Here is a 56,314-nt window from a genome sequence, read left to right as displayed (position 1 = left end):
CTCGCGCAACACCCTCGCCATGATCCGGCAGTCCGGCGAGGAACCCCGGATCATCGAATATCTGAAGGCCCCGCCCAGCCGCGAGACGCTGATCGCGCTTCTCGACCGGATGAAGATGACGCCGCGCGAGCTCCTGCGCGAGAAGGGGACCCCCTATGCCGAACTCGGGCTCGACGACCCGAAACTGCCGGACGAGGAAATCCTGGCGGCGATGATGGCGCATCCGATCCTGATCAACCGGCCGATCGTCGTTACGGACAAGGGCGCGCGGCTGTGCCGGCCGTCCGAGGCGGTGTTGGAGGTCCTGCCGGCCCCGGAGATCGGACCGTTCACCAAGGAGGACGGCGAAGTGGTCACCGCGGGCGGTGGCCGGTTCGACGACGGATGAGAAGACAGCGGAATTCGATCTGATCTTCTCTCCTCGTCCGGATAACGCCCGTGCTCGCCTTCGCGATCTTCCTCGCCACCCTCGTCCTCGTCATCTGGCAGCCGAAGGGTCTCGGCATCGGCTGGAGCGCGCTCGGCGGCGCGGCCGTGGCGCTCGCCGCAGGCGTCGTCGACCTCACCGACCTCGGCGTGGTCTGGGGCATCGTCTGGGACGCGACCTTCACCTTCGTCGGGCTGATTGTCATCTCGCTGGTCCTCGACGAGGCGGGCTTCTTTCACTGGGCGGCGCTGCATGTCGCGCGATGGGGTGGTGGCAACGGCCGGCGGCTGTTCCCACTCGTCGTCCTGCTCGGCGCGGTCATCGCGGCCTTCTTCGCCAATGACGGCGCGGCGCTGCTCCTCACCCCGATCGTTCTCGCGATCCTGCTGCGACTGGACTTTCGACCCGAGGCGGCGCTTGCCTTCATCGTGGCGACGGGGTTCGTGGCGGACACGACCAGCCTGCCGCTGATTATCTCCAATCTCGTGAACATCGTCTCGGCAAACTATTTCGACATCAGCTTCAACCGCTACGCGGCGGTGATGGTGCCGGTGGACCTCGTCGCCCTGGGCGCGACACTCGCAGTCCTCTGGACCTATTACAGCCGATCGGTCCCCGCATCCTACCCGGCGGAGGAACTGGAGGAGCCGCGTTCGGCAATTCGTGATCCGCTGGTCTTCAGGGCGGCATTTCCGCTGCTGGGGGTGCTTCTCGTCGCCTATTTCGCCACCGGCCCCTTCGACGTGCCGATCGCCTTCGTCACCGGCGCGGCGGCGTCCCTGCTCCTGGCCATCGCCGGCCGCTGGATCGGCAGGGGCGAGGCCGTGGTTCCGATCGGCCGGGTCCTCCGCAACGCGCCCTGGCAGATCGTCCTGTTCTCGGTCGGCATGTATCTCGTGGTCTACGGCCTCGGCAATGCGGGCCTGACCGAGCTGGCAGCCGATGTCCTCGTCTGGCTGAGCCGGCAGGGGATCGTCATCGCCACCGTGGGAACCGGCTTTGCCGCCGCGATCCTGGCCTCGATCATGAACAATATGCCGGCGACGCTGGTGGGCGCCCTGGCAATCGACCAGGCGAACGTTTCGCCGCTGACGCAGGAGCTGATGGTCTATGCCAACGTTATCGGTAACGATCTAGGGTCGAAATTCACCCCGATCGGCAGCCTCGCCACGCTGCTCTGGCTGCATGTCCTGGCTGCCAAGGGACATCGCATCACCTGGGGCCAGTACATGAAGGTCGGACTGGTGATCACGCCGCCGGTCCTGCTGGCGACGCTGCTTGCGCTGGTCGTCTGGCTGCCGCTTCTCGGCAGCAGCCAGACCGGATCAGACAGCGGGCCATTTGTGATGGAAGACGCCCTCCTTATCGAGCCGGCGGAAGGTGTGCGCCCCGAACAGGTCGCGCTGGGCCTGGGTCAGATTGGTCGTGCCCCGCGCCCGACGGTAGTCGTCGAAATAGGCCAGCGCCGCCGACAGGGCTGGCACCGGGATGCCGGCGAGAGCCGCCTTGGCGACGATGCGGCGCAGCGACGCCTCACCCGCCGCGACGCGGGTGACGAAGTCCGGCGCCTGCAGCAGATTGACCACGTTCCCGGCGTCATACGCCTTGGCGATATCGTCGAGAAAGCGCGAGCGGATGATGCAGCCAGCGCGCCAGATGCGGGCAATCTCGCCGAGCGGCAGGCTCCAGCCATATTCCTCTGAGGCCGCCGCCATTGTCGCATAGCCCTGAGCGTAGGCGATGATCTTGGCCGTTTCCAATGCCTGTTCGAGTTCGGCGATGTGCTCGGCCGCGCCGCCGAATTCGACGTCGTCAATCTCGAGATCCCGATAGAGCGCGGAGGCCGTTTCGCGTTCGCTGCGCCGGGACGACACACCGCGCGCTGAAACCGCCGCCTCGATCGTCGTCGCGCCGACGCCGAGCTTTTGCGCCTCGATCACCGCCCAGCGGCCGGTGCCTTTCTGGCCCGCCTCGTCGACGATCACATCGACCATCGGCTGGTTCGTTTCTGGGTTACACTCGGCGAGCGTCACGGCTGTGATCTCGATGAGGTAAGAGGCAAGGCCGCGGGTGTTCCAGTCGGCGAAGATTTTCGCCATCTCGGCTGGCTTCAGGCCGATGCCGTCGCGCATGATGCCGTAGATTTCGGCGATCATCTGCATGTCGGCATATTCGATACCGTTGTGGATGGTCTTGACGAAATGCCCGGCGCCGTCCGGCCCGAGCCAGGCGACGCAGGGCTCGCCCTCGTATTTTGCCGCGATCTTTTCCAGGATCGGCTCGAGCAGCGGATAGGTCTTTCTCGCGCCGCCGACCATGATGGAGGGCCCGTGTCGCGCGCCGAGTTCGCCGCCGGAGACGCCCATGCCGACGAAATGCAGGCCGGTTTCCTCCACGGCGGCCGAGCGGCGGACCGTGTCGTTGAAGTCGGCATTGCCGGCGTCGATCATCACGTCGCCGGGCGACAGCAGTGGCATGACCCGCTGCATCTCATCGTCGACGGGTTTGCCGGCGGTGACCATGAACAGCACCAGTCGCGGGCTCTTCAGGGCGGCGACGAAGTCTTCCAGCGTTTCCGTCGGCAGGATGTTTTTGCCGAGATCGGGATTGTCGTCGCGAAGCGCGAGGGCTTTCGCCGTGGTCCGGTTGTGGACCGCGACCGTAAAGCCCTTTTCGGCGATGTTGAGGGCGAGATTGGCGCCCATCGTGCCGAGCCCCAGAACGCCGATATCGGCCTGGCCGTCGTTCATCCCGTCCTCCTCCGCCTCGTCGGACCAAAACCCTTAAGCGCGGTCGCGCGCTGCTCAACTCTTCAATCGGTAACCGGTACGAAAGATCCAGCCGATGACCGCCAGGCTAACAACGAGAAACGCCAGTGTCATGGTCAGGCTGACGCCGATCGAGACGTCCGACGTGCCGTAGAATGCCCAGCGAAAGCCGCTGATCAGATAGACGACGGGATTGACGAGGCTGACGTCCTGCCAGAACTCCGGCAGCATCTTGATCGAATAGAAACTGCCGCCGAGAAAGGCGAGCGGCGTCACAATCAACAGCGGCACGATCTGCAACTTCTCGAAACCGTCCGCCCAGATACCGATGATGAAGCCGAACAGCGAGAAGGTGATCGCCGTCAGAACCAGAAAGACGATCATCCAGACCGGGTGCTCGATCCTGAGATCGACGAACAGCGCGGCCGTCGCCAGGATGATCAACCCGAGAATCACCGATTTCGTCGCCGCGGCGCCGACATAGCCGAGCACGATCTCGAAGGCGGAAATCGGCGCCGACAGGATCTCGTAGATCGTGCCGACGAATTTCGGGAAGTAGATGCCGAAGGCCGCGTTGGTCAGGCTCTGGGTCAACAGCGACAGCATGATCAGGCCGGGCACGATGAAGGCGCCGTAGGAGATGCCATCGATCTCGGTGATACGCGAGCCAATCGCCGCGCCGAACACGACGAAATAGAGCGAGGTCGAAATCACCGGCGAGATCACGCTCTGCATGACGGTGCGCCAGGTGCGGGCCATCTCGAACACGTAGATCGCGCGCACGGCCTGAAAATTCATGCCCGCTCCTTCACCAGATTCACGAAAATCTCCTCCAGCGTCGACTGCTTGGTCGACAGATCCCGGAACCGTAGGCCCGCGTCGGACAGCTTGGCCATCAACGTCGCGATCCCGGTCCGCTCGGCGTGGGTGTCGTAGGTGTAGGTGAGGCTTTCGCCGTCGGGCGCCAGGCTGAGATTATAGCCAACCAGCGTCTCCGGCAGGCGCTCCAGCGGCTCCTGCAATTGCAGCGTCAGCTCCTTGTGGCCGAGCTTGCGCATCAGTTCGGCTTTTCCCTCGACGAGGATCAGCTCACCCTTGGAGATGACGCCGACGCGGTCGGCCATCTCCTCGGCTTCCTCGATGTAGTGGGTGGTCAGGATGATAGTGACGCCCGAATCGCGCAAGCGGCGGACGACGTTCCACATGTCGCGCCGCAGCGACACGTCGACGCCGGCGGTCGGCTCGTCGAGGAACAGCAGCTCCGGCTCGTGCGATAGCGCCTTGGCGATCAGAAGGCGTCGCTTCATGCCGCCCGACAGCGTCATGACCTTGGCGTCCTTCTTGTCCCACAGGGACAGATCGCGCAGCACCGACTCGATATGCGCCGGATCGCGCCGTTTGCCGAATAGGCCACGTGAAAAGGACACCGTGTCCCAGACCGTCTCGAAGGCGTCGGTAGTGAGTTCCTGCGGCACCAGGCCGATCATCGACCGCGCGGCGCGATAATCCTTGCCGATGTCGTGACCGGCGACGCTGATGGCGCCTTCGGACAGGTTGGTGATGCCGCAGATGATCGAGATGAGGGTGGTCTTGCCGGCCCCGTTCGGGCCGAGCAGCGCAAAGATTTCGCCCTTGTCGATCGCCAGATCGATGTTCTTCAGCGCCTGGAATCCGCCCTCAAAGGTCTTCGAGACGTTCCGGACAGACAGGATCGGGGACATGGAGGGCCTTGAGAACCGGGCTAGCATGGGACCGGCGCAGCAGAACGGCCACGGCGCGGCTCGACATCATGCGTCGAGATAGCCGTTTCGTCGAACTTGGCCAGAGGTGAGCAGTGTCGCAGGGCACGCGCAGCCGTCCGCCGGTTCACGTGCTCCGCTACGACGGAGCCCAGTTACGGGACGATCGGCAGACGGTCAGCCCCAAGACTGGACGCGTCACGCGGCGGCGATGCCGCAGGCGGCATGCGGCCGGTCGTGTCCGGCCGAATCCCGACAGGACTTGGCTCAGAATCCGTAGCCGCGCGGCTGGAAACGACCCTGGTCGACTTCGCGCATGCGGCGCTCCAGATCGGCCATCGATATGGACTGGTCGAGATAGGCGCGAACGCGCTCCTGCTCGGGATTGCGGCGGAATGCGCTGCGGATCTTGTCGGTGATGTTCATGGCATTCTCCTTTCCTGTTCAAGATGATCATTCTTGTGCAATGCAGCAATGGGCTGCCGTGCAACGCTGCCATGTCCTGCAGGCAGAGCGACGGTAAGGAAGAGCGACGGTAAGGATCTGTTAAGGATCAATGCATCGGCCGCAGCGGATGCCTTCGGGCGCTCAGCCAGTCTTCGCAGGCCACAGCCAGACTGCGACCGCCGCCAATCCGGCAAGCCACAGCCCGACGACAACCGCTGCCGCGGCGCGGCTGACAGGGCGCCCCGCACGCGCCTCGGCCGCGATCCTGAACCCGGCCATCAGCGCTGGTGGCACCAGCCGAATGGTCAGAAAAATGCCGAGCGGCACGATCAGGAGATCGTCGAGATAGCCCAGCACCGGAATGAAATCGGGAATGAGGTCGATCGGAGACAGGGCATAAGCGGCAACCGAGGCGGCCAGCAGTTTCGCCAGCAGCGGCGTCCTACGATCGCGCGCGGCGATCCACAGCGCAACGACGTCACGCTTCAGGTCGCGCGCCCAAGCCTTCACGCCGGACCAGAGGGGTTTGCTCATGTTCCGCCCCGCACGAGTACTATCAGGAGAGGGACGACCCGCCCGCGCCGCCTTTGTTTCACGTGAATCGTTGCCGCGTCCGCCGCGCTTTATGCGATCGCGGCCTCAGCCTAATCCGCCATAATCTCGACGATCTCGGCATCGCTGGCGCCCGCCTTGACGACGTCGCCGAGCTCTTTTCCCATCAGGCTCTTGGCCAGCGGCGATATATAGGAGAGGAGGCCATCGGCCGGGTCAGCCTCGTCGATTCCGACGATCTGGAACAGCTGCCTGCGACCATCGTCCCTCTCGATCGCCACGCGGCTTCCGAAGTGAACCGTCGCCACCGAGGCTGGCGGGACGACGATTTCGGCGGTCGCGTGGCGTGCCTGCCAGTAGCGAAGATCGCGGTTGATCGTGGCCATGGCGAGCTTGTCGCCGGCCGCGCGCGCCTCGTCCAATTGCTTTTCCAGCGCCGCGATCTCAGTGTCGATCAGTTTTAGGCCGCGCGTAGTGACCAGGTTCGGGTCCGAGCCCAGTTCACGGTCCGGCAGGACCTCGACCTGATCCTCATTGGGTTCCTTGACGAAGGCGACACTCATCGATCCATATCCTCGCGTTTCCAGAGATATGTAGGACTTATCGCGTGTTTTCCCACCATGACGGACTTGGCAGACAGCCCGACACCGCAGTTTCTTCGGCGTCCGGCCCGCTTCGCCTCAGATATCCAGATTGGCGACCTGCAGGGCGTGTTCCTGGATGAATTCGCGGCGCGGCTCGACCTCGTCGCCCATCAGCCGCGAGAACAGCTGGTCGGCGTCGGTCGCGTCGGGAATCTTGACGACCACCAGGGTCCGCGCCTCGGGGTCCAGCGTCGTCTCCCACAGCTGCTCGGGGTTCATCTCGCCGAGCCCCTTGTAACGCTGTAGCGCCAATCCCTTGCGGCCGACATCGAAGACGGCGGTGAGCAATTCCATCGGCCCGGACAACTCGCGCGCGGTGTCGCGGCGGCGCAGCACCGGCAGGCCTTCGTAGGTATCCGCCAGATGCGAGGCGAGGCGATTGAGCTGCAAGGCGTCACCGGAATGGATCAGCGCCGCGTCGAGCGTCTGCACTTCGGAGACGCCGCGGACCGTGCGCAGGAAACGGTAGCCGCCATCCACTGACTCGCCGGTCCAGCCGCGCTCGGTTTCCTCGGCGACAAGATCCAGCCGCTCGGAAATCCGCTGCGCCATGGCGGGCCCACGCGCGGCATCGTCCGCGACCTCCGGCGTGAGGCCACCGCAGATCGCCGCCTGCTCGACGGCGCTGCGATGATAGCGCGAATGCAGCCCGCTCAGCACCTGGCGCACCTGCAAGGCATCGTCGACGACGCCGCGCAGATCCCGGCCGATCCGCACCTCTCCCGACGCGAGCGTCAGGCCGGCATCGTCGAGGCCGCCCTCGATCAGGTAATTCTCGAGCGCCTTCTCGTCCTTCAGATACTGGCTCTGCTTGCCGCGGGTGACCTTATAGAGTGGCGGCTGGGCAATGTAGATATGGCCGCGCTCGATCAGTTCGGGCATCTGCCGGAAGAAGAAGGTCAGAAGCAGGGTACGGATATGGGCGCCGTCGACGTCGGCGTCGGTCATGATGATGATCTTGTGGTAGCGCAGCTTGTCGGCGTTGAACTCGTCCTTGCCGATCGACGTACCCAGCGCGGTGATCAGCGTGCCGATCTGGTCGGAGCCGAGCATCCGGTCGAAGCGTGCCCGCTCGACATTGAGGATCTTGCCGCGCAGCGGCAGGATCGCCTGGTTCTTGCGCGACCGCGCGCCCTTGGCCGAGCCGCCGGCCGAATCACCCTCGACGATGAAGATTTCCGACTTGGCCGGATCGCGCTCCTGGCAATCGGCGAGCTTGCCGGGCAGCGAGGTAATGTCCAGCGCGCCCTTGCGCCGGGTCAGATCGCGCGCCTTGCGGGCCGCCTCGCGGGCGGTGGCCGCCTCGACGACCTTGCCGATGACGATCCGGGCTTCCTGCGGGTGCTCCTCGAACCAGGTCGACAGGGTCTCGTTGACGAGGCTCTCGACCACCGGACGCACCTCGGAGGAAACCAGCTTGTCCTTGGTCTGGGAGGAGAATTTAGGGTCCGGCACCTTCACCGACAGGACGCAGGTCAGGCCCTCGCGGCAATCATCGCCGGTCAAGGACACCTTTTCCTTCTTCAGGATGCCGGAGCTTTCGGCATAACCGTTCACCTGGCGTGTCAGCGCGCCGCGCAGGCCCGCCATATGGGTGCCGCCGTCGCGCTGCGGAATGTTGTTGGTGAAGCAGAGCACCGTCTCGTTGTAGGAATCGTTCCACCATAGCGCCGCCTCGACAGTGATGCCGTCCTTTTCGCCGATCAGGACGATCGGCTCGGGGATCAGCGGCTTGCGCGCCCGATCGAGATAGCGGGTGAAGGCCTCCAATCCGCCTTCGTAGAAAAGCTCAGTGCGCTTTTCGTCGGCGTGCCGCTTGTCGGACAACAGAATACGCACGCCGGAATTGAGGAAGGCGAGTTCGCGCAGGCGATGTTCGAGCGTTGCATAGTCGAACGTCGTCACCCCCCGGAAGGTGTCGGTGGACGGCAGGAAGGTGATCGCCGTGCCGGTTTCGTCGCCGGCATCGCCCGTCACTTCCAGCGAGCCGTCGGGCACGCCGTGGGTGAAGGACATCTGATGCACCTTGCCCTTGCGCTTGATCGACATCGACAGCTTGACCGACAGCGCGTTGACCACCGAGACGCCGACGCCGTGCAGGCCGCCGGACACCTTGTAGGAATTCTGATCGAATTTTCCGCCGGCATGCAGCTGGGTCATGATGACCTCGGCCGCGGAGACGCCCTCGCCGGTATGGATATCGGTGGGAATGCCGCGGCCGTTGTCGGTCACCGTGCAGGAATCATCGGGGTTGAGCGTCACGGTCACGCGCGTCGCGTGGCCGGCCAGCGCCTCGTCGATGGCGTTGTCGACGACCTCGTAGACCATGTGATGCAGGCCCGAGCCGTCGTCGGTGTCGCCGATATACATGCCCGGGCGTTTGCGAACCGCGTCCAGGCCCTTCAGGACCTTGATCGAATCGGCGCCGTATTCAGCCTCCGGGACGGGGTTCGTTTCGTTCGTTGCGGACATGCTGTTCCTTGGGTTCGGGCGGGGCGGAGGGCCGCGACGAATCGCCGTTCGCTCCCGACCTATATAAAGTGTCGGCTGTCGCGATCCAAGCCGGCCGGGAAAGCCCTGTGGGCCACGCTACGCTCGACGCCGATCATCCGCCAACCCATATCCCGTACGACACCATAAAGGACCGCCGGCTTCATGGATACGCAAATGGATAGGCCCGTCCGACCGTTTCGCCCGCCGGCGCCGATTCCGCACGCCGAACCCCTCGGTTTCGCGAGCTTCCTGAAGACGGCGTCCCGCAATCCGATCGAGATTTGGGGAACGCGCGCTTTCAAGGAGCCCTACATCCGCGGCACCTGGCTGGGCGTGCCCAACATCGTCGTCAACGATCCGAAGGGCGTGCGCCACTGCCTGGTCGAGAACGCCGCCAATTACGTCATGCAGCCACTGCGCCAGCGCATCCTGCGCCCGCTGCTGCGCGACGGGTTGCTGACGGCGGAGGGCGCGCTGTGGCGGCGCACCCGCAAGGCCATCGCGCCGGTGTTCACGCCAAGGAACATCGCCGGCTTCACCGAGACGATGCAGGCCCGCTCCGAGGTCTTCGCCGAGCGGCTGGCCGGGCGCCTTGGCGAGACGGTCGACGGCAGCCACGAGATGACGCTGCTCACCTTCGATATCCTGCAGGCGACCCTGTTTACCGACGATATCGCCGGCGACGGCGAGACCTTCGCCACATCCACCCAGGCTTTTCTCGGCTCGATGGGCCGGGTCGACCCGCTCGACTTGCTGGGCGCGCCCGCCTTTCTGCCGCGCTTGCGCCGCCTCAGGGGTCGGCGGTCGATGACCTATTTCCGCAGCTTGATCGCGGCGACGATCGAAGGCCGCCGCGCCCAGATCAAGCGTGACCCGGACGGCGCACCGAACGACCTTCTGTCGCTTCTGATCAAGGCCGACGGCCTGTCGGCGGACGAGATCGAGGACAATATCATCACCTTCATCGGCGCCGGCCACGAAACGACGGCGCGCTCGCTCGCCTGGACGCTGTACCTGCTCAGCCAGGCGCCAGCCGAGCGGGCGGCGGTCGAAGCCGAGCTGGACAGCGTGCTGCCGACGCTGTCGCATCCGAGCGAATGGGTCGACCGCCTCGTCTACACACGGGCCGTGTTCGAGGAGGCGCTCCGGCTCTACCCGCCCGCGCCGTCGTTGAACCGGACCGCGCTCGCGCCGGACCGCGTCGGCGACGTCGAGATCCCGGCCGGGGCAACGGTTCTCGTCATGCCGTGGCTGATCCACCGACACGAAATGCTCTGGGACCGGCCCGACCATTTCATTCCGAGTCGCTTTCTGCCCGGCAACCGCGAGACGATCGACCGCTATCAATATCTGCCCTTCGGCGTCGGACCGCGTGTGTGCATCGGGGCGAGCTTCGCGCTGCAGGAAGGCGTCATCGCGCTCGCCGCGCTGCTCAAACATCTGCGGTTCGACTACGCTGGAAGCAGCCCGCCGGAGGTGGTTCAGCGGATCACGGTGCAGCCGCTCGGCGGCCTGCCGCTGCGCGTCGCCAGGCGATAGCAAGGAGGCCGGTCCCGCCGGTTCGCCACCCTCGACCTGTCTGCCACGGTCGCATTCGAACGGTGGCTCTTGCACTTGGACGCGTCAGAGGCCATAATCCTACTTCGGGTATTTGCAGACCCGGAGTCTGGCTGACGTTCCGCCACCGAAAAATCGGCGGTTTGCCTGGTTTTGCTGTGCAATGACCGGAGCGATGAGAACCAAACCTTTCGCCGAAACCGTGTGAAATTCCGAATCTCCGGCCGCAGCGTGTTGCTGTGTCCATACAACCATAGAAGTCTATCGCGTCGCGCGAAACTTCCAGCAGAGCCCAGACAGGGCAGCGACGAAAGGTTTATCCATGAGCCAGACCGGCACCGTCAAGTTCTTCAACGAAGCCAAGGGTTTCGGATTCGTTACGCCGGACGGCGGCGCGAAGGACGTTTTTCTTCACGTCTCCGCGCTTGAGCGCGCAGGCATCTCCTCGCTCAACGAGGGCGACAAGATCAGCTTCGACACCGAGCCCGACACCCGCGGCAAGGGTCCGAAGGCGATCAACGTCCAGCGCGCCTAACACGTTAAGGTACGACCGGCGGAGTCCGCTCCGTCGGTCGTACCGACCGAAACTTTATTTCGGGTCGCTCCGCGTCTCGGTGCCAAGTGATCGAAAGTCGAGATGATGGAGAATTCCCGAAAGGCGCGCGAGCGCGCCGAAGCAGCGCTTTCGGGTCCGCCGGAACGACCGGCCAAGGGTTCCGCGGTCGGCATCATCGCCGCAGAATCGCTAGCGACCCAGGAAAAGACGGCGCGGCTCAAGAAGCTCCGCATGGAGCGGGATGCCGCCGAGGCACCGAAGGTCGTCAAGGCGAAGGCTACTAAGGCAAAGGCGAAGACGACTGCGTCGAAGCCACGCGCAAAGAAATCCGCCGGCTGACTGATCGTCGCCGGCCATGTGGCGGTCCCGCCCTCTCCCATTGCGAGGAGAAGCGGCGCGAGGCCCTTAATAATCGATCAGTGAGGAGTCGTTTTGAAAGTCGACGTCAGAGACAACAATGTCGATCAGGCCCTTCGGGCTCTGAAGAAGAAATTGCAGCGCGAAGGCGTCTTCCGTGAAATGAAGGCGCGCCGCGCCTATGAGAAGCCGTCCGAGCGACGCGCACGTCAAAAGCAGGAGGCCATTCGCCGCTCCCGCAAGCTTGCCCGCAAGCAGGCGCAGCGCGAAGGTCTCGTTCCCGGTCCGAAGCGCAAGCCGCCCCGCGCCGGCGCAGCGCGTCCGGGTGCCGCAGGGTCCGGCGGCGCGAGCACGGGCTATTCCGGTGGCGACGCCCCGCGGCCATACAACACGGCCGGCTGACCAGTCTCTTTTTTGGTTTGTCTATTCGATTGCCCGGTGGCCGCAAGGCTGACCGGGCAATCGCATTTTGAACGGTTGCATCGACGCCGTGGTCCGGCCACGCGTCACTGCCTACTCCTCGTCACCCAGCCCTTCGAACAGCGCCGTCGACAGGTACCGCTCGGCGAAGGACGGGATGATCACGACGATGTTCTTGCCCGCCATCTCATCGCGCCGGCCGACACGGATCGCGGCCGCGAGCGCCGCGCCGGATGAAATTCCCACCGGAACGCCTTCCAGCCGGGCGACCAGACGCGCCAGCTCAAAGGATTCCTCGTTCGAGACCTGGACGACCTCGTCATAGACCTCGCGATCGAGGATTGCCGGCGCGAAACCGGCGCCGATCCCCTGGATCTTGTGCGGACCGGGAGCGCCACCCGACAAAATCGGCGATGCCTCCGGCTCCACGGCGATGACCTTGAGGCCGGGCTTCTTCTGCTTCAGCGCCTGGCCGGCGCCGGTGATCGTGCCGCCGGTGCCGATGCCGGCCACCAGCACGTCGACCTCGCCCTTGGTATCGTTCCAGATTTCCTCGGCGGTGGTGACGCGGTGTATTTCCGGGTTGGCCGGGTTCTCGAATTGCTGGGGCATCACAGCGTCCGGGATCTCGGCGACGAGTTCCTCGGCCTTGGCGATCGCGCCCTTCATCCCCTTGGCGCCCTCGGTCAGCACCAGGTCCGCGCCAAGCAGCCGCAACATCTTGCGCCGTTCGACCGACATCGTCTCGGGCATGGTCAAGATCAACCGATAGCCCTTGGCGGCCGCCGCGAAGGCGAGCGCGATACCGGTGTTACCCGAAGTGGGCTCGACCAATGTCGTCTTGCCCGGCGTGATCCGGCCGTCGGCTTCGAGTTTCTGGATCATCGCGACGCCGATACGGTCCTTGACGCTGGCGATCGGATTGAAGAATTCGAGCTTGGCGAGAAGATGCGCCTTGACGCCCTTTTCCTTCGCCAGCTTGTCCAGGCGGACGATCGGCGTATCGCCGATGGTGTCGACGATGGAATCGTAGATACGCCCCCGCCCCCGCGTCCACGCCCTGCTGTCGTTTGCGGCTTTGTCCATGGCTTGGTTCTCCCTATCGCGTCGTGGCTCAGTCGCAGCCGGCCGCTCCATCAGCTGTAAAGCTTATGGCGAAAAACCACCGGATGTGAGGCCGTGTCATCCAAACCGCGGCCGTCCGATAAAAAAGCATACCCCAAGTGCGCCAAAGCGCCATCGAACCGATGGCACAATACGAGCGAAGCATCGAATTGTCCGGATCCCGCCAACGCGATCTTATGACAATTGCGGGAGAACGGAGGCTCGGTGCAGGTAAATCCGCCGGCCGAGAAACCAGCGAGATCACCGTTGCGCCCTGCCTTTGCCCATATCCGAACTATCTGCGGCGAATTTCTCGTGCTGGTCGCTGCGATGACGCTGATGTCGGGGACGGCGGGGTTCTATCTATTCCGCGGGTTCGGACAACCGGTCATGATGACGGCGGCGCTTTTCGCGTTCGCCGTGCCGCTGGTGACCGCCCTTCCCTATGTCGTTTATCTGGCTGTCCGGTTGAACAGCCTGATGTCGGACAATGCCGGCCTCCAACGCGCCGCCACGACCGACCGGCTGACGGGACTTCTCAACCGGGCCGGCTTCGAGGGCGAGATCCGACGCCACATCGCGACACTTGAGAGAAAGCAGCAGGGCGGCCTGATGCTGCTCGTCGTGGACGCCGACAATTTCAAGCAGATCAACGACCGGCTGGGGCATCCAACCGGCGATCAGGCCTTGAAGGCGATCGCGACCGAGCTGCGTCATTCGATCCGCGTCGGCGACGCCTTGGGCCGGATCGGCGGCGAGGAATTCGCCATCTCGCTGCCCTGCGCCAATATCGGACAAGGCCGGACGGTGGCCGAGCGCCTGCGGCTGGCCATCAACGCGATCAGCGTCGGTGAAGGTGACGACACCATCCGGCTCTCGGTTAGCGTCGGCGGCGCGTTTTCCGCGGCGCCGCAATCCTTCGATGTCATCTATGCAGCCGCGGACAGCAATCTCTACCAGGCCAAGCAGGCTGGCCGGAACCGCAGCACCATCTCGGCGATGGGGGAACGCGCATGGCTATCTTCGCGACGCGGGAAAATCGGTCCCCGCCACCCCCTGACAGCCCCGGCCGGTCACCCGGTTCCCGTCGAACCGAAACCACCGTCACCCCGCTCGCTAACCGCAAGACTTTGTCGCTCACCGAACTCTGCCTGGACGACCGGCGCGACGACCATCTGCGCGATCCTGTCGCCGCGCGCGACGGTGAATGCCTCCTCGCCCAGATTGACGAGGATGATCTTCACCTCGCCGCGATAGTCGCTGTCGATGGTGCCGGGCGTATTGAGGACCGTGACGCCGTGCTTGGCGGCCAAGCCGGAGCGCGGCCGCACCTGAACCTCGTAGCCCGCCGGAATCTCGAAGCTCAGGCCGGTCGGCACCAGCGCCCGCGCGCCGGGAGCCAGGGTCAGCGGTTCCTCCAAGGCAGCGCGAATGTCCGCCCCGGCCGCGCCATTTGTCGCGTAGGCGGGAAGCGGCAGATCCGCGCCATGGGGCAGACGGCACATGCCGATCGTTGGCGCGCTCAAGGACGGTCACCCTCTGTCAGGCGGGCGGCGATCCATGCCGCAAGGCGCCGCGCGACTTCTGTCTTGTCGAGCTTGGGCCAGTCCTCGACGCCGTCCCGCGTGACGATATGCACGGTGTTTGCCATGCCCCCCATGACGCCGGTCGCGGCCGACACGTCATTGGCGACGATCGCGTCGGCGCCCTTTCTGTCCAGCTTTGCACGTGCATTCGCCAGGAGATCGTCGGTCTCGGCCGCGAAGCCGACAACGAGGCGCGGCCGCAATTGCGAGTGGCCGATGGTCGCCAGGATGTCCGGATTCTCCGTCAAGGCGAGCGCCGGCGGGCCGCCGTCGCCCTTCTTGATCTTGGCCTCACCCTCCGCGACCGTCCGCCAGTCGGCGACGGCGGCAACGAACACCGCGGCGTCTGCCGGAAGCGCCGCCTCGACGGCTTGCAGCATCTCGCGCGCGGTCTCGACACGGCGCATGGCGACACCGGGCGGATCTGCGATGGCGACGGGGCCGCTGACCAGCGTCACCTCGGCCCCCAATCCGGTAAGCGCTGCGGCGATGGCGTGTCCCTGCCGCCCGGACGAGCGGTTGGCGAGGTAGCGGACCGGGTCGATCGGCTCGTGGGTCGGGCCTGACGTGACCACGATGCGGCGACCCGCGAGCGGCTTGGCCCCACCGTCCAGCACAGCCTCCAGCGCCGCCGCGATCTCCATCGGCTCGGCCATGCGGCCAATTCCGGCCTCGCCCGCCTCGGCCATCTCGCCGGCATTCGGCCCGACGAAGCGGACGCCATCGGCGGCCAGCACCTGATGATTGCGGCGCGTCGCCGGATGCGCCCACATCGCCGGGTTCATCGCCGGCGCCATCAGGATCGGCGCCTTCGCCGCGAGCAGCACGGCGGTGGCGAGATCGTCGGCCAGGCCATTGGCGCAGCGCGCCATCAAATTGGCCGTCGCCGGCGCAACGAGAATCGCATCGGCCTCGCGGGCCAGACGGATATGGCCGACATCGTGCTCGTCCTCGCGGTCGAACAGATCGTCGAACACCTTGGAGGCCGACAGCGCGCCGACCGCGAGCGGCGTCACGAACTCCTTGGCCGCCGCCGTCATCACCGGCGTCACGCGCGCGCCGCGCTCGCGCAGGCGGCGGATGAGGTCCAGCGTCTTGTAGGCCGCGATGCCGCCGCCGATAATCAGAAGGACGCGCTTTCCGTCGAGCCCGCTCATGCCACCAGCGCCGGTTCGATGTCGGTGTGGAAGAAATCGTCGCCCTTGAACAGCAGCGGCGCGTCGAGCGACCGGGCCAGCGCATAGGAGAAGCAATCGCCGAAATTCAGCCGCGCCGGGCTGCCCGACCCGCGGCCGAAGCGGCGATAGGCCTCGATGGCAAGATCGGCCTGGCGGACGTTGAATGGATGTGTTCGCAACACCATATCCTCCATCATCTCATGCAGCCGACGCACACCTTGCGATCCATGCTGGCTGCGGATCACGATCGCTGTCTCGACGAACGTCGCTGCGGAAATCGAAACCTCGTCATCGTTCACGATCAGGCGTGTGATCCGCTCGGCCTCCGGTTCGGCATTTGTGACCGCCACGATCGCCGAACTATCCACGACGATCACTCGACGAAATCCCAAAGTTCGTCGGTGAACGTCTTCTGGTCGAAAGGCCGATCGGGCTTGCGTCCCAGCGACAGGATGCGCCGGACGCGCGCCTCCCGCGCCTCCACGCTTTCCCCCTGGCCGGCAGGCCGCCCGTCGACCGAGGCGCCGAGAATCGTGCGCGCCTCTTCCTCCATGGACCGGCCGTGTTCGGCCGCGCGCATGCGCAGCTTCCGTTTCACGTCCGCATCGAGATTGCGAATCGTCAGGCTGGCCATCCTCGCCTCTCGTCTAGCTCTTACCAGCCAATCTAAGTTCCGGATGATTGCAATGCAATCAAAGGGGTAAGCCGGATCATCGGCATCCCGGTTGCGCTCAAAATATCATCGAGATCGCAATCGACAGCAGCGACACGGCGATCACCCATTGGGCGACACGACCACTGATGATGCTGGTTCGCTTCTCCGTGGCGAGGTCCGTGAGCGTATCGTCGTTCAGCCGGATACCGTTTTCGATCAGATCCGGCATCTGCTTGGCGAGGATTTCCAGCCCGACCGCGAGATCGGGCGCGCGGTGCAGCAGCCGCAGCATCGCATCGACACCTGCGCGGGCTTCCCGCAGCTTGGCCGCCGGCCCGAGCTCTTCGAGGATGTAGTCAGACACCACCGGCTCGGCGGCAACCCACATGTTGAACTTCGGGTCGAAGGTGCGTGCGACTCCTTCCACGACGACCATGGTCTTCTGCAACAAGACGAGTTCGGGCCGGGTCTTCATGTCGAACAGCTCGGTGACCTCGAACAAGAGCGCCAAGAGGTGGCCCATCGAAATCGTCTCGGCGGGCTGGCCATAGATCGGCTCGCCGATCGCGCGAAGCGCCTGGGCGAAGCTGGCGACGTTCTGGCTGCGCGGCACGTACCCGGCCTCGAAATGCAGCTCAGCCACGCGCAGATAGTCGCGGCGAATGAAGCCGTAGAGGATCTCGGCGAGGAAGCGCTTGGATTCCGCGCTGAGCCGGCCGACGATGCCCAGATCGACCGCGATCACCGTGCCGTCCGGGCCGACGAACAGATTGCCCTGATGCATGTCGGCATGAAAGAAGCCGTCGCGCATGGCGTGGCGCAGGAACGATTGCACCACGGTCACGCCGATCTGCTTCAGATCATGCCCGGCCATCGCGATCGCGGCGACATCGCTCATCTTGATGCCGTCGATCCACTCCATGGTGAGGACGTCGCGGCCGGTGCGCTCCCAGTCGATCGTCGGCACCCGAAATCCGAAATCGTTCGCCGTGTTTTCGGCCATCTCGGACGCCGCGGCCGCCTCCAGCCGCAAATCCATCTCGATCCTTGTCGACTGGGCGAGCGTCTCCACCACCGCCACCGGACGCAGCCGGCGCGACGAGCGCACGTAGCGCTCCAAAAAGCGCGCGATGGAGGCGAAGGTCTCCAGTTCATGCAGAAAGCGGACGCGGACGCCGGGCCGGACCACCTTGACGGCGACGAAGCGCTCGCTGCCGTCGGCGTCGCGAATACGCGCCTTATAGACCTGGGCGATCGATGCCGCGCCAACGACCTCGCCGAGCTCCAGAAAGAGTTCGTCGACGCGCCGCCCGAGCGTCGTCTCGATCTCGATCACAGCCAGCGCCGTATCGAAAGGCGGGACCTTGTCCTGAAGGCTGCCGAGTTCGCTCGCCGCCGCCGCTCCCACAAGGTCCGGCCGGGTCGCCAGAAATTGGCCCAGCTTGACGTAGGACGGCCCCAGACGGTTCAACGCGCGCGACAGATTGTCGGAGCGTTCCCGATTTTCAGCCGAGCCCCGCTCGATCAATCGCGCGAAGCGGTGCAGCAGCGCCGGCCCGGGCGGCAGGCCCTCGGCGGGAAACGAGCCGATGACACCCTCGCGGGCGAGAACAAAGACCGCGCGGACGAGTGCGATCGTGCCGGAAATGGGATTGGCCAAGAGTCTTTCCGCCCGATCGATTCAGAGCTTCCAGCCGGAATGGATGGCGGCGATGCCTCCCGACAGGTTGCGATAGGCGACGCGCTCGAAGCCGGCGGCGCGAATGGCCGCAGCAAAATTCGCCTGGTTGGGAAAGCGCCGGATCGACTCGACCAGATACTCGTAGGATTCGCGATCGTTGGCGACGGCCTCGCCGATCCTCGGGATCGCCTTGAACGACCACGCTTCGTAGACCCGGTCGAGAACCGGCATGTCGACCTCGGAAAATTCCAGGCACAGGAACCGGCCGCCGGGCTTGAGCACCCGATACGCCTCGCTCAGGGCCTTGTCGATCCGCGGCACGTTGCGAATGCCGAAGGCGATCGTGTAGGCGTCGAAGCTCATGTCGGGGAGCTTCAGTTCCTCGGCGTTGCCTTCGACGAAAACCAGATTGCCGTCGAGCCGTCGCTTCGCCGCCCGCTCGGCGCCGACGCCGAGCATCGAGGCGTTGATGTCGAGAACGGTGCCCTCGGCGCGCCGCCGCGATGCCTCGACAATGCGGAAGGCGACATCGCCGGTGCCGCCCGCCACGTCGACAAACCGCCAGCCGGCGCGATGCGGCGGCGCCAGCCAGGCGACCATGGCGCTCTTCCAGGCGCGATGGAGGCCGGCCGACATCAGGTCGTTCATCAGGTCGTAACGCTCGGCTACGCGGTGGAAGACATCGTTGACGCGCGCCTGCTTCTCCTCCCGGCCTGCCACTGTGGCATAGCCGTAGGAGGTCTCCATCGCTTCGGCTCCGGTGACACGGGTTCGCGACATGGGACGGCCCCTTACATTGCATCGCATCGACCGGATGCGGATATTGGAACGGCGAACCCGCGCCGGTCCTGCGAGAGACAGGGAGAGGCGAAGTTCGACAGGCGCTTCGATCGGAAGCGCTGCATCAATCAGGGACTTAATCGAAAATGCCGGAATTGCCAGAGGTGGAGACGGTGCGCCGCGGCCTTCTTCCCGTTGTCGAAGGCGCGCGAATCGAGCGGGTGGTGCTCGGGCGGCCCGACCTGCGCTTTCCGTTGCCGGCGCGATTCGCCGAGCGGCTGGGCGGCCGGCGGATCGAAAGTCTCGGACGACGGGCCAAATATCTCGTCGCCGACCTGGAGGGCGGGCTGGTGCTAGCCATGCATCTCGGCATGTCGGGCTCGTTCCGGATCGAAGTGCCGCAAGGCGACAGCGTTCCCGGCGCGTTCGCGCATCCGCGGTCCGACGTCCGACGCCACGATCATGTGCGCTTCGATATGATCACACGCAATCTCGCACCGGCCTCGATCATCTATAATGACCCGCGCCGCTTCGGCTACATGACGCTGATCGAGCGCGCCGAACTGGCGGAACACCCGCATTTTCGCGGCCTCGGCATCGAACCGACGGGCAACGGGCTGTCCGGACAGGCGCTCGCCCCGCTCTTTGCGGGCCGCAGCGCGCCGCTGAAGTCAGTGCTGCTCGACCAGCGGATCATCGCCGGCCTCGGCAACATCTATGTCTGCGAGGCATTGTGGCGGAGCCGCCTGTCGCCGCGGCGGGCTGCCGGAATGCTGGTGAAGAAGGACGGCACCGCCAGCCAGCGGCTGGAAGCCCTCGCTCTCAATATCCGCGAAACGATCGCCGATGCCATCGCGGCGGGCGGTTCATCGCTGCGCGACTATCGCCAGGCAGACGGATCGCTCGGTTATTTCCAGCATCGCTTCGCCGCCTACGACCGCGAAGGCGAGCCCTGCCGGAACGCGGCTTGCCGCGGGATCGTCAGCCGCATCGTCCAGTCGGGGCGCTCGACCTTTTTTTGCCCGGCCTGCCAACGCTGACGATGGCAAAACGCGGACGCAGCACGATGTTGCGGGCAGGTCGCGCGGCTCCAAGCCGGCTGCGCCTGGTTGCTGCCCAGTCCATCCGCCTTGCCGACGACCACATTCGCCGATCCGCCTTCGCGCCGGATATTGACGGCCCCCGACGCATCTGCCTATAAGGGCTCGACTTTCGGCGGCGCTTCATGGCGCGGCCCGTTTTTTCGTGCTGCCGCGTCGCTTGAAGGCGCAAGCCGCACTCCACCCGATCCGACCGACACGGTTACGATAGAGAGAGACGATCCATGGCCAATACCCCTTCGGCCAAGAAGGCCACGCGGAAGATCGCGCGGCGTACCGCCATCAACACCAACCGCCGCAGCCGCGTGCGCACCTTCCTGCGCAACGTCGAAGAGGCGATCACCGCCGGCGACAAGGACGCGGCTGTCTCGGCATTCCGGATTGCCGAACCGGAACTGATGAGTGCCGTGTCCCACGGTGTGTTTCACAAGAACACGGCGTCGCGGAAGGTCTCCCGCCTTGCCCATCGCGTGAAGACGATCGGCGCCGCCTGATCTGAACGGCGCGTCACACCCGAGTCGATGACCGGGTAACTGGATGATGACAAAGCCCTGGCTTCGGCCGGGGCTTTTTGATTCCAAGGCCGAGACTGGCCATCCGATGACAATACGAACGGCCTCAGCGCGGACCACCGCTCATACCAACCTGCGGTGATAGGGACCTGTTCGATGGAGCTGAACGGGCTTGTCCGGCCAGCCCACCGAAGGCCGGGCGCTCGCCGCGCCTGGCTTCGTCGCCAGGTGCGGGAAATGGCCGGTCGAATGGGTCCTATCACCGCAGGTTGGTATAAGGCCGACGGGGATCGACAGCGGGCACCCGCGCCGCGTCCCAGCTCGGCTCGCCACCCGCCCCTGGCCGTGGGCACCGCGACGATTCGACGGGCACAGCTCGCCCGTCGCCGTTGGCACATGTCCTGTTTTCGCGATTCGCAGCCGCATTCGCGGGCGTTTTGGTCGACTTATCACAGTGCTTTCGCCCCCGGCGGACACCGAACCACGCCATCCACAAGACGGGTCCAGAAAAGTGTATCGATTCCAGTCGCTTGCAGAAGGTCAGTGAACGCTTATGCATTGGCGGTCCGGGAGCTTTTTGAGTTCCCGGGAGTCAAGCAGGCCCGCCACAATTTTTTCATATTTATTCTTCCCCTCCGAGGCGTCGACGCCGGGATCGGGGAAAGCCCCGTGAGCAAAGTGTTTAGCGTGACATCGCCGCACGACCCGCATGGCGAGTCTGCAACAGGCGCCCTACTCGCATAACGATTCAGGCTGGACTCGGCTTGCTCACCGCCGCGCCGTTTCGTAGTTTCCCCCTCGAAGCAAGTGCGGGGAAAGACGAAATGCGGGGACAATCCAGGTTATCCAAAACTTCCTGGAATTTGTGGAAGGTTACGACCCTTAGGGTCGCTCCCGCATAAATTTAGTATCCGGTCTTTTCACGATTTATCCGAGTAAAAACGAGCGTTGGGCGAACCCTGGCGCAGCAAACTTCTGTGCCCATGCGGGACAGAGGCAGGGGACCTTTTTGCATGTCTAAAGACTACAGAGGCGATGTTTCACCTGGGGAGTGCTGGTCAGCGCTCGCAGAGAAACCGGACGCCCTGCTCGTCGACGTCCGCAGCACCGCCGAGTGGGCCTATGTCGGATTGCCGATGCTAGCCGCGCTCGGAAAGGCGACGCTGCTCGTCGAGTGGCAGAGCTTCCCTTCGATGGCGGTGGATCCAGCCTTCGCGGAGAAGCTCGCCGATCAGGTCGAAAAGACGGGCGGAACTCCGACCTCGCCGATCTTCTTCCTCTGCCGGTCCGGCGTCCGCTCGATCGCCGGGGCGGTGGCGCTGACCGCCCATGGTTATGAGAATTGTTTCAACGTCCTCGGCGGCTTCGAAGGGCCGCCGGACGCGGAAGGACATCGCGGGCGGAAAGCCGGTTGGAAAGCGGAGGGTTTGCCTTGGGCACAGAATTGAGTCTTCGCCGGCGCGTAACAGCTGTGAGTCCGAATGGGGACGGGACCCACGCGCTGCGCCAATCACCAACCAACAACAATGATTTCGGGGCAGGTATGGACGGCGGCGCGAGGGGCACGGCAGAAATTATGGAGCGGGTGAACGCCCGGCTAAAAGCGCAACTCGGACAGGACATCTTCGCCAGCTGGTTCCAGCGGATGAAACTCGATTCGTCCGGGAAGGGCGTCTGCCGGATTTCGGTGCCCACGGCGTTTCTGCGCAGCTGGATTCAGTCGCATTACCACGACCTGCTGACCGAGATCTTCAGCGCCGAAGTGCCGGGAACGCTGCGCGTCGACATCGCGATCCGCAGCGCCGTTCGCGGTGGCGGCGTCACGATTCGCCAGGCGCGCATCGCGGGCCAGAGCGAGCCGCAGGTGGCGCGGGTTGCGGAACCGGCGCGCAGGGCCGTCGCCGGCTCCCCGGCACCAGCAAAGGCGTTTCCTGGCGGCGACGCTCGAACCCCCGCTCTATCCCAGAGCGCCGAGTTCGGCTCGCCCCTCGACCCGCGCTACGTTTTCGACACCTTCGTGGAAGGCGCCTCCAACCGGGTCGCCCTCGCCGCCGCGCGAGCGATCGCGGAGAACGGGCCGCAGTCGGTTCGCTTCAACCCGCTGTTCATCCACGCTGCCGTCGGCCTCGGCAAGACCCACCTTCTCCAGGCGATCGCCAATGCGGCCTCGCGCCGTGAGGACCGGCCGCGCGTCGTCTATCTGACGGCGGAATATTTCATGTGGCGTTTCGCGACTGCGATCCGCGACAACCGCGCCCTCGATCTCAAGGAGACGCTGCGCGGCATCGACATATTGATCATCGACGACACCCAGTTCCTGCAAGGCAAATCGATCCAGCAAGAGTTCTGTCATCTTCTGAACGCGCTGGTCGATTCGGCGAAACAGGTGATCTGCGCCGCCGACCGCCCGGCGATGGAGCTGGAATCGCTCGACCCGCGCGTCCGCTCGCGGCTGTCGAACGGCGTCACGCTTCAGATCGCCGTGCCGGACTACGAAATGCGCCGCTCGATCATCGGGAGCCGGGCCGCGGCGATGCGAGCCGAGGATCCGAGTTTCGATATGCCCGAACGGGTGATCGACACGATCGCCGAGCGCGTCGCCGGCTCCGGTCGCGATCTCGAAGGGGCGTTCAACCAGATCGCCTTCCGCCACTCCCTCGGCCAGCCGCTCTCGGCGGAACATCTGGACGATCTGCTCAACCAGCTGACCCGGGCCAATATCGAACGGCGGGTTCGCGTCGAGGACATCCTGAAATTCGTCTCGCGCCACTACAATGTGACGCGCACCGACCTTTTGTCGGCGCGCCGCACCCGGACCATCGTGCGGCCACGTCAGATCGCCATGTATCTCGCCAAGACCATGACGCCGCGCTCGCTCCCCGAGATCGGCCGGCGCTTCGGCGGCCGCGACCACACCACGGTGCTGCACGCGGTGCGCAAGATCGAGGGCGAGCGCGCCAATGACGAGAAGCTGTCGGAGGAACTCGATCTGATCCGCCGGATGATCGAGGAATAGGCCCCGTCCAGATCCCGGTCCGGTACCGCACGCGGCGGTCGGCGCGCGATGCAGCGCGCCGCTTGAGCTAGAAAGCCGCCGCTTTTGGCTTTCCATGTGCGGTGCAAATCATTAAGACCATCGAACCCGGAACCGGCGCCGCCTCCCGTGGCGCCTGCCCCGAACAAAACGGCCTTCGTCATGCGTATCATCATCGAACGATCCAACCTCCTGAAGTCGTTGGCCCACGTCCACCGGGTCGTGGAACGCCGCAACACCATCCAGATTCTTTCGAACGTGCTGTTGAAGACCGAGGACGGCGCGCTTCGCCTGAAGGCCACCGATCTCGACCTGGAGATCACCGAAAGCGTCGCGGCCACCGGCGAGCAGGAAGGCGCAACGACGGTCCCGGCGCATCTGCTCTACGACATCGTGCGCAAGCTGCCGGACGGCGCCGAGGTCAAGCTGTCGACCAATGCCGACGGCAACCAGATGACGGTCTCGTCGGGCCGCTCGAATTTCCGTCTCCAGTGCCTGCCCGAATCGGACTTTCCCGATATCACCGCCGGAACGCTGAGCCACGCCTTCACGATCAAGGCGGCGGAATTCGCGCGGCTGATCGACCGGACGCATTTCGCCATCTCCACAGAGGAGACTCGCTACTATCTCAACGGCATCTTCCTCCACACGATCGAAGCGGACGGCGACCTCAAGCTGCGGGCGGTTGCCACCGACGGCCATCGCCTGGCGCGCGCCGAGATGGCGGCGCCGGCCGGGTCGGAGGGCATGCCCGGAATCATCATACCGCGCAAGACCGTGGGGGAGCTGCAAAAGTTGCTCGGCGACGGCGAGGACGACGCGGCGATCGAGGTCGAACTGTCCGACGCCAAGATCCGCGTGACGATCGGCCCGGTCGTCCTGACCTCGAAGCTGATCGACGGCACCTTTCCTGATTACCAGCGCGTCATCCCGCAGAACAACGACAAGGCGCTGACCCTCGACCGACAGAGCTTTTCGGCTGCCGTCGACCGGGTGTCGACGATTTCGTCCGAGCGCGGACGCGCGGTCAAGCTCGCGGTCAGCGACTCCCAGTTGACCCTCACCGTCAACTCGCCCGATTCGGGCACGGCGACCGAGGAACTGGCGGTCGGCTACGATTCAGATGACATCGAGATCGGTTTCAACGCGCGTTATCTTCTCGACATCACCGCCCAGCTCACCGGCGACGAAGCCGTGTTCATGCTTGCCGATGCCGGTTCCCCCACGCTCATCAAGGACGGCGGCGACGACGCGACGCTTTACGTCCTGATGCCGATGCGGGTCTGATTGCCGCGACGGTCTTGACCGGGGAACGCCAAACCGGCGACGCGGCCGGGACACAATCCGGCTTACCGGTCGTCCGACTGAGCGAATTGCGGCTTGCCGATTTTCGCAATTACGAGACCCTGCGCCTGACCTTCGACCGGGGCTTCGTCGCCTTCGTCGGCGATAACGGCGCTGGCAAGACCAATCTCATCGAGGCGGTGTCGCTGCTGACACCGGGACGCGGCCTGCGCCGGGCGACCTATCATGACATCGCGCGCAAGGGCGGCAGCGGCGGGTTTTCCATTCGCGCCGGGCTGGTTTCGCTCCAGGGCGAGGCAAACGTCATCACCAAGGTCCAACCCGATCCGGCCGGTCCGGCGACGCGAACGGTGCGGATCGACGAGACCGCGGCCAAGAGCGCCGACGAATTGCTCGACCTGTTGCGCATTCTCTGGCTGACACCGGCAATGGACGGGCTGTTTACCGGCCCGACGGGCGACCGCCGCCGCTTCCTCGACCGCATGGTGCTGGCGGTCGATCCGACCCACGGCCGCCGCGCGGTCGACTACGAGCGCGCCATGCGCTCGCGCAACCGGCTGCTTTCGGACAACCGCCTGGATGATTCCTGGCTGAGCGGAATCGAGGCACAGATGGCCGAGCTCGGCGTCGCAATGGCGCTGGCGCGGGCCGAACTCGTCGGAATGCTGGCCGGGATGATCGACCAGTCCGGCGCCGACAATCCCTTCCCCAGGGCAGGCCTCGATCTGGCGTCCGGCTATGGCGATAGCGATCTGTCCCGCCCCTCGGCCGATATCGAGGACGAGGCGCGCACGCGGCTGCGCGCCGGTCGCCATGCCGACCGGGCCGCCGGCCGTACGCTGCTGGGCGCCCACCGAGCGGACCTTTCGGTCGTCCACCTGGCCAAGGCGATGCCGGCGGCGCTGTCCTCGACCGGCGAGCAGAAGGCGCTGCTCATCGGCCTGGTGCTGGCCCATGCCCGGCTGGTCGCCGCCGTTTCGTCGCTGCCGCCGATCCTGCTACTCGACGAAATCGCCGCCCATCTCGATCCCGGTCGCCGCGCGGCGCTGTTCGATCTGATCGCCGAGCTCGGCGTGCAGGCCTTCATGACCGGCACCGATGCGAGCCTGTTTGACGCCCTCGGCGACAGAGCCCAGATGCTGGAGGTGGCGGCGAGCACGGTCCGCCCAGCCCCCGCGAGCGGTGCGACAAGTGCGACAAGTGCGGAATCGGAGCAAGGACGATGAGCGACAAGCCTCTCGACGCCCAGGAACTCGAACGCTATGCGCGCCACATCGTGCTGCCGGAGGTCGGGGGGCCTGGCCAGCAGAAGCTGAAGCGGGCGCGGATCCTCGTCGTCGGCGCCGGCGGCATCGGCTCACCGGTCGTGTTCTATCTCGCGGCGGCCGGGATCGGCACCATCGGTATCGCCGACGACGACACGGTGTCGCTTTCGAACCTGCAGCGCCAGGTGCTGCATCGGACCGCCGATGTCGGCCGGTCGAAGCTCGACAGCGCCGCAGATGCCGTCGCGGCGCTCAACCCGCATGTCACGGTCGTGGCCCATCCTTTGCGCCTCCACGCGGACAATGGCCGTGACATCGTCGCCGACTACGATCTCGTCATCGACGGCTCGGACAATTTCGCCACGCGCTACGCCATGGCGGACCTTTGCGAGGCCGCGCGCCGGCCGCTGGTCACCGCCGCGGTCAACCGGTTCTCCGGCTCGCTGACCGTGCTGAAGCCCTACGAGGCCAACACGGACGGACATCCGAATCCGGGCTATCGCGACCTCTTTCCCGAGGCGCCGCCGGCCGGGCTGGTGCCATCCTGCGCCGAGGCCGGCATCCTCGGGGTCACCCCCGGCGTCCTCGGCACGCTGGCCGCCAGCGAGGCGATCAAGCTCGTCTGCGGCATCGGCGAGCCGCTGGTCGGGCGGTTCCTGATGATCGATCTTCTGACCATGCGCATCGAGGAAATCCGCTACCGCCGGCGTCACGGGCGTTCCGTGTCGCCGTAAGGAAACCTCTCGGAATCGGACTCGGCGTCCTTGCGGATGCCGAGCCTTGGGTCGCCGTCCCTTGCCTCAGCGCAGGTGGTGGACTTCCTGCAGCCCGTAGACGGGCGTCTCGAGTCCCTCCATTCGCGCCTTCAACTGCAGCGACAGATAGAGTGAATAGTGCCGCGACTGGTGCAGATTGCCGCCGTGGAACCAAAGATTGTCTTGCTGCGTCGGCTTCCAGATGTTGCGCTGCTCGCCTTCCCAGGGTCCCGGATCCTTCGGCGTGTCGGAGCCGAGGCCCCAGACCTTGCCGACCTTGTCCGCCACCTCCTGGCTGATCAGATCGGCGGCCCAACCGTTCATCGAGCCGTAGCCGGTGGCATAGACGATCAGATCGGCCGGCAGTTCCGTCCCATCCTTGAACGCCACACCTGTTTCGGTGATCTCCTCGATCTCGACGCCGCTCTTCAGCTTGATCTTGCCGTCGATGATCAGCTGGCTCGCGCCGACATCAATGTAATAGCCCGAGCCGCGGCGCAGATATTTCATGAACAGGCCGGAATCGTCGCTCCCATAGTCGAGCATGAAGCCCGCCTTCTCCAGGTCGCGATAAAAGTCCGCGTCGACCTCGCGGATCTTGTCGTAGACCGGAATCTGGAACTCGTGGAGAATCCGGTAGGGCAGCGACGCGAAGATCATGTCGGCCTTGTTGGTGGTGACGCCGCTTTCGACCGCCCGCTCGGAGTACAAATCGCCGAGGCCATACTCCATCAACGAGTCCGACCGCACGATGTGGGTGGTCGAGCGCTGCACCATGGTGACATCGGCGCCGGCCTCGTAGAGCGCGGCGCAGATGTCGTGGGCGGAATTGTTCGAGCCGATGACGACGGCCTTCTTGCCCTTGTAGGCGTCGGGACCGGGATGCTTGGAAGAATGGTGCTGCTCGCCCTTGAAGCGGTCCATGCCCTTGAAGTCCGGGACGTTGGCCTTGCCCGACATGCCGGTCGCCAGCACCAGCTGCTTCGGGCGAAGCGTCACCTCTTCGCCATCACGATCGACGACGACGGTCCACTCGCCGGTTGCTTCGTCGCAGGAAGCGCTCTTGCAGGTCGTCTTCGACCAGTAATTGAGCTCCATGATCTTGGTGTACATTTCCAGCCAGTCGCCGATCTTGTCCTTCGGCGCGAAGACCGGCCAGTTCTTCGGAAACTCCAGATAGGGCAAATGGTCGTACCAGACCGGGTCGTGCAGGCAGAGCGACTTGTAGCGCTTGCGCCAGGAATCGCCCGGCCGATCGTTCCGCTCGACGACGATCGTCGGCACGCCGAGCTGGCGCAGCCGCGCGCCCAGCACGATGCCGCCCTGGCCGCCGCCGACGATCACTACATAGGGCTGCGTCTTGTAGCCGAGTTCCGCCGCTTCCTGCTCCTGCTTCTCGAGCCAGGACTTCCGGTTCATCGACGATCCGTGCTCGGCGCCCATCGGCCGGCGATGATGCATCGGCTCTTCGAAGCCCTTCAATTCCGTCATCGCGGTCAGCAGGGTCCAGGCCTTTCCGTCCTTCAGCCGCAACAGGCCATTGCCGCGTGCGACACCGGTCTCGAAGGTGATCCAGGCCGTGGTCACGCCGCCATCCTCGGTCGGCTCCTCGGCGATCTGGAAGTTGTTCGGCTTCACCGCGCCGAGCTGCGACGACAGCATGTCGCGCACGCCGTCAGGCCCCTCGACGGTCTTGATGTTCCAGGTGAAGGTTACGAGATCGCGCCAAAAACTCGTCGTCGCGAACAGATCCGCCGCCACGTCGATATCGCCCGTCGACAATGCGCCTTCGAACGCGCTCAACCATCTTTCGACGGATTTTCGGGCTTCGCTCTTTCCGGCCGCCGGCCGTTCCAGCGTTTCGCTCATTGTTCCGCTCCCTGTTCCACCCGTGCCCTCTTCAAGAGTTCACCGCCGGGAGCGCGCTGTCCATCCGTTTTTGAAAAATGCCGCCGGGCCGTCCGCGCGGGGAAGGACGTCACCGATCGGCAAGATTACTTCTCGCAGAGCTTGCGGCGGCCGCGATAGGGCTGGAACGTGCAATCGGAAGTCCGGAAGGACCGGTACGCGCGCGAACAGGCCCGGACGTTGCACTGCGGCGCCCCGGCGCTCTCGCCGGCGATCATCTCGGCGATGCTGGCCGGACGCGAAGGCGTCTCCGCCGCCGGTTCCATCGGCGCAGAATCAGCAGGGGCGGTCGGCGCCGCGGCCACCGGTTGCATCGCTCCGGCGGCCTGCTCCATGAAGCTCTTCCAAATCGTCGCCGGCAATTGTCCACCGGTCACGCCGTCCATCGGCGTGCCGTCGTCATTGCCGACCCAGATGCCGACGGTCAGCGCCTCGTTGAAACCGACGAACCAGGCGTCGCGCGATTCCTGGCTGGTCCCGGTCTTGCCGGCGGCGAAGCCGTCGAGCGCCGCCGCCTTGCCGGTTCCCTTGTCGACGACGAGCTTGAGCAAGCCGACAAGGGGATCCTGCAAGGGCCCCAGTTCACGCTCAGGGCGCTTCGATGGGCCGATGCGAAAGCTCTGGCCGGCGCCGTCGACGGCGAAGGAGGTGATACCCCAGGGCTCGATCGGCGTGATCCCGACGCGCACCGAGGCATAGGCCCCTGTGAGATCGAGAAGCGTGACCTCGGACGCGCCGAGGGCAAGGCTCGGCGTTTCGGTTAGGTCCGCGTCGATGCCGAGATCACGGGCCGCCGCCGCGACCTTGTCGATGCCGACATCCATCGCGAGGCGCACCGTCGCCGCGTTCAGGGAACGGGCGAAGGCCTCGGCCAGCGTGACCCTGCCGCGATATTTGCCGCTATAGTTCTCCGGCTTCCAGCCATCGATCTCGATCGGCGCATCCTCGATACGGTCATTCGGCGAGAGGCCGGCGCGCAGCGCCGCGTAATAGACGAACAGCTTGAAGGTCGAGCCCGGCTGACGCTTGGCGGCGACCGCGCGGTTGAATTTCGAGGCGGTATAATCGCCACCGCCGACCATGGCGACCACGGCTCCGTCGGGCCGCAGCGCGACGAGCGCTGCCTGGCCGACGCCCTTTTCGGCGCCCTGCGTGGCGAGGGCCTCGGACACGACCTGTTCCGCCGCGGCCTGAAGCTCCGGGACCAGCGTGGTCTTGACCTCGATGCTGCCGCGAAACGGGCCGGCGATCTCACGAGCATCGGAGATCACCCAGTCGGCGAACCAGGAGCCGCCGCCCATGTCCGGACGGCTCGGGCTGAGCTGTGTCGAACCCAGTTTGGCCGCCGCGATCTCCGACGGCTCGAGATATCCGGCATCGCCCATCGCATTCAATACGACGCCAGCGCGCTCCTTCGCTCCCTCCAGATTTTCCAATGGGTTGAGCTGCGACGGCGCCTTGATCAGGCCGGCCAGCATGGCACTTTCGGCCAGGGTCAGTTCGCCGACCGAGTTGTCGAAATAGACCCGCGCGGCGGCCGGCATCCCGGTCGCGCCGGCGCCCAGATAGACATTGTTGAGATAGCGCGCGAGGATCTCGTCCTTGGACAGGCGCGTCTCGATCCAGAACGCCAGGAAGGCTTCCTGGATCTTGCGCTTCAGCGTGCGATCCCGCTCCAGATAGCTGATCTTGAGGAATTGCTGGGTGATCGTGCTGCCGCCCTGCACCACCTCGCCAGCGAAAAGATTGCGGGTCAAAGCCCGCGCGACACCACGAAAATCAAGCCCCCAATGCTGGTAGAAGCGACGATCCTCAATGCTGAGGACGGCCTCGACCAGATGGTCGGAAAATTCGTCCAGCGGCGCGTAGCTCCCCTGATAGGGGCCTTGCTGCACCAAGGCCTGACCATCGGCCGCCTGCAGAACCACCACCGGCTCGCCGGTTCCCTCGGCGATTTCGGCGAACGGCACGTCGTAGAGCGCCCAGGCGGCGACTCCTGACAAAAGCAGGAAGCCGGCGACGAAGACGACGCCCAGAATGGATGCGACGCGGCCGACGCTCCAGGTTCGCCGGACGGGTCGATTGCGCCAGTTCGCGCGAAACGTCTTCGCCCGCGCGCCGGTCGCGACGGCCAGTCCGCGCCAGTCCGTGTCTCGGAGCGATTGCGAGGTCCTGGCGCTGAACCGGGTCAGGCCTCGGCCGGCCTGACGTCCCAGCACGGCGGTCCTGGCAGCCAGCCACCGTCCGAGCCGGGCAAGGTCGGCCATCAGCGCCTTGCGAAAGACGGCAAAAGCCTCACCCGTCTGCCCGGCGGGAGCGGGCGCATTCTGATCGCTACCGGTCGAACAGCTCTCCCCGGAGGCCCGCGAGGGGCCATGATCATCGTTCGCGTCCGGCATCAAATCTCACTCGTTTTACAGCCAACGCGGCATATGGCGTCCGTCGCCGCCCGGCATAGTGACGGTTACGAGCACAAACCAGAGAATTTTACCGAGGCGACGTCGCCCGCGCGGCCGGTCCCGCCCAGCGACAGCTCAAAAATCGCCGGGCAGGATGCGATCGGGAGGGCGATGGCCGTCCATCAGCGTGTGGATGTTGATGATGACCTTCTCGCCCATCTCGATCCGGCCCTCGATCGTCGCCGAACCCATGTGCGGCAGGAGGACGACGCGGTTCTCCTCAGCGAGCCGCACCAGCTTGCGATCGATCGCGGGTTCTTCCTCGAACACGTCGAGGCCGGCCCCGGCGATGCGATCCTCCTGCAGCAGCTTCACCAGCGCCCGTTCGTCGATGATCTCGCCGCGGGCGGTGTTGACGATGAACGCGTGCGGCTGGATCAGCGCCAGGCGCCGCGCCGACAGGAGATGGTAGGTCGCCGGCGTATAGGGGCAGTTCACCGAGAGGATATCCATGCGGGCGAGCATCTGGTCGAGGCTCTCCCAATAGGTCGCGCCGAGTTCGGCCTCGGTCTTGGGGTCAACCCGCCGCCGGTTGTGATAATGGATTTCGAGACCGAACGCCTTGGCGCGACGCGCCACGGCGGTGCCGATGCGGCCCATTCCCAAGATGCCGAGCTTCTTGCCCCAGATCCGCCGTCCGACCATCCAGGTCGGTGACCAGCCGGGCCAACGTTCGCTGCCGAGGAGGCGCGTGCCGCCCTCGACCAGCCGGCGCGGCACCGCGAGAATCAGCGCCATCGTCATGTCCGCGGTGTCCTCGCTGAGGACGTTCGGCGTGTTGGTGACGAAGAGATTGCGCGCCAGCGCCGCCTCGACGTCGATATTGTCGACGCCGTTGCCGTAGTTGGCGATCAGCTTGAGGCGCGGGCCGGCCTGTTCGATCACCGCGCGGTCGATCCGGTCGGTGACGGTCGGGACCAGCACGTCGGCCTCGCGGACGGCGGCGACCAGCGCATGCTGCTCCATCGGCCGATCGGTTTCGTTCAGCCGCGTGTCGAAGAGTTCGCGCATGCGCGCCTCGATCGGCGCCGGCAGCTTGCGCGTGATGATCACCAGCGGCTTCTCGCGCTTCGTCATCGGTCGCAATCCTTTGCACTCAAGACGTTGTTAACCGAAACGGACGATCATTCGATCCGAGAGCCGAGGCCTCTCTCCTAGCAAGGCGGGGATGTGAAAACAAAGGGTTTCCCTCCGCCGGCAGAACAGCCTCGGCATCAGTTCGCGCATCGGCCGTCGGCCGTCCGAGCACCGCATCGTATTGTCCGGAGTTTCTCAATGCCGCTCGCAGCACCCATCCGTCGCTCGCTCCTATCTTTTATCGGCGCCGCCATGCTGGTGACCGGCGCGATCCCGTTTACGGCCGCGCAGGCGGTCGAGACCGGGCCCGTCTCGAAGCTGCCGCTGCCGCGCTACGTCAGTCTGAAGGCAAGTCGGGTGAATCTTCGCATCGGACCCGGCCGCGACTATCCGGTGAGCTGGCTCTATCTCAAAGTCGGCCTGCCGGTCGAAGTCATCCAGGAATACGACCTGTGGCGACGGATTCGCGATTCGGAAGGCACCGAGGGCTGGGTCTACTACTCGCTGCTGTCCGGTCATCGCACCTCCATCGCCGCGCCGTGGCTGAAGGGCAAGGCAACGCTGATCGACATCCACATGAGCCCGGCGACCGACGCGCCGCTGGTGGCGCGAATCGAGCCGGGCGTGGTCTCGGCCGTGTCGGAGTGCACGGCCGGTTGGTGCTCGGTCGAGGTCGCCGAGCGTAGCGGCTACGTGCGTCAGCAGGAAATCTGGGGGGTCTATCCGGACGAAACGTTCGAATAGGCGTGCGGTGCGGCCAACGCGCCGAAGCCCGGTATCACTGTTGCGGTGCCGGGTCTGGCCAACGCATCCGATCGGGCCGCGGGCGAGACATCTCGCCGCCGCGACGCGAAACGGCAAACGGCCGCACGTTCGGCAGTTCTATTCCGCGGCGATAGCGTCGGGCCGTCTGCGGCGTAAACGGACGACCACATCGACATTGACGATTTCCATGCCTTCGGGCGCTTCGGGCAACTGCTCGAGCCGCAGGCCGCCATCGGGAATGTCGATCATCACGTTCTCGTCCTCGACGAAGAAGTGATGGTGGTCGGAGGTATTGGTGTCGAAATAGGTGCGCTGGCCTTCAGCCGAGAGCGGCCGCACCAGACCGGCGTCGGTGAACTGGTGAAGCGTGTTGTAGACGGTTGCGAGCGAAACGGGTTCGCCCGCCCCATGCGCCTCTTCGTGCAGCTCCTCGGCGGACAGATGCCGGTCACCGGAGCCGAACATCAGATTGCACAGGGCAACGCGTTGCCGGGTCGGACGCAGCCCGACCGAGCGCAGACGCTCGAACACACAGAAGCTTTGGGTGCGCGGCCGGTTTTCCATCGCTGAGTGCCACCAATTTTGTATCTTGTTCAAGCTCGGGAACGCGACCTCGACCGCGCTCTTTCGGCTTATATACGTGATGACGGGCGCCGCGACAAATGTCGGTACGCATCGAAACCAGACCCCAATGACATAGGATCGATTCGATCCGATGTCATAATCGCGCGGAATGCGAGCGGAAAGCCGGATACCATTTTTGGTCGGATGCCCTAGCCGCAGGTCAGCCGCAGGTCAGCCGCAGGTTGTCCAACGCCTTGCCGGAGCCGGTGAGCGGAATGGTGTAGCGGCCGGCCGGCCCGGAGATTTCCGCGCTGCGCCCCTTGCGCAACGCCGCGATCAATTCGGCGAGACCGACCGGCGAGCCGCGACTGACCAGGACGGACGTTCCGTCCGCTTCGCCCTCGCGAGCGGTCGCCTCATACAGAAAGGCCGTTCCGTCGACGCTCACTCCGACCGTATAGCGGTCGCCATCCTGCAACCCGCCGGGAAACCCGGAAAAGATCATCGCGACCTTGCCATCGGGACCGCAGCGGAAGGACAGACCGGTATAGTCGCCCGCAACGGCGAAGCCCGCGGCTCCGTCCGACCCCGTCCAGCTCTGCGCCCTGGCCGGCAAGGCCGCGACCGCGGCGGCAACGATGACGGTACAGGCCAGAATGGCGAGGCCAGCCGTTTCGCGTCCTTTCACGGGCTTGTCTCCTTGGCGCCGGCATGAAATGCGACGTCGATACCCGACGCCTCTATCAAAGTTTGCCCGAGCGAGCATACATAGCGGCGACAATGAAGCGCGGCCGCGCCGGTCAGGTGCCGGTCGCTGATACGGGCGGTTTCCAGCCGCGCGGCATGCGTGCTAAGGGCGCATCCGAACCGGACGTCACACAGCCGGGAACTTGAGGGCGGATAGAACGGACCATGGCAACAGCAAAGACCTCCTTCGACTACGACGACATCATCGCCTGCGCCAACGGCCAGTTGTTCGGCGAAGGCAACGCGCAATTGCCGCTGCCGCCGATGTTGATGGTCCACCGGATCACGGACGTTTCGGAAACCGGCGGTGAGCACGGCAAGGGCTATATCCGCGCCGAGTTCGATGTCACCCCCGACCTGTGGTTCTTTCCCTGCCATTTCGTAGGCAATCCGGTCATGCCCGGCTGCCTCGGTCTCGACGGCATGTGGCAATTGACCGGCTTCTATCTGGGGTGGCTGGGCGAAAAGGGCCGTGGCATGGCCCTGTCGACTGGCGAGGTAAAGTTCAAGGGCATGGTCACGCCTGAGACGAAACTCCTCGAATACGGCATCGATTTCAAGCGGGTGATGCGCGGACGCTTGGTTCTCGGCATCGCGGATGGCTGGCTCAAGGCCGATGGCGAGACCATCTACCGTGCGAGCGACCTGCGGGTCGGCCTGGCACAAGACAAGGCGGACTGAAACGGGGACCCGGCGGTGATGGCAGTCGATCGCACTGTGGCAGGCGGAGTTCTGGCGCCAGCGGGACAAGCCGCCATCTCCCTCCATTCAAAAGGGCAAAAGACATGAGACGCGTCGTTGTAACAGGCATGGGGATCGTGTCCTCCATCGGGAACGATGCCGGCGAGGTTCTGACCTCCTTGCGAGAGGGACGCTCGGGCATCAGCCACGCGCCGGAATACAAGGAGCTCGGTTTTCGCTCCCATGTTCACGGCAAGCCGACGCTCGATCCGACGACGCTGCTCGACCGGCGGGCGATGCGGTTTCACGGCGGCGGTACCGCCTGGAACCACGTCGCCATGGATCAGGCGATCAAGGATGCCGGCCTTGAAGAGAGCGACATCTCCAACGAGCGCACCGGCATCATCATGGGCTCGGGCGGCTCGTCGACCCAGTCGATCGTCCAGGCCGCGGATGTGACCCGCGAGAAGGGACCCAAGCGCGTTGGCCCGACCGTGGTGCCGAAGGCGATGTCGTCGACGGCCTCGGCAACGCTGGCCACCTGGTTCAAGATCAAGGGCGTCAATTACTCAATTTCCTCGGCCTGCTCGACCTCGAGCCATTGCATCGGAAACGCCTGCGAGGCGATCCAGATGGGCAAGCAGGACGTCATGTTCGCCGGCGGCTGCGAGGATTTGCACTGGACGCTGTCGGTGCTGTTCGACGCCATGGGCGCGCTCTCCTCCGACTTCAACGACCGGCCTGAGATGGCGTCGCGTGCCTACGACAAGGCGCGTGACGGCTTCGTCATCGCCGGCGGGGCAGGCGTCCTCGTATTGGAGGAGTACGAACGGGCCAAGGCGCGCGGGGCGAACATCATCGCCGAGATCGTCGGTTACGGCGCGACGTCGGACGGTGCCGACATGGTCGCGCCTTCCGGCGAGGGCGCCGTGCGCTGTATGCGTCAGGCGATCGCCCATCTCGACGGCCCGATCGACTACATCAACCCACACGCGACCTCGACGCCGGTCGGCGACCGCATGGAGATCCAGGCGATCCGCGAGGTGTTCGGCGACACCATCCCGCCGATCTCCGGGACCAAATCGCTCACTGGCCATTCGCAAGGCGCCACCGGCGTCCACGAGGCGATCTATTCGCTGCTGATGATGCGGCATGGCTTCATCGCCAAGAGCGCACATATCGATGAGATCGACCCGGAATTCGCCGATATTCCGATCGTGCGGGAACGCATGGACGGGGTGACGCTTGACCGGGTGCTGTCGAATTCGTTCGGCTTCGGGGGCACCAATGCTTGCCTCGCCTTCCAACGCGTGACGGACTGAGGATTGAAGAGCACTATGGGCGACCTCATGGCAGGAAAGCGCGGGCTCATCATGGGCGTCGCCAATCGCAACTCCATCGCTTGGGGGGCCGCCAAGGCGCTGTCGGCGCAAGGGGCCGAGATCGCTCTCACCTATCAGGGCGAGGCGTTCGGGCGGAGGGTGAAGCCGCTGGCCGAAGAGATCGGCTGCAAGCTGGTCATTCCCTGCGACGTCGAGGATACGGCATCCCTCGACGCGGTCTTCGACACGCTGAATTCGGAATGGGGCTCGATCGACTTCGTCCTCCATGCCATCGCATTTTCCGACAAGAGCGAGCTCAAGGGCCTTTACGCCGACACCACGCGGGAGAATTTCACCCGCACCATGGTGATCTCCTGCTTCTCGTTCACGGAAGTCGCCAAGCGCGCCGCCGCCATCATGCACAATGGCGGCGCGATGGTGACGATGACCTATGGCGGCGCCGAACGGGTCATGCCGAACTACAACGTCATGGGGGTCGCCAAGGCGGCGCTGGAGGCCTCGGTGCGCTATCTCGCGGCGGATTTCGGTCCCCGCAACATCCGCATCAACGCTGTCTCGGCCGGGCCGGTCCGCACACTGGCCGGCGCCGGCGTCTCCGATGCGCGGCTGATGTTCAACTTTCAGCGGCGCAATGCGCCGATGCGGCGCAATACCTCGATAGACGAGGTCGGCGGCTCGGTTCTCTATTTGATGTCGGAACTCTCCAACGGCGTCACCGGCGAGATCCACTATGTGGATTCCGGCTACAACATCATGTCGATGCCTTCGCTTGAAGAACTCAAGGAGCAGGAACATCGCAAGGCCGTCATCGAGGGCGAGGACGACAGCGCCGAAGGCGGCAAGTAACAGGTTTAATCAGCCTTCGCGCGCCTGCCGCCGGGATCGGCGGCGGCCCATCCGCGCCGCGCCATGGGCGCTAGCCCCGAAGGCCCAGCCGAGGCCGAATCCTGTCGCTGTCAGCACGAAACCGTCGATCGTGATTGGCAAAGCGGGACGATAATCGTCGCCGGCTCGCGCGGTAATCGCCCAGTCCAGATCACCGAGAGCGACGAACGGCCGGAGCAGCGGCGCCGCGTCGACGAGATCACGGTAACGCCGCGCCAGCTCCTCGGAGCGTAAGATCGTCGCGGCGGCGTCTTCGCCCTGCCGGGCCGCCAGGGGATCGGAATTCCCGCGCAGGCGCTTTAGCGCCGCGTCCCGCGAGACGCCCGCTCGTGCCGCCCCGGCGTCGAATCGCGCGACGACCATTTCGATCTCGTCCACCGCGCCACCGAGCCGCTGCAGATATTGCTGCGTGAACTCCACCGACTGGCTGAACACCGTGCCGGTGAGCAGCGCGGCGAAGACGCGTGCGATCAAAGCGCCCAGGTCGGTTTCCGATCAACTCTTGCGGTATGCACTCTCTTCAACAGCGAGAACGCTCCTGTCCCGGATACGCAGTCAGTCCCGTCTTAGATAGCGTAACCGGCTTCGTGGCGACAGAGGTCCGTACGGGTGGCACTGCTATTTCCCCACAGGCCCATCACATGTTTCGGAGTGAGCAGTTCCAGAGATTCTAGCAACAGCATCTCATTGAGAAACGTGATCGACATGTCTTTCAGATACGCGTCGAGATGAGCCTCGATCGTTGGCGTCTCAAACAACAGCTTACAGGCCTCGCAATTGCCCCCCACCTTGTCACGAGGAGGAATTGTAACATCATGCTTGCGAGCGATCGCCTCCATCAGGGAATAGGGTCCCCGTAGAAACAACCCGGTAAAAAGCGGATTGCGCAGGCTTGCTTCAATCAGCTCCGGAATTTCTTCCGGATCGGGCGCTTCGCGGATCGTGAGCCGCTTGGTGTCCGGAATGACGCCACAACAGGCAAGAAGCTTGTTCTTCGCGCTCATGGTCGGCCCAGTCAGCACATAGGGACATGGTCCGAGATATCCGTTCGATACAAAGGTGGCGTCCTTGAGGTCTGTCTCCGCCCGCCCGGTCAGATTGAGCCCGGATTCACTAATGATCTCCACCTCGGAGCCGACATCTCCGAGTGCGCTTCGTATCCGCTCAGCCGTCCAGAGTGTCTCGACGGACTGGACGGAACTGATCGCCGTATAGACTCCGGCCTCCCTCGCCGTCTGCACAAGCGTGCGCACGCAGTCGAAAGCCACAAACTCCTCGTGATAGTCGTCCCAGCTGATGGAAAGCTCGTCTAGGCCGGCGTCTGCCAAGGGCTGGAAGCGAAGACGTGCCGCTCTTTTCGAGGTGGCGAAATATCCACTCGTTACGATGCGGGTCTTGAAAGATCTTGATTTCGCGGCCTCGACATAGCGAACGAGATTGCGACCATGCAGAAACGGCTCGCCCCCCGTGAAGGCGACCAGGGTCACATCTTCGGGAATATGAGCGATCGCCTCAAGAACGAATGCCGGATCGAGGCGATCGGCGACTTGCGGCGAGGAATTGAAGCAACAATGTGCGCAAGCGAGTGGACAGGTATAAGTTAAATGGAAGGCAAAGGATGAAACTGGAATCGCCATGGTTTGTGCCCCACCGTTGTCAAGGACCGCCCCGCCGACTTCCCCAACCGGGCGAGGGGTCTCTCAGCAGGTTGGCGCAAATGCGTCAGTACGCCAGTGCGATCTTCGACGACGCGACCGAGTAGGACCCGGATGCCACGGCCCAGACCGTTGCCTCGTTGGTGCCCCGCATAACCTTCTGCATATCGCCGACGCTCTGGACGTCCTTGAGCTTCGAGGACAATTGAGCTGATAGCGCCTCGTCGATCTGCAGGCCGTATTCCTTGGCGAATGCTGCTGGGCTCTTTGCGAATTCCTTGAATTTATCGGGATCTTGGAGCGCGTTATTCAGCTCCGTCTGGGTCTCTTTTTCATTCTTGATCTCCACGCTCTTCCCGTCGACCAAGAGTGAAAGGGTTTTTGCGCTGATTTCCGGCATTTCTAATCCTTTCTTACTTTGGTGCCATCGTACTTTCCCATTAACAATGAAACGACGTTTGGTAATAGTCAAGTTGAATTCCGTAGGGGAATGTATGCACCCGTCCTGGTCGCGGCTATCTGCGGCGGCAACGGTTTGGCCAGCAGGCTTCAACCTGGATGGTCATAAAACGCAAAAAAAGGCGCGCCCCGGGGGACGCGCCTTTCAAAGGGTCGGAAAGAAGGCCGCCGATCAGGCGGCGTCTTCCTTCATCTCCTCGCCGGTGGTCTGGTCGACCACCTTCATGGAGAGGCGGACCTTGCCGCGCTCGTCGAAGCCCATCAGCTTGACCCAGACCTTGTCGCCTTCCTTGACGACGTCGGTGGTCTTGCCGACCCGGTCGGCGGCCAGCTGCGAGATGTGGACAAGACCGTCCTTGGAGCCGAAGAAGTTGACGAAGGCGCCGAATTCGACGGTCTTGACCACCGTGCCCTCGTAGATCTCGCCGACCTCGGGCTCGGCCACGATCGAGTGAATCCACTTCTTGGCTGCCTCGATCTCCTTGGCCGAGGAGGAGGCGATCTTCACGGTGCCGTCGTCCTCGATGTTGATCTTGGCGCCGGTCTTTTCGACGATCTCGCGGATGATCTTGCCGCCGGCGCCGATGACGTCGCGGATCTTGTCGGTCGGAACCTGCATGACCTCGATGCGCGGTGCGAACTCGCCGAGCTCGGCACGGCTTTCCGACAGCGCCTTGGCCATCTCCTCGAGGATATGCAGACGACCGGCCTTGGCCTGATCGAGGGCGACCTGCATGATTTCCTCGGTGATGCCCTGGATCTTGATGTCCATCTGCAGCGAGGTGATGCCCTCGCCCGTGCCGGCGACCTTGAAGTCCATGTCGCCGAGATGGTCCTCGTCGCCGAGGATGTCGGACAGAACCGCGAAGCGCTCGTCCTCCTTGATCAGTCCCATCGCGATGCCTGCAACGGAAGCCTTCAGCGGAACGCCGGCATCCATCAGGGCAAGCGAAGTGCCGCAGACCGTCGCCATCGAGGACGAGCCGTTCGACTCGGTGACCTCGGAGACCGCGCGGATCGTGTAGGGAAACTGCTCGGGCGCCGGCAGGATCGGGCGCATCGCCCGCCAGGCCAGCTTGCCGTGGCCGATTTCGCGGCGGCCGGGCGAACCCATGCGGCCGGTCTCGCCGACCGAGTATGGCGGGAAGTTGTAATGGAGCAGGAAGCGCTCCTTGTAGGTCCCGGTCAGGGCGTCGACGAACTGCTCGTCCTCGCCGGTGCCGAGCGTGGCGACGACCAGCGCCTGGGTCTCGCCGCGGGTGAACAGCGCCGAGCCGTGGGTGCGCGGCAGGATACCGGCCTCGGCGACGATGGTGCGGACCGTCTTCAGGTCACGCCCGTCGATACGGCTACCAGTGTCGAGGATGTTCCAGCGGACGATCTTGGCCTGCAGCGACTTGAAGACCGCGCCGACCTCTTCCTTGGAATATTTGGTCTCTTCCGCGCCCTCTGGGAGGAAATGCGCGGTGACCTTCGCCTTGACGGCGTCGACGGCGACGTAGCGCGCCTGCTTGTCGGTGATCTTGTAGGCGTCGCGCAGTTCGTTCTCGGCGAGCTGCAGCATTTCGCCCTCGAGAGCGGAATGATCCGCGGCGATATGCTCGCGCGGCTCCTTGGCGGCGTGCTCGGCCAGCTTGATGATGGCGTCGATCACCGGCTGCATGCCGCGATGACCGAACATGACCGCGCCCAGCATGACGTCCTCGGACAGCTCATGGGCTTCCGATTCCACCATCAGCACGGCGGAGTCGGTGCCGGCGACGAGGAGGTCGAGCTTGGACTCGATCATCTCGTCGACATGCGGGTTCAGCTTGTACTCACCCTCGATATAGCCGACGCGGGCGCCGCCGATCGGCCCCATGAAGGGCACGCCGGAGAGCGTAAGAGCCGCCGAGGCCGCGACCATCGCGACGACGTCGGGATCGTTCTCCAGATCATGCTGGAGGACGGTGAGGACGACCTGGGTCTCGTTCTTGTAGCCGGCAGCGAAGAGCGGCCGGATCGGCCGGTCGATCAGACGGGAAACCAGGGTCTCCTTTTCCGAGGGCCGGCCTTCGCGCTTGAAGAAGCCGCCCGGGATCTTGCCGGCCGCGAAGGTCTTTTCCTGGTAGTTGACCGTCAGCGGAAAGAAATCCAGGCCGGGCTTGGGCTGCTTGGCCGAGACGACCGTCGCCAGCACGGTGGTTTCACCGTAGGTGGCCAGAACCGCGCCGTCGGCCTGACGGGCGATCTTGCCGGTTTCCAGGGTGAGCGGACGGCCCGCCCAGTCGATTTCCACCTTGTGGGTGTTGAACATGTTGTTGCCTTTTCATCCTGCGCTCCGTGAGCACCGTCATAGGTGCTGGAGGCGAAGCGCGTTTCGTGACCGAAACGCGTCATGGGCAAGACGACGAGAGGCTTCGCGGCGGCAGCGCCCGGCCGAGGCGCCAGGTCGTTGCCTGGCGGCGGCCGTTCCGGAAGCATCCGGTAATCCTGCCCCATGACCGCTCGGGTGGTCGGGCTCTTGCGAACGGGTCGCGGAGCCCGGGGCTGGTGTGGCCCGCCGGTTCGCGGGGGGCCGAAATGCGACCGGCGGGCCGAAGGGGTCGCCCCACTCCGGCCCGCCGGGTATCTATCTTAGCGGCGCAGTCCGAGACGGCCGATCAGAGTCTGATAGCGCTGCTCTTCCTTCGACTTCACGTAGTCGAGGAGGCGGCGGCGCTGGGAGACCATCTTCAGAAGGCCACGACGCGAGTGGTTGTCCTTCTTGTGGTCCTTGAAATGCTCGGTGAGGTTCACGATCCGCTCGGTCAGGATCGCGACCTGGACTTCCGGCGAACCGGTGTCGCCTTCCTTGATCGCGTATTCCTTCATGAGCTCGGCTTTGCGCTCAAGCGTAATCGACATCGAAATCCCTTTCTTGGAAAATCTTGAGGGTTGGGTCGCCCATGGCCGGGATGTCGTCCAGCGAGGGCCGTTACATAGCGCGGACGGGACAAGCCGGTCGGCGCTGCGGCTGGCTATAGGCCAAATCCGCGAAGAATACTAGCCTTACGGCACGGCGCGGACGATTCCATGGCTCACAGCCAGCGACGGCCGCGGAAATATACCAGCAGACCGGCCGCGATCGCCGCAGCCGCGGACAAACCGCCGCAGCAGGGCGCCTAGACGGAATGAAGAAAAGTTGGGACGGGTTGTCCGCCCGCATTGCGCGCTGACTTGCTGAAACCGATCATGACATCGGATCGAGTCGATCCGATGTCATAGTGATCTAAGCTGCCCGCCGCGCTCGCCCCGGGAGCGACTGCTCGGCCAGCTTGAACCGCGACAGGAGGTCGTTGAGCGACGACGCCTCGGTCGCCAGGCCATGACTTGCCGCCGTCGACTGTTCGGCCACGGCCGCGTTCTGCTGCGTTCCCTGGTCGATCGAATGCAGCGCCGTGTTGATCTCCTGCAGCCCGACCGATTGCTCGCGTGCGGTGGTCGCGATCGCGGCGACATGCGCGTCGATCTCCCGGATCTCGGCGACGATCGCTTCAAGCGCATTGCCGGTCTCTCCGACCAGGGCAACGCCGCTACCGACTTCGTCCTGGGACGACGCGACCAGTTCCTTGATCTGCTTGGCGGCCTCGGTCGAACGCTGGGCCAGTTCGCGCACTTCCTGGGCGACGACGGCAAAGCCTTTGCCGGCCGCGCCGACACGGGCCGCCTCGACACCCGCGTTGAGGGCGAGGAGATTGGTCTGGAAGGCGATCTCATCGATGACGCCGATGATGTTGCCGATCTCCCGCGACGACGTCTCGATACGCCCCATCGCGGTGACGGCGTTGCGCACCACCTCGCCGGACCGCTCGGCCTGACCCTTGGCGCGCGAGGTCAGATCGCCCGCCTCCTTTGCCTTGGCCGACAGACCCTGAACGGCCGTGTTGATTTCCTGGAACGCGGCCGACGTTTCCTCGACGGAGGCCGCCTGCTGCTCGGTGCGGCCGGCCATGTTGTCGGCGGCACCACGAATTTCGTCCGCCCCGACATGCACGGCCCTGGCGCTGCTCCCCACGGCAGCGAGCGTCGCATCCAGTTGCGCGACCGCTTCGTTGAAATCCGTTCGCAGCTGCTCGAATTCGCCGGAGAAGGCGGTGTCGATCCGGTGGCAGAGATTGCCGGAGGCCAGTTCCCGCAGGCCGGAACCAAGCTCGCCGACGACGACGGCGAGCCTTTCACTTTCGGCGGTCGCCCGCTTGGCGTCGGCGGCTTGCCGCGCGCTATCGCTTGCATGACGGCCGGCTTCGAGCTCGGCGTCCTGCGCGCTTTTTTCCCGCAAGGCCTCACGAAGGGCCACCACCGAGCCCGCCATGGCGCCGACCTCGGTGCGTTGGCCGGCGAATGGCACCTCGATGTCGAATTCGCCGTTCGCCATCCGGCGCAACAGGACCGACAGCCCCGAGATCGGCCGAACGATGCTGCGTACGACCAGAACGATCGACAAGGCGATTGCTGCGAACAGTCCGAGCGCGATGGCGGCAACCACCGTCAGCTGCGTCTGGGCCGCGCTGCTCGCCGCCGCCGCGTCGGCTATGATCCGGTCGGAGACCGCCGCTCCCATGGAGCCGAGGGTTCCCAGCCATTCGGTCATCCCGGCGAACCATGTGCCGGCGTTCAGCGACGACAGTTTCCCGTAGTTTCCTCCGTCCAGGATCACCAGCCGCATCGCCTCCACATCGGCACTGGCGCCCTTGCCGTACAAGCTTCGGCTCGTCGCCGCGACATCCTCCGAAGCGAGATCGAAAAAGCGCGATATCAGCGCTTCCTGAGCGCCCTTCTTGGCCGAAAAGGCGTCGAACGCGGCGAGGGAGAACGTGCCGGCGGCAATGCCCCCCGCGCCCATCCCGCGCTCCACGCCGGCCAGTTCCTTCGCGCCCATGATGTTGACATAGGCGGCAAGATTCATCGCGGTGTCGCGGTTTTCGGTCGCCTTGACGATGCCGCTGCCGATCCGGCTCAGATCGGCGATCGCGCCGGTGTAATAGCCCAGTGCGTCGCCGGTCGAGATTGCGAAGCTGTCGATCGTGCCGCGAACCGCCTGCACCCGCTGCAAGGCATCGCCGGCATTCGCCAAGGACTTCGTGATCTCGGCATTGCCGACCGGACCCAAGGCCTCGCCGACCGATCGCAGATCGGCGATACGCTGATCCGTGGCGCCACGCGCCTTGGCCAGGGAATCACCCATCTGGGCGCCCTTGGACCCGATGAAGCCGGCCGAATTGCCGCGCTCGACCTGAAGGACGTGGACGAGATCGTAGACGGTGCGCATCTCGCGGGCGAACATCTCGGTCTGCTGGGCCGCCTTTGATTCGCGCCAGAGCGTATTGACCTGGATTGCCTCGTAGACCGACAGGGCCAGCAACGGCAGAAAAACCGCGGCGATGATGCGGGTCGAGAATTTGATGTTCCTGAGCGACATGGCGTCCTTCCACCGGTCCAAATCCGCAGCGGAAGCAATCGGGGAACGGCGAGATGCCATATGTCGGCTTGTGCGGCTTCCTTAGCCGTAAGAGGTGCGGGTAAATTTTCTATTGCACTGCGCAACAATACCGGCACCTCGATCCGCCAAGGAAGGTGCATATTGCACGGGCCGGCTTACGCGAAGCTAGGGACACGGTCGTGTGCGGGGTCCACTTTCCGACCTCGCCTCAGCCTTTGCCGCCGAAGACCCGCTTTGGCTTGAACGCCCCCTCCTCGATCGCGCCGAGCGCGACGAGCCGGCCATGGCCGGTCGCATAGGCCTCGTCGCAGAAGGCCGGCGCGTCACGTCCGCGCAACAGGACCGCATTGCCGGACAGGACACGGCCCGCCTGGTCGTCGGTCAGCGCCACTTCGTAAAGGTCGGCGAGCGCCACTTCCGGCGCCACGAGATACTCGTCCAGCGGCTCGAAATCGACGACCCGCGCCTTGGCGCCGGCCTCGAGAGCTTCGGCATCCAGCTCCTCGCGCCCCTCTTCAGCGGCGGCCTCCAGCTCTTCCAGCGGCACCAGATCGTCCTCGCCGAACGCGCCGACGGAGACGCGGCGCAGCTCGATCACATGGCCATAACAACCAAGGTCGCGGCCGAGATCGCGAGCGATCGCGCGCACATAGGTGCCCTTGCCGCATTCGGCCTCGAACACGGTCGTATCGGCATCGGGGCAGTCGACAATGTCCAGCCGATGCACCGAGACGGTCCGCGCCGCGATCTCTACCGTCTCACCCTCACGCGCCAGGTCATAGGCCCGCTCGCCGGCGATCTTGATGGCCGAGAAGCTCGGCGGCACCTGCTCGATTTCGCCGGTATAGTCGGCCAGACGCGCCTCGATCTCGGCCTCGGACGGACGCGTCTCGGAGGAGTGGACCACCGGCCCCTCCGTGTCGTCGGTCGTGGTCTCGGCGCCCCAGCGCACGGTGAAGCGATAGACCTTGCGCCCTTCCATGACGAAGGGAACGGTCTTGGTCGCGTCGCCGAACGCGATCGGCAACATGCCCGAAGCCAGCGGATCGAGCGTGCCGGCATGGCCCGCCTTCTGCGCGAAATACAGCCATTTCAACTTCGACACCGCTTCGGTCGAGCCCATGCCCTTCGGCTTGTCCAGAATGATCCAGCCATTGATCGGCCGGCCCTTCGGCTTCTTGCCCCGGCGCGCCATCAGCCAAGATCCTCGTCGTCGTCACCGTCGAGATCGCGGACGACCTCGGGCGATTTCAGCAGCGCGTCGATGCGCGCGAAATTGTCGAAGGAGGTGTCGGCGCGAAACCGCACCTCCGGCATGTATTTCATCTGCTTGAGCGCCGGCGTCAGGCGGCCGCGAATGAACCGGACATGCTGATTGAGCGCCGCGACATAGGGCTCCGTGTCGGTCTGACCGAGCACGGTGACATAGGCCGTCGCTAGCTTGAGGTCCGACGCCATGCGGACTTCGGAAACGGATATGACAGCATTTTCGAGCAGCGGATCGCGGATTTCGCCGCGCTGCAATACCTCGGTCAGGGCGTGCCGAACCTTCTCGCCGACAGACAGCGAGCGCAGGGAGGGTCCGGATTTCGATGATCTGGCCATGAATAACGCTCACGTTCAATGGAAGCCCGGCGTTGCCGCCGGGCTTTTCGTCATTGCAAGGAAGGTCTGTCGGAGCAGCCTCGGCCGCTCGGCGCAACGTTGGCGCGAAACGAGCGAAAGCGGGAATCGGTTTCCCGCTCGCTTTTCGCGTCAACTGACTGACATCGGACCGAAGCGATCCGATGTCATCGTGATCTAGAGCGAACGCGCGACGTGTTCGACGCGGAAACACTCGATGACGTCGCCCTGGCGGATGTCCTCGTAGTTCTGGAAGGCCATGCCGCACTCCTGGCCGCCCGCGACGTCCGCAACTTCGTCCTTGAAGCGCTTGAGCGTCTTGAGGGTGCCCTCGTGAATGACGACGTCGTCGCGGATGAGCCGGACGCCGGCGCCCCGCTCCACCTTGCCCTCGGTGACGCGGCAACCCGCGACCTTGCCGACCTTGGTGATGTTGAACACCTCGAGGATCTCGGCATTGCCGAGGAAGGTCTCGCGCCGCTCGGGCGAGAGCAGGCCCGACATCGCCTGTTTCACGTCATCCACGAGATCGTAGATGATGTTGTAGTAGCGAATCTCGGTGCCGTCGCGCTCGGACGCTTCGCGCGCCTGCTTGTTGGCGCGGACGTTGAAGCCGATGATCGCCGCGTTCGAGGCGGTCGCCAGCGACACGTCAGACTCGGTGATCGCGCCGGCCCCGGAATGGATGATCCGCGCCTGCACTTCCTCGGTTCCCAGCTTGTCGAGGGCGCCGATGATCGCCTCGACCGAGCCCTGGACGTCGCCCTTGATGAGCAGCGGGAACTCCTTGAGGCCGGTATCCTGCAGCTGCGACATCATCTGCTCGAGCGAGCCGCGCTGGCCGGCGTTCTTGGCCACCTGCTTCTCACGCGAGACGCGCTGGCGATATTCGGCGATCTCGCGCGCCTTGCTCTCGCTCTCGACGGCCGCGAAACGCTCGCCGGCCAGGGGCGTTCCCTGCATGCCGAGCACTTCGACGGGCATCGAGGGCGGTGCTTCTTTCAACTGCTCGCCCTTGTCGTTGATGATCGCACGCACCCGGCCCCATTCGTCGCCGGCAACGACGATGTCGCCGATTTTCAACGTGCCGGTTTCGACGAGAACCGTCGCCACCGGACCACGGCCCTTGTCGAGCTGCGCCTCGATGACCGTTCCCTCCGCGGTACGGGTCGGATCGGCCTTCAGTTCGAGAATTTCGGCCTGCAGCAGGATCGCGTCGAGCAGCTTGTCGAGATTGGTCCCCTTCAGCGCCGAAACCTCGACGTCGAGCACCTCGCCGCCCATGGATTCGACGAACACGTCATGCTGGAGAAGCGCGCTGCGCACCTTGCTGGCATCGGCGCCCGGCTTGTCGATCTTGTTGATCGCCACGATGATCGGCACGTTCGCCGCCTTGGCGTGATTGATCGATTCGATCGTCTGCGGCATCACGCTGTCGTCCGCCGCCACGACGAGGATGGCGATGTCGGTCGCGGCCGCACCGCGGGCCCGCATCGCCGTAAAGGCGGCGTGGCCGGGCGTGTCGATGAACGAGATCTTGTGGCCGTTCTGCTCGACCTGGTAGGCGCCGATATGCTGGGTGATACCGCCCGCTTCGCCCGAGACGACGCTGGTCTTGCGGATGGCGTCGAGCAGCGAGGTCTTGCCGTGATCGACATGGCCCATGATGGTGACGACCGGCGGCCGCTGCACCATCTTCTCCGGATCGTCGTCGACCCCGAAGATACCTTCTTCGACGTCGGATTCGGCGACGCGGCGGACCGTGTGCCCGAACTCGGACGCGATCAGCTCGGCCACATCCGGCTCGATGATGTCGCCCGGCTTCATCATCTGTCCCTGCTGCATGAGGAACTTGATGACGTCGACGGAACGCTCCGACATGCGGTTGGCGAGTTCCTGGATACTGATGGTCTCGGGAATAATCACTTCGCGGGCGATCTTCTCTCGGGGCTGGCTCTGCTGCGAGCGTTTGAACTTTTCCTGCCGCCGGCGGATCGAGGACAGTGAGCGGCCACGCGCGCCATCGTCCGCCGTCAACGCCTTGTCGAGGGTCAGCTTGCCGCGACGGCGACCGGCATCACGCTCCGGACGGGCCGGCTTCGGCGCTTCGGCGCCCACGGCACCCTTGACCGAGCGACGCGCGCCCGGACGGGCACTCTTGGCGTCGTCGTCGCCGCCCGGACGGCGGCGGAGTTCGGCCCGTCCGCTGCGGGCAGCCGCAGCTTCGGCGGCCTCCGCGTCGGCAGGTGTCGGGGCCGGACCCGCGGGCTGGTTCGGCTGACCGCCGCCCCTGCGCTCGGCGCTGGCTTCCGCCTTGCGGCGGGCTTCGGCCTCGGCTTCAAGGCGAGCCGTCTCCTCGGCCTGACGGCGCTCGGATTCGTCACGCTCGCGCTGACGCCGATCGTCGTCGGCGATCCGCCGCGCTTCCTCTTCCTGGAACACGCGCCGGTCCTCGGCCTCGCGTTGCTTGGCAAGTTCGAGCGCCCGACGGCGGGCATCCATTTCACGCGACGACAGATCGCTGAGAACTGCGCCACGGGGCTGACGGGCTCCCGGAGCCGCCTGCTGGCGGCCATCGCGACGCTCGTCGCGGCCAGCCGGCCGGCTGGCACCTTGACGCGTGGGCGCGGCTTGCCCTCCGGGACGCGAAGCCCCGGCGGAGGTGGCGGCACGCGGCGCGGCCGAAGCCGGCTTCGATGCGGATGCGGCAGGCGCGGATGGGGCGGCAGTCGGCGTCGCCTTCGGCGAAGCTTCCACAGCCGCCGCAGCCACCGGCGCTTCGGACTCGGGCACAGCAGCGACCGGAGCTTCGGCCTTGGCTTCCACCGGCGCAGTCACCTCGGGGGCGGCCGGCTCGGACACTTCCTGGGCCGTTGCCACAGGCGCCTCGCCAGGCTTCGGTCCAAGCTGAATCTGGGGTGGCTTGCCGCCTGTCTGTGGCGGCAGCGGAGCGGCGCTCTTGGGTGTCGGAGCCGGAGCTTCGCTTACGGGACTCGCCGGCGCGGCCGGCTTGGCCGGGCTCGGCTTTGCTGCCACTGCCGGTGTCGGCGCGGCTTCGCGCTCGTCCGGCTTGGTAATGCGTCGCTTCTTGGTCTCGACAACGACCTGGTTCGTGCGCCCATGCGAGAAGCTCTGCCGAACCGTCGACTGCTCGACGCCGCGCTTCAAGGTCAGGGTCTTCTTCGTGCTCACGCTCAGCGTCTTATCGTCGCCGGACTTGGTATCGCTCATTTACGCTTCCGCTTCCTGCGCCGGATCGATCCCGCGCCCTTCATCTTGCCTGGAGCGTCGCTCTGTAGGCGCTCCGATCTCGTTCCCAGTCTCAGTCGCGGTTCCCTCACGCCCATTTCGGGCGTCGCCAGGATCCGAACCAAGGCCTTCGCCCCGATAATTGGCCAGCGCTTGCATACGCTTCGCCGCAGCCGAGCCCGCGTCACCGGCAAGGATGGCTGCATGTATCACATTCCCCCCACCCAACGCCAAACCCAATTCGTCCGCACCCAGCAGGCGCAAAGCGGGTATCACCGTTGCGTGGCCGGATGCCGCTGCGACATGACGCGCGGCATCCATCTTACGAATTCCATCCGGCGCCGCCTCGCGCGCCTGAACCAGCAGCAGCGCCTGACCCGAGCGGATCGCCGCATCGACCTTCGCCGCCCCGGTCACCAGTTGACCGGCCTTTTTCGCCATGCCTAGCGCGCCCAATGCCGACTTCGCCAGAAGCTGATCGACGACGGCGCCAAGATCGGCGGGTCCCGTCACCTCGGCCCGAAGCGCCCGGGCGAACAGTTTACGGCGCATCGCCTGGTCGACCGCCGCGCGGCTGAGTGCGACATGGGCGCCGCGGCCCGGAAGCCGCCTGCGCAAATCCGGAACCACCGCCCCGTCCGGCCCGCGGACAAAGCGGATGACGTCTTCCGGCGCCATCGCCTTGCGCGAAACGATGCACATGCGCTCGTTCACCCCGACCTCCGGCTCGTCTTTGTCCTCTTCGTCCGAATCGAGGGCCATGGCAACCTGCCTTCGACGATTCAGGCGGCGGCGCCTTCGTCCGCCGTCTCGGCTTCGGCACCTTCCTCAGCCTCCGTCTCCGGCACCGCCAGATCCGCCTCGGTGATCCAGCCAGCCTTCAGCCGCGCCTGGATGACCATCCGGTCGGCATCGACGCGCGAAATGTCGAAGGCCGCCAAGGCTCCCGGATACTTCGTGGTCTCGCCGTCCTTGCGTTCGGTCCAACCAATCAGGTCGTCGGCCGCGCAGCCGGCGAAGTCCTCCATCGACTTGATACTCTCCTCACCGAGGGCGACCAGCATCGGCGTCGTCAGGCCGTCGATCTCCTTCAGCTCGTCGGAGACGCCCAATTCGGTCCGCTTGGAATCGAATTCGGCCTCGCGGCGCTCCAGATATTCGCGGGCTCGCGCCTGAATCTCGGAAGCCGTCTCCTGATCGAAGCCCTCGATCGCGGCCACTTCATCCTCGTCGACATAGGCGACCTCCTCGACGGTCGCAAAGCCTTCCGAAGCGAGAACCTGGCCGACCATCTCGTCGACATTGAGCGCGTTCATGAAGGTCTCGGAGCGTTCGACGAATTCCTTCTGGCGGCGCTCCGATTCCTCCTGCTCGGTCAGGATGTCGATATCCCAGCCGGTCAATTGCGACGCGAGGCGCACGTTCTGTCCGCGCCGTCCGATCGCCAGTGACAACTGGTCATCGGGGACGACGACTTCAATGCGCTCGGCGTCCTCGTCCAGCACCACCTTGGCGACTTCCGCCGGCTGCAGCGCGTTGACCAGGAACGAGGCCGCGTCTGGGGACCAGGGGATGATGTCGATCTTTTCGCCCTGCAATTCGCCGACCACTGCCTGGACGCGGCTGCCGCGCATGCCGACGCAGGCGCCGACCGGATCGACCGAGGAGTCGCTCGATATCACCGCTATCTTCGCCCGCGAGCCCGGATCACGCGCCACCGCCTTGATGGTGATGATGCCGTCGTAGATCTCCGGCACTTCCATGGTGAAGAGCTTGGCCATGAACTGCGGATGGGTGCGCGAGAGAAAAATCTGCGGACCCCGCTGCTCGCGGCGGACGTCGTAGACGAAGGCGCGTACCCGGTCACCATAGCGGAACAGCTCGCGCGGGATCTGCTCGTCGCGGCGGATGATGCCCTCGCCGCGGCCGAGATCGACGATCACATTGCCATATTCGACGCGCTTGACGGTGCCGTTGACGATGTCGCCGACGCGGTCCTTGTATTCCTCGAACTGACGATCGCGCTCGGCATCGCGCACTTTCTGCACGATCACCTGCTTGGCCGACTGGGCCGCGATGCGGCCGAAATCCATCGGCGGAAGCTGCTCGGCGATGAAGTCGCCCGGTTCGGCGTCGGGATTCTTGTCGCGGGCCAGATCGAGATAGATCTGCGTATTCGGATCCTCGACCTCGTCGACCACTTCCAGGAGCCGCTGCAGCTTCATCTCACCGGTCTTGGTGTTGATGTCGACGCGGATGTTGGTTTCCTGGCCGTAGCGGCTGCGCGCCGCCTTCTGAATGGCGTCGGCCATCGCCCCGATGACGATCTCGCGGTCGATCGACTTTTCGCGCGCGACGGCATCCGCGATCTGCAGAAGCTCCAGCCTGTTCGCACTGACTGCCATACTCTTTCTCCTGACCTTCGGTCGCTCGCCGCATCTACCGCGCCCGACCTCATCAAATTCCTGGCGGATCGCCGCCGCCGTCCAATCCGTCGCCTCGGCGGAGTGACCCCGCCGGGCGTCGAAACCTCAGTGGCCGCTGTCGGCCGCGTCAGCCTCGTCGTCGTCCGCCTTATCCCCGCCCGCCTTGCGCGCGGCCTTGTCGGCCTTCAGCGACGCTTCGACCAAATCGTCGGTCAAGATCAGCCGAGCCTCGCCGATGGCATCGAAGGGGATTTCCACCGCGCTCTCCTCGCCCTCGGCCGGCTTGTCGCGCTCGATGGTGATCGACTCGTCGCTCACCTTGACGATCTGACCGCGGTAGCGCTTGCGCTCGTTGATCAGCCGGCTCGTCTCGAGCTTCATGAGAAAACCGGCCCAGGTCTCGAAGTCGCTCTTGCGCACGAGCGGCCGATCGATCCCCGGCGAGGACACTTCCAGATGATAGGCCTTGTCGACCGGATCGTCGACGTCGAGCACCGGCGAGATCGCCCGCGAGACAGCCTCGCAGCCCTCGACCGTCATCGTGCCGTCCGGGCGCTCCGCCATGATCTGCACGGTCATCCCGTTCAGGCCGGAAATCCGGACACGGACCAGACGATAACCGATCTGCTCGATCGCCGGCTCGATAATCGCGGCGATGCAGGCTTCCAGTCCTTGCTCTTTCACGAGGCGATCAGCTGCGGTCGTCACGGTGCTCCGATAAGGCTGCGGGGCGGTTCGATCCTGCCGGATCATGCCCAGTTGCGTGTGTCTCCGCCGATCCGCGCAACGTTCCCGAAGCCCGCCCGATCATGAAACCGGACCCCCGGTAACAAAAAAGAGCGGGACCGGCAGGACCCACTCTCACGATCGCATCGCAGAGAATTTGTCCGCTCTATACGCTCTTCGGACTTACGCATCAAGCGTTTCTCGTGGCGAAGATGGGAAAGTCCGCGGCGCGACCGCCGTCGCGTCATCGCCGCCGGAAGGTCAGGTAGGCGGGGCGGCGGCCTTCCCGGATCGCCTTGGCCTCGTAACGTGTTCCCGGCCAGGCTTCGAAGGGGGTATGCCAGTCGGCGGCGCGGCGAGCCGTCCAGGCGAAATCGGGATGGTCGCCGCAGTGATGGAGCGTCCAGTCGACATAGGTTTCGATGTCGGAGGCGAAACGGAACAACGCTCCCGGCTTGAGGACGCGGGCCATGCGATCAAGGTTGCGGGCACTGACGAAGCGGCGCTTGAAATGCTTCTTCTTCGGCCAGGGGTCCGGATAGAAAAGGTCGATCCCTGCAAGACTCGCCTCAGGCAGCCAGTCGAGTAGCCGCGTCGCGTCGTCGTCGTAAAGCCGCAGATTCGGGCGGGGCGATTCCGGCAGCCGGCCGAGCAGCTTGGCCATGCCGTTGACGAAAGGCTCGACGCCGATGAAGCCCGTGTGAGGGAAGCGACCGCTTTCCTGATGGAGATGCTCGCCGCCACCGAAGCCGATCTCGAGGCGGATTGCCTCGACGGGCTCGGTGAACAGCTCGCGAAGATCGGTCGGCGCCGGCTCGGCGAGGTCCAGCCGCAGGCGCGGCAGGAAGCTCTCGACGAGTTCGGCTTGTCGCGGCCGGAGTCTCGGCCCCTTCAGGCGGCCGAAAAACGCTTCGCGTGATCGCTGTGGATGGTCCCGCGCCGACATCGTCTCTTAGCTGGCGAGTGCCGCCTTCAGCTTCGGCACCAGGTCGGTCTTCTCCCAGGAAAACGAGCCATCGCGCCCGGGTTTGCGGCCGAAATGGCCATAGGCCGAGGTCTTGGCGTAGATCGGCTTGTTGAGGTCGAGATGACGGCGAATACCGGTCGGAGACAGGTCCATGACCTCCCGAATCGCCGCCTCGATCTGTTCCTCGGTCACCTTCTTGCCGGTGCCGTGCAGATCGACATAGATCGACAGCGGCTGGGCGATGCCGATCGCATAGGCGATCTGAATCGTGCAGCGATCGGCGAGCTTGGCGGCGACCACGTTCTTGGCGAGATAGCGCGCCGCATAGGCGGCGGACCGATCCACCTTGGTGGTGTCCTTGCCGGAGAAGGCACCGCCGCCGTGCGGCGCCGCGCCACCATAGGTATCGACGATGATCTTGCGGCCGGTGAGGCCGGCGTCGCCGTCGGGGCCGCCGATGACGAACTTCCCCGTCGGATTGATGTACCAAACGCAGTCATCGGCGATCGGAAAATCGCCGAGAGCCTCGCGGATATAGGGTTCCACGACGGCGCGGACCTTGGCCGAGTCCCAGCTTTCCTCGACATGCTGCGTCGACAGGACGATCGAGGTGACCTCGGTCGGATCGCCGTCGACATAGCGGACGGTGACCTGGCTCTTGGCGTCGGGCCCCAGCAGCCCGGCGTCGCCCTCGCCCTTTTTGCGCGCGGCCGCCAGAAGCTCGAGAATCTTGTGCGCATAGTAGATTGGCGCCGGCATCAGCTCGGAGGTCTCGCGGCAGGCATAGCCGAACATGATGCCCTGATCGCCGGCACCCTCGTTCTGGGCATTCGCCCCATCGATGTGCTTGACGTCCGAGGCCTTATCGACGCCCTGGGCGATGTCGGCCGACTGCGAATGCAGCAGGACGTCGATCTTCGCGGTCTTCCAGTGAAAGCCGTTCTGGGCATAGCCGATGTCGCGGATGGCGCGGCGAGCGGCGGACTTGAAGCGAGACGGATTGATGACCTCGTTGCCGTGCTTGTCGGTCTTCATCAGACTTGGCGGCAGCCGGACTTCACCGGCGATCACGACGCGATTGGTCGTGGCGAGCGTCTCACAGGCGATGCGGACCGACCAGGGATCGAGCCCGGTCTTCTTGGCTTCGCGATAGACCAGATCGACGATCTCGTCGGAAATCCGATCGCAAACCTTGTCTGGATGGCCTTCCGAGACGCTTTCGCTGGTGAAGACAAATTCCGAACGCGCCATCTTTACCCCTCTTCGATTCCGGGAATCGCCCGTCTCAACTCCGCAGCCGTTCAACAGCGTGGTGGTTCGACGGGACGAAAAGCTGCGTGGCGGGAGATTGGGTTCCCGACACATATATTGCGCGGTGCGGTGTGGGGCAACGAGGGTGGAAGGTCAAGTGCGGCGTGTCCCGCCGGCGCGATTTACTCGCTGCGGGGCTTGTCGTCCGGCTCGGAGGTGTCGGCCAGGGTCCGCACGAGTTCGATGATGCGGCGCCGGACCTTGGGTTCCTGGATCTTGACGAAGGCGCGGTTCAACTGGAGTCCTTCGGAGGAGGAGAGGAAGTCGACCACGTAGTCCGGCCCGGACGGTTCATGCAGCCCATTCTTACCGGGCGAACTGCCTGGAACATCCTCGAAGAAGAACGCGACCGGAACGTTCAGGACCTCGGATATGCGCTGCAGCCGGCTTGCCCCGATACGGTTGGAGCCCTTCTCGTATTTCTGGATCTGCTGGAAGGTAATGCCGAGGCTCTCGCCCAATTTCTCCTGGCTCATCCCGAGCATGGTGCGACGCAAACGTACGCGCGAGCCGACATGCGTATCGACCGGATTCGGCTTCTTCTTGTTCTCGATCATCGGATCGGCCTTTTCGTCTCTGCGCATCTCCAGGCCATCATCCGTGTAGCCTGAACCCCCTCCCAGTCATTCCAGAAACTGATCATTTGGTTGACTAGGCATTTGTCACAATTCACATCGTGCGCAGGGGGTAGGCGGTGCATAGCGGCGGAGTCAATCAATCCTCGCGCGCATCCTTAACCGGGATACCACTGCGACAACCCATGTTATTGCGAATGCAAGCCAAAACGGCAGGCTTGCGAAGCGCGCGAAAAGCGTGGGGGCCCCCGCGCGCGGCAATCCGACCTCGATCGTGCCGGTCGATCCAAGCGCCAGCCCGCCGATCTGCCGGCCGTAGGAGTCGTTAACGACGGAGATTCCGGTGTTCGCGCTGCGCACGAGCGGCAGGCCAACCGCGACCGAGGTGAGTTCTGCAAGTCGCAGATGCTGGTAGGGACCCGGCGTCGCTCCGTACCAGGCATCGTTGGTATCATTGACGAGGAAGCCGGGCCGCGTTTCGGCCGTCCCCACATCGATCTCGCCTGGAAAGATGATCT

The 56,314-nt window shown here is 64.8% G+C and carries 50 protein-coding genes and 3 pseudogenes (2 of these 53 cut by a window edge); 18 read left to right on the top strand and 35 right to left on the bottom strand.

Annotated elements, in window-relative coordinates; translation table 11 throughout:
- Both arsC and VQ044_RS03355 read left to right on the top strand, forming a co-directional pair.
- Positions 1-388 carry the 3' portion of an arsenate reductase (glutaredoxin) gene (gene arsC, locus VQ044_RS03360; protein ID WP_327624366.1) on the top strand. Its footprint begins 38 nt before the window's first position, so only the last 388 of its 426 coding nucleotides appear in the window; the start codon falls outside the window, past its left edge; it ends in the stop codon at positions 386-388.
- A gap of 50 nt (positions 389-438) precedes the next feature.
- Positions 439-1,740, top strand: a pseudogene (locus VQ044_RS03355) (arsenic transporter); the annotation flags it as partial.
- Between the two features lie 12 nt (positions 1,741-1,752).
- Here the strand turns inward: VQ044_RS03355 and gndA are convergent.
- The 7 genes from gndA to gyrB form a co-directional block, all read right to left on the bottom strand.
- Positions 1,753-3,177, bottom strand: coding sequence for an NADP-dependent phosphogluconate dehydrogenase (gene gndA / locus VQ044_RS03350; RefSeq protein ID WP_327645213.1), 1,425 nt, complete (start codon positions 3,175-3,177; stop codon positions 1,753-1,755).
- A 54-nt stretch (positions 3,178-3,231) separates the two neighbouring features.
- Entirely contained in the window at positions 3,232-3,993 is a 762-nt protein-coding gene (locus VQ044_RS03345) for an ABC transporter permease (protein WP_327624368.1), read from the bottom strand.
- On the bottom strand, positions 3,990-4,916 hold the full coding sequence (locus VQ044_RS03340; protein WP_327645212.1) for an ABC transporter ATP-binding protein: 927 nt from the start codon (positions 4,914-4,916) through the stop codon (positions 3,990-3,992). Before VQ044_RS03340 ends, VQ044_RS03345 begins: the two co-directional genes overlap by 4 nt.
- Before the next feature lie 285 nt (positions 4,917-5,201).
- Positions 5,202-5,360: a DUF3563 family protein gene (locus VQ044_RS03335; RefSeq protein WP_327624371.1), complete on the bottom strand. Its 159-nt coding sequence runs from the start codon at positions 5,358-5,360 to the stop codon at positions 5,202-5,204.
- A 162-nt stretch (positions 5,361-5,522) separates the two neighbouring features.
- Positions 5,523-5,915: a YkvA family protein gene (locus tag VQ044_RS03330; RefSeq protein ID WP_327645211.1), complete on the bottom strand. Its 393-nt coding sequence runs from the start codon at positions 5,913-5,915 to the stop codon at positions 5,523-5,525.
- A 110-nt stretch (positions 5,916-6,025) separates the two neighbouring features.
- Positions 6,026-6,496: a transcription elongation factor GreA gene (gene greA, locus VQ044_RS03325; protein WP_327645209.1), complete on the bottom strand. Its 471-nt coding sequence runs from the start codon at positions 6,494-6,496 to the stop codon at positions 6,026-6,028.
- A 117-nt stretch (positions 6,497-6,613) separates the two neighbouring features.
- Positions 6,614-9,049, bottom strand: a complete 2,436-nt coding sequence (gyrB, locus tag VQ044_RS03320) for a DNA topoisomerase (ATP-hydrolyzing) subunit B (protein WP_327645208.1) — start codon at positions 9,047-9,049, stop codon at positions 6,614-6,616.
- Between the two features lie 195 nt (positions 9,050-9,244).
- On the opposite strand from gyrB, the gene VQ044_RS03315 reads away from it, so the two are divergent.
- The 4 genes from VQ044_RS03315 to rpsU all read left to right on the top strand — a co-directional run bounded on the left by VQ044_RS03315 (position 9,245) and on the right by rpsU (position 11,942).
- Positions 9,245-10,609 (top strand): cytochrome P450, encoded by a 1,365-nt coding sequence (locus tag VQ044_RS03315; protein WP_327645207.1) that lies wholly within the window; start codon positions 9,245-9,247, stop codon positions 10,607-10,609.
- A 340-nt stretch (positions 10,610-10,949) separates the two neighbouring features.
- On the top strand, positions 10,950-11,162 hold the full coding sequence (locus VQ044_RS03310) for a cold-shock protein (RefSeq protein WP_163043081.1): 213 nt from the start codon (positions 10,950-10,952) through the stop codon (positions 11,160-11,162).
- 102 nt (positions 11,163-11,264) lie between these two features.
- Complete coding sequence (locus tag VQ044_RS03305) at positions 11,265-11,522, top strand: hypothetical protein (protein WP_327645206.1); 258 nt, start codon at positions 11,265-11,267, stop codon at positions 11,520-11,522.
- 93 nt (positions 11,523-11,615) lie between these two features.
- The gene (gene rpsU, locus VQ044_RS03300) at positions 11,616-11,942 is read left to right on the top strand and encodes a 30S ribosomal protein S21 (RefSeq protein ID WP_327624377.1); all 327 of its coding nucleotides are present in this window, start codon (positions 11,616-11,618) and stop codon (positions 11,940-11,942) included.
- Between the two features lie 111 nt (positions 11,943-12,053).
- Here rpsU and cysK read toward each other — a convergent pair whose 3' ends face one another.
- Positions 12,054-13,046 (bottom strand): cysteine synthase A, encoded by a 993-nt coding sequence (cysK, locus tag VQ044_RS03295; RefSeq protein ID WP_327624378.1) that lies wholly within the window; start codon positions 13,044-13,046, stop codon positions 12,054-12,056.
- Positions 13,047-13,394: 348 nt separating this feature from the next.
- Here cysK and VQ044_RS03290 point away from each other — a divergent pair.
- Positions 13,395-14,045, top strand: a pseudogene (locus tag VQ044_RS03290) (GGDEF domain-containing protein); the annotation flags it as partial.
- 92 nt (positions 14,046-14,137) lie between these two features.
- On the opposite strand, the gene dut reads toward VQ044_RS03290, so the two are convergent.
- From dut to ubiE, 6 genes are all read right to left on the bottom strand, one after another.
- On the bottom strand, positions 14,138-14,569 hold the full coding sequence (dut, locus tag VQ044_RS03285; RefSeq protein ID WP_327624405.1) for a dUTP diphosphatase: 432 nt from the start codon (positions 14,567-14,569) through the stop codon (positions 14,138-14,140).
- Positions 14,570-14,586: 17 nt separating this feature from the next.
- Positions 14,587-15,807 (bottom strand): bifunctional phosphopantothenoylcysteine decarboxylase/phosphopantothenate--cysteine ligase CoaBC, encoded by a 1,221-nt coding sequence (gene coaBC, locus VQ044_RS03280; RefSeq protein WP_327624380.1) that lies wholly within the window; start codon positions 15,805-15,807, stop codon positions 14,587-14,589.
- Entirely contained in the window at positions 15,804-16,205 is a 402-nt protein-coding gene (locus VQ044_RS03275; protein ID WP_327624381.1) for a type II toxin-antitoxin system VapC family toxin, read from the bottom strand. Before VQ044_RS03275 ends, coaBC begins: the two co-directional genes overlap by 4 nt.
- Positions 16,202-16,462 carry a FitA-like ribbon-helix-helix domain-containing protein gene (locus VQ044_RS03270; protein WP_327645205.1) on the bottom strand — a complete coding sequence of 87 codons (261 nt, stop codon included), beginning with the start codon at positions 16,460-16,462 and terminating at the stop codon, positions 16,202-16,204. The genes VQ044_RS03275 and VQ044_RS03270 overlap by 4 nt, the downstream gene beginning before the upstream one ends.
- 97 nt (positions 16,463-16,559) lie before the next feature.
- A complete protein-coding gene (ubiB, locus tag VQ044_RS03265; RefSeq protein ID WP_327645204.1) occupies positions 16,560-18,143 on the bottom strand; it encodes a 2-polyprenylphenol 6-hydroxylase in 1,584 nt (527 codons plus the stop codon).
- A gap of 21 nt (positions 18,144-18,164) precedes the next feature.
- On the bottom strand, positions 18,165-18,944 hold the full coding sequence (ubiE, locus tag VQ044_RS03260; RefSeq protein WP_327645203.1) for a bifunctional demethylmenaquinone methyltransferase/2-methoxy-6-polyprenyl-1,4-benzoquinol methylase UbiE: 780 nt from the start codon (positions 18,942-18,944) through the stop codon (positions 18,165-18,167).
- 146 nt (positions 18,945-19,090) lie between these two features.
- On the opposite strand from ubiE, the gene mutM reads away from it, so the two are divergent.
- From mutM to VQ044_RS03225, 7 genes are all read left to right on the top strand, one after another.
- Positions 19,091-19,984, top strand: coding sequence for a bifunctional DNA-formamidopyrimidine glycosylase/DNA-(apurinic or apyrimidinic site) lyase (gene mutM / locus VQ044_RS03255; RefSeq protein ID WP_327645202.1), 894 nt, complete (start codon positions 19,091-19,093; stop codon positions 19,982-19,984).
- Positions 19,985-20,268: 284 nt separating this feature from the next.
- Positions 20,269-20,538 carry a 30S ribosomal protein S20 gene (gene rpsT / locus VQ044_RS03250; RefSeq protein WP_327624387.1) on the top strand — a complete coding sequence of 90 codons (270 nt, stop codon included), beginning with the start codon at positions 20,269-20,271 and terminating at the stop codon, positions 20,536-20,538.
- A 1,031-nt stretch (positions 20,539-21,569) separates the two neighbouring features.
- Complete coding sequence (locus tag VQ044_RS03245; RefSeq protein ID WP_327645201.1) at positions 21,570-22,004, top strand: rhodanese-like domain-containing protein; 435 nt, start codon at positions 21,570-21,572, stop codon at positions 22,002-22,004.
- Positions 22,005-22,099: 95 nt separating this feature from the next.
- Complete coding sequence (gene dnaA / locus VQ044_RS03240; protein WP_327624390.1) at positions 22,100-23,572, top strand: chromosomal replication initiator protein DnaA; 1,473 nt, start codon at positions 22,100-22,102, stop codon at positions 23,570-23,572.
- 180 nt (positions 23,573-23,752) lie between these two features.
- Complete coding sequence (gene dnaN, locus VQ044_RS03235) at positions 23,753-24,877, top strand: DNA polymerase III subunit beta (protein WP_327645200.1); 1,125 nt, start codon at positions 23,753-23,755, stop codon at positions 24,875-24,877.
- 14 nt (positions 24,878-24,891) lie between these two features.
- Entirely contained in the window at positions 24,892-26,121 is a 1,230-nt protein-coding gene (recF, locus tag VQ044_RS03230; protein ID WP_327645199.1) for a DNA replication/repair protein RecF, read from the top strand.
- A complete protein-coding gene (locus VQ044_RS03225) occupies positions 26,118-26,894 on the top strand; it encodes a HesA/MoeB/ThiF family protein (protein WP_327645198.1) in 777 nt (258 codons plus the stop codon). Before recF ends, VQ044_RS03225 begins: the two co-directional genes overlap by 4 nt.
- Before the next feature lie 66 nt (positions 26,895-26,960).
- On the opposite strand, the gene VQ044_RS03220 is transcribed toward VQ044_RS03225, so the two are convergent.
- The 3 genes from VQ044_RS03220 to VQ044_RS03210 all read right to left on the bottom strand — a co-directional run bounded on the left by VQ044_RS03220 (position 26,961) and on the right by VQ044_RS03210 (position 32,359).
- Positions 26,961-28,784 (bottom strand): NAD(P)/FAD-dependent oxidoreductase, encoded by a 1,824-nt coding sequence (locus VQ044_RS03220; RefSeq protein WP_327645197.1) that lies wholly within the window; start codon positions 28,782-28,784, stop codon positions 26,961-26,963.
- A 125-nt stretch (positions 28,785-28,909) separates the two neighbouring features.
- Positions 28,910-31,222 (bottom strand): PBP1A family penicillin-binding protein, encoded by a 2,313-nt coding sequence (locus VQ044_RS03215; protein ID WP_327645195.1) that lies wholly within the window; start codon positions 31,220-31,222, stop codon positions 28,910-28,912.
- 135 nt (positions 31,223-31,357) lie between these two features.
- Positions 31,358-32,359: a 2-hydroxyacid dehydrogenase gene (locus VQ044_RS03210; protein WP_327645193.1), complete on the bottom strand. Its 1,002-nt coding sequence runs from the start codon at positions 32,357-32,359 to the stop codon at positions 31,358-31,360.
- Between the two features lie 198 nt (positions 32,360-32,557).
- Here VQ044_RS03210 and VQ044_RS03205 point away from each other — a divergent pair, with 198 nt between their 5' ends.
- Positions 32,558-33,103 carry an SH3 domain-containing protein gene (locus tag VQ044_RS03205; protein WP_442872853.1) on the top strand — a complete coding sequence of 182 codons (546 nt, stop codon included), beginning with the start codon at positions 32,558-32,560 and terminating at the stop codon, positions 33,101-33,103.
- A gap of 138 nt (positions 33,104-33,241) precedes the next feature.
- On the opposite strand, the gene irrA is transcribed toward VQ044_RS03205, so the two are convergent.
- Both irrA and VQ044_RS03195 read right to left on the bottom strand, forming a co-directional pair.
- Complete coding sequence (gene irrA, locus VQ044_RS03200; protein ID WP_327645285.1) at positions 33,242-33,688, bottom strand: iron response transcriptional regulator IrrA; 447 nt, start codon at positions 33,686-33,688, stop codon at positions 33,242-33,244.
- 220 nt (positions 33,689-33,908) lie between these two features.
- Positions 33,909-34,376 carry a hypothetical protein gene (locus tag VQ044_RS03195; RefSeq protein WP_327645192.1) on the bottom strand — a complete coding sequence of 156 codons (468 nt, stop codon included), beginning with the start codon at positions 34,374-34,376 and terminating at the stop codon, positions 33,909-33,911.
- 224 nt (positions 34,377-34,600) lie between these two features.
- Here VQ044_RS03195 and fabA point away from each other — a divergent pair, with 224 nt between their 5' ends.
- From fabA to fabI, 3 genes are all read left to right on the top strand, one after another.
- On the top strand, positions 34,601-35,116 hold the full coding sequence (fabA, locus tag VQ044_RS03190; protein WP_206453716.1) for a 3-hydroxyacyl-[acyl-carrier-protein] dehydratase FabA: 516 nt from the start codon (positions 34,601-34,603) through the stop codon (positions 35,114-35,116).
- A 104-nt stretch (positions 35,117-35,220) separates the two neighbouring features.
- Positions 35,221-36,438, top strand: coding sequence for a beta-ketoacyl-ACP synthase I (gene fabB, locus VQ044_RS03185; RefSeq protein ID WP_327624399.1), 1,218 nt, complete (start codon positions 35,221-35,223; stop codon positions 36,436-36,438).
- A gap of 15 nt (positions 36,439-36,453) precedes the next feature.
- Complete coding sequence (gene fabI, locus VQ044_RS03180) at positions 36,454-37,305, top strand: enoyl-ACP reductase FabI (RefSeq protein ID WP_327645191.1); 852 nt, start codon at positions 36,454-36,456, stop codon at positions 37,303-37,305.
- 9 nt (positions 37,306-37,314) lie between these two features.
- Here fabI and VQ044_RS03175 read toward each other — a convergent pair whose 3' ends face one another.
- The 16 genes and pseudogenes from VQ044_RS03175 to lnt form a co-directional block, all read right to left on the bottom strand.
- A complete protein-coding gene (locus VQ044_RS03175; RefSeq protein ID WP_327645190.1) occupies positions 37,315-37,818 on the bottom strand; it encodes a DUF2937 family protein in 504 nt (167 codons plus the stop codon).
- A 92-nt stretch (positions 37,819-37,910) separates the two neighbouring features.
- A complete protein-coding gene (locus VQ044_RS03170) occupies positions 37,911-38,981 on the bottom strand; it encodes a radical SAM protein (RefSeq protein WP_327645189.1) in 1,071 nt (356 codons plus the stop codon).
- Between the two features lie 85 nt (positions 38,982-39,066).
- A complete protein-coding gene (locus VQ044_RS03165; RefSeq protein ID WP_327623645.1) occupies positions 39,067-39,399 on the bottom strand; it encodes a hypothetical protein in 333 nt (110 codons plus the stop codon).
- A gap of 231 nt (positions 39,400-39,630) precedes the next feature.
- Positions 39,631-41,754 carry a polyribonucleotide nucleotidyltransferase gene (gene pnp / locus VQ044_RS03160; RefSeq protein WP_327645188.1) on the bottom strand — a complete coding sequence of 708 codons (2,124 nt, stop codon included), beginning with the start codon at positions 41,752-41,754 and terminating at the stop codon, positions 39,631-39,633.
- 320 nt (positions 41,755-42,074) lie between these two features.
- Positions 42,075-42,461, bottom strand: coding sequence for a 30S ribosomal protein S15 (gene rpsO, locus VQ044_RS03155; RefSeq protein ID WP_327645283.1), 387 nt, complete (start codon positions 42,459-42,461; stop codon positions 42,075-42,077).
- A 247-nt stretch (positions 42,462-42,708) separates the two neighbouring features.
- Positions 42,709-44,898 (bottom strand): methyl-accepting chemotaxis protein, encoded by a 2,190-nt coding sequence (locus VQ044_RS03150; RefSeq protein ID WP_327645187.1) that lies wholly within the window; start codon positions 44,896-44,898, stop codon positions 42,709-42,711.
- 229 nt (positions 44,899-45,127) lie between these two features.
- Complete coding sequence (gene truB / locus VQ044_RS03145) at positions 45,128-46,114, bottom strand: tRNA pseudouridine(55) synthase TruB (RefSeq protein ID WP_327645186.1); 987 nt, start codon at positions 46,112-46,114, stop codon at positions 45,128-45,130.
- Positions 46,114-46,524: a 30S ribosome-binding factor RbfA gene (gene rbfA / locus VQ044_RS03140; protein WP_327623641.1), complete on the bottom strand. Its 411-nt coding sequence runs from the start codon at positions 46,522-46,524 to the stop codon at positions 46,114-46,116. The genes truB and rbfA overlap by 1 nt, the downstream gene beginning before the upstream one ends.
- 195 nt (positions 46,525-46,719) lie before the next feature.
- A complete protein-coding gene (gene infB / locus VQ044_RS03135) occupies positions 46,720-49,773 on the bottom strand; it encodes a translation initiation factor IF-2 (protein ID WP_327645185.1) in 3,054 nt (1,017 codons plus the stop codon).
- Between the two features lie 147 nt (positions 49,774-49,920).
- Positions 49,921-50,553, bottom strand: a pseudogene (locus tag VQ044_RS03130) (RNA-binding protein); the annotation flags it as partial.
- Between the two features lie 20 nt (positions 50,554-50,573).
- Positions 50,574-52,196 carry a transcription termination factor NusA gene (nusA, locus tag VQ044_RS03125; protein WP_327623638.1) on the bottom strand — a complete coding sequence of 541 codons (1,623 nt, stop codon included), beginning with the start codon at positions 52,194-52,196 and terminating at the stop codon, positions 50,574-50,576.
- Between the two features lie 126 nt (positions 52,197-52,322).
- Complete coding sequence (gene rimP, locus VQ044_RS03120) at positions 52,323-52,970, bottom strand: ribosome maturation factor RimP (RefSeq protein ID WP_442872852.1); 648 nt, start codon at positions 52,968-52,970, stop codon at positions 52,323-52,325.
- A gap of 217 nt (positions 52,971-53,187) precedes the next feature.
- Complete coding sequence (gene trmB, locus VQ044_RS03115) at positions 53,188-53,889, bottom strand: tRNA (guanine(46)-N(7))-methyltransferase TrmB (protein ID WP_327645182.1); 702 nt, start codon at positions 53,887-53,889, stop codon at positions 53,188-53,190.
- 6 nt (positions 53,890-53,895) lie between these two features.
- Positions 53,896-55,161, bottom strand: a complete 1,266-nt coding sequence (metK, locus tag VQ044_RS03110; protein WP_327623636.1) for a methionine adenosyltransferase — start codon at positions 55,159-55,161, stop codon at positions 53,896-53,898.
- 182 nt (positions 55,162-55,343) lie between these two features.
- Positions 55,344-55,778 carry a helix-turn-helix domain-containing protein gene (locus tag VQ044_RS03105; protein ID WP_327645281.1) on the bottom strand — a complete coding sequence of 145 codons (435 nt, stop codon included), beginning with the start codon at positions 55,776-55,778 and terminating at the stop codon, positions 55,344-55,346.
- Between the two features lie 153 nt (positions 55,779-55,931).
- Positions 55,932-56,314 carry the 3' end of an apolipoprotein N-acyltransferase gene (gene lnt / locus VQ044_RS03100; protein ID WP_327645279.1) on the bottom strand. The gene runs 1,276 nt beyond the window's last position, so 383 of the gene's 1,659 nt are visible here — the last part of the coding sequence; its start codon lies off the right edge, out of view — the gene reads right to left on this strand; its stop codon occupies positions 55,932-55,934.

The sequence above is a fragment of the Aurantimonas sp. C2-5-R2 genome (assembly GCF_036549495.1).
GTDB lineage: Bacteria > Pseudomonadota > Alphaproteobacteria > Rhizobiales > Rhizobiaceae > Aurantimonas > Aurantimonas coralicida_A.
The sequence above is the reverse complement of the archived record's forward strand: the minus strand, read 5'-3'. Positions and strand labels throughout refer to the sequence as shown.

Excerpts from the sequence above, each read along its gene's own strand:
- gndA (WP_327645213.1), bottom strand. The coding sequence starts at position 3,177 with ATGAACGACGGCCAGGCCGATATCGGCGTTCTGGGGCTCGGCACGATG.
- VQ044_RS03345 (WP_327624368.1), bottom strand. The coding sequence starts at position 3,993 with ATGAATTTTCAGGCCGTGCGCGCGATCTACGTGTTCGAGATGGCCCGC.
- VQ044_RS03340 (WP_327645212.1), bottom strand. The coding sequence starts at position 4,916 with ATGTCCCCGATCCTGTCTGTCCGGAACGTCTCGAAGACCTTTGAGGGC.
- VQ044_RS03335 (WP_327624371.1), bottom strand. The coding sequence starts at position 5,360 with ATGAACATCACCGACAAGATCCGCAGCGCATTCCGCCGCAATCCCGAG.
- VQ044_RS03330 (WP_327645211.1), bottom strand. The coding sequence starts at position 5,915 with ATGAGCAAACCCCTCTGGTCCGGCGTGAAGGCTTGGGCGCGCGACCTG.
- greA (WP_327645209.1), bottom strand. The coding sequence starts at position 6,496 with ATGAGTGTCGCCTTCGTCAAGGAACCCAATGAGGATCAGGTCGAGGTC.
- gyrB (WP_327645208.1), bottom strand. The coding sequence starts at position 9,049 with ATGTCCGCAACGAACGAAACGAACCCCGTCCCGGAGGCTGAATACGGC.
- VQ044_RS03315 (WP_327645207.1), top strand. The coding sequence starts at position 9,245 with ATGGATAGGCCCGTCCGACCGTTTCGCCCGCCGGCGCCGATTCCGCAC.
- VQ044_RS03310 (WP_163043081.1), top strand. The coding sequence starts at position 10,950 with ATGAGCCAGACCGGCACCGTCAAGTTCTTCAACGAAGCCAAGGGTTTC.
- VQ044_RS03305 (WP_327645206.1), top strand. The coding sequence starts at position 11,265 with ATGATGGAGAATTCCCGAAAGGCGCGCGAGCGCGCCGAAGCAGCGCTT.
- cysK (WP_327624378.1), bottom strand. The coding sequence starts at position 13,046 with ATGGACAAAGCCGCAAACGACAGCAGGGCGTGGACGCGGGGGCGGGGG.
- dut (WP_327624405.1), bottom strand. The coding sequence starts at position 14,569 with ATGTGCCGTCTGCCCCATGGCGCGGATCTGCCGCTTCCCGCCTACGCG.
- coaBC (WP_327624380.1), bottom strand. The coding sequence starts at position 15,807 with ATGAGCGGGCTCGACGGAAAGCGCGTCCTTCTGATTATCGGCGGCGGC.
- VQ044_RS03270 (WP_327645205.1), bottom strand. The coding sequence starts at position 16,462 with ATGGCCAGCCTGACGATTCGCAATCTCGATGCGGACGTGAAACGGAAG.
- ubiE (WP_327645203.1), bottom strand. The coding sequence starts at position 18,944 with ATGTCGCGAACCCGTGTCACCGGAGCCGAAGCGATGGAGACCTCCTAC.
- mutM (WP_327645202.1), top strand. The coding sequence starts at position 19,091 with ATGCCGGAATTGCCAGAGGTGGAGACGGTGCGCCGCGGCCTTCTTCCC.
- rpsT (WP_327624387.1), top strand. The coding sequence starts at position 20,269 with ATGGCCAATACCCCTTCGGCCAAGAAGGCCACGCGGAAGATCGCGCGG.
- VQ044_RS03245 (WP_327645201.1), top strand. The coding sequence starts at position 21,570 with ATGTCTAAAGACTACAGAGGCGATGTTTCACCTGGGGAGTGCTGGTCA.
- dnaA (WP_327624390.1), top strand. The coding sequence starts at position 22,100 with ATGGACGGCGGCGCGAGGGGCACGGCAGAAATTATGGAGCGGGTGAAC.
- dnaN (WP_327645200.1), top strand. The coding sequence starts at position 23,753 with ATGCGTATCATCATCGAACGATCCAACCTCCTGAAGTCGTTGGCCCAC.
- VQ044_RS03225 (WP_327645198.1), top strand. The coding sequence starts at position 26,118 with ATGAGCGACAAGCCTCTCGACGCCCAGGAACTCGAACGCTATGCGCGC.
- VQ044_RS03220 (WP_327645197.1), bottom strand. The coding sequence starts at position 28,784 with ATGAGCGAAACGCTGGAACGGCCGGCGGCCGGAAAGAGCGAAGCCCGA.
- VQ044_RS03215 (WP_327645195.1), bottom strand. The coding sequence starts at position 31,222 with ATGCCGGACGCGAACGATGATCATGGCCCCTCGCGGGCCTCCGGGGAG.
- VQ044_RS03210 (WP_327645193.1), bottom strand. The coding sequence starts at position 32,359 with ATGACGAAGCGCGAGAAGCCGCTGGTGATCATCACGCGCAAGCTGCCG.
- VQ044_RS03205 (WP_442872853.1), top strand. The coding sequence starts at position 32,558 with ATGCCGCTCGCAGCACCCATCCGTCGCTCGCTCCTATCTTTTATCGGC.
- irrA (WP_327645285.1), bottom strand. The coding sequence starts at position 33,688 with ATGGAAAACCGGCCGCGCACCCAAAGCTTCTGTGTGTTCGAGCGTCTG.
- fabA (WP_206453716.1), top strand. The coding sequence starts at position 34,601 with ATGGCAACAGCAAAGACCTCCTTCGACTACGACGACATCATCGCCTGC.
- fabB (WP_327624399.1), top strand. The coding sequence starts at position 35,221 with ATGAGACGCGTCGTTGTAACAGGCATGGGGATCGTGTCCTCCATCGGG.
- fabI (WP_327645191.1), top strand. The coding sequence starts at position 36,454 with ATGGGCGACCTCATGGCAGGAAAGCGCGGGCTCATCATGGGCGTCGCC.
- VQ044_RS03170 (WP_327645189.1), bottom strand. The coding sequence starts at position 38,981 with ATGGCGATTCCAGTTTCATCCTTTGCCTTCCATTTAACTTATACCTGT.
- VQ044_RS03165 (WP_327623645.1), bottom strand. The coding sequence starts at position 39,399 with ATGCCGGAAATCAGCGCAAAAACCCTTTCACTCTTGGTCGACGGGAAG.
- pnp (WP_327645188.1), bottom strand. The coding sequence starts at position 41,754 with ATGTTCAACACCCACAAGGTGGAAATCGACTGGGCGGGCCGTCCGCTC.
- VQ044_RS03150 (WP_327645187.1), bottom strand. The coding sequence starts at position 44,898 with ATGTCGCTCAGGAACATCAAATTCTCGACCCGCATCATCGCCGCGGTT.
- truB (WP_327645186.1), bottom strand. The coding sequence starts at position 46,114 with ATGGCGCGCCGGGGCAAGAAGCCGAAGGGCCGGCCGATCAATGGCTGG.
- rbfA (WP_327623641.1), bottom strand. The coding sequence starts at position 46,524 with ATGGCCAGATCATCGAAATCCGGACCCTCCCTGCGCTCGCTGTCTGTC.
- infB (WP_327645185.1), bottom strand. The coding sequence starts at position 49,773 with ATGAGCGATACCAAGTCCGGCGACGATAAGACGCTGAGCGTGAGCACG.
- nusA (WP_327623638.1), bottom strand. The coding sequence starts at position 52,196 with ATGGCAGTCAGTGCGAACAGGCTGGAGCTTCTGCAGATCGCGGATGCC.
- rimP (WP_442872852.1), bottom strand. The coding sequence starts at position 52,970 with ATGATCCGGCAGGATCGAACCGCCCCGCAGCCTTATCGGAGCACCGTG.
- trmB (WP_327645182.1), bottom strand. The coding sequence starts at position 53,889 with ATGTCGGCGCGGGACCATCCACAGCGATCACGCGAAGCGTTTTTCGGC.
- metK (WP_327623636.1), bottom strand. The coding sequence starts at position 55,161 with ATGGCGCGTTCGGAATTTGTCTTCACCAGCGAAAGCGTCTCGGAAGGC.
- VQ044_RS03105 (WP_327645281.1), bottom strand. The coding sequence starts at position 55,778 with ATGATCGAGAACAAGAAGAAGCCGAATCCGGTCGATACGCATGTCGGC.